Below are 54,450 nucleotides of genomic sequence, written 5' to 3' on the forward strand. Positions count from 1 at the left end.
TGTGGGGGAGATGTCCGGCAGGACAGAGGGGGCGCTGTCCCGCCAGCCTTGCCGTAGTCTCGCTCAATAATTGCCGCGGTAGTAGCGGTCGTCGCAAGGGGCGGTGTAGATGCGGCCGTAGCGGTCCTGATAGCGGCAAAGCTGTTCGCCGCGCCGCTGTGGCGTGGTCGCGCTGCCGACGACGGCCCCCAGCAGGGCGCCGCTGGCTGCGCCGATAACCGTGCTCTTGGTGTCGCGGCCCAGGGCCTGACCGACGAGAGCGCCGCCAGCGCCGCCGACCAGGGCGCCCGTAGTGGCTCTTTGCTGGCCTTCGGTCTGGGCACATCCTGCCAGCGCGGCAGTCACAAGCAGGGCGGCAATGGCTTTGTACATGGTCATCGTCTGATACTCCGTTGAAGCGTATGAACTAATACACTGGCTGGTTTTGCCAAGTGTTTGCCAAGTGCGGTTGCATTGCGGCGGAACCGCGGCAACCGCTTGTCACGAAATGAGACATGGTTTCTTTCGTCTTGACGGTGCCTGCCTCCGACTCTGAAAGATCGTACTCGAACAAGACGATAGGGCCAGGTTCTGTCGAAAAGAATCAGGCTGCGGCCGCAACGATTCCGCCCGGGTCCAGCCGATCCCTCAAATCCAATAACACGCCTGACTGAACTGGCCAGTGCTCGTTTCCATTTGCAAACAACAAGAAGGAATCTTTCTCATGACAGATCTGGCAGACGCCGGGTCCGTGGTGGCGTCGCCACCGGCGGGCAACCTTGCAGGGCCACTTGCAGACCCATTGGCAGGCCCACTGGCCGCCGGCGACAACGGGTCCGCCCCGCCGGCCGGCAAGAGCTGGTTTGACGGTCTTTCCGAAGGCAACCGCAAGCTCGCTGAAACCAAGGGCTGGACGAAGCCTGAAAGCCTCGAGCGGGTTCTCACATCCTATGCCGAGCTGGAACGGCAGCAGGGCGAAAGCCTGCGCATTCCCGCAGCGGACGCAACTGCGGAAGACTGGGACAGGTTCCATGCCCGGCTGCCTGAGGCGATGCGCCCGCTGACATCGCCCGACAAGGTCGAGTACAGGCGCCCCGACGGGCTTCCCGAAAACTTCGCCTATTCGGACGAACTCGCCAGCGCGTCCAAGGCGTGGGCGGTCGAGGCCGGCGCCACACCGAAGGTGGCGCAGGCCTATCACGACCGCTTTGTCGGCTACATGGCCGAACAGGCCAAGGCGCAGCAGACCGCCCTTGCCCGTTCGGTCGAGGCCACTCACGACGACCTGGTCCGGGATTGGGGACCGACCGACAGCGACGGCTTTCGTAGGCGATTGGAGGTCGCCAACCGGGCGATGAAGAAGCTCGGCCTGGTCGAAATCTACAAGGCGAAGGGCATCCTCCTGCCTGACGGCGCCTTGACCGATCCGCAGATCGCCAAGGCGTTCCACGCCGTCGGCGAGGCGATGTTCAGGGAAGACACGATCGACGGCGGCGCGGCTTTGAGCGGAGGCAATCCGTTCAAGCGCAACGCCGCCGGCGAACGCAACCTGACCGATATCTCAGCCCTCGTCAGAGGCGACCCCGTCCGCGCCCGGCGGCTGGCACGCGAGGCCGGTGAAAACCCCGATCTATGGATTCCGAACAACCCTCTCTAGCCCGTTTGGAAACTCTACTCTGGCGGCCATCTGGCGGCGTTTTCTGCGCTTCCGGTGCTCACGGACCAGCGCATGACCCCGGAAACCGATTTCGGTTTCCGGAAAGGATCATGCGCAAATGCAAAGTGTTAGAGCGTCCTTTGCGCGTCCAATTGGACGCGCGGCGCTCTAAAGTCCGCTGCGCTCCGGTTCTCGAAACCACCACCATATGACTCGCCAGAGCGAGTTTCGAAACGGTCTTTGAAGGATGCCGCCCATCAAACCCTGAAGGAAAGAAAAAATGGCAGACGCCTATACCCGCATCGCGGACGCGATCGTTCCGTCCGTCTATGCACAATACTCGTTCGAGGAGCACGTCCAGTCGCTCGAGATCTACCAGGCCGGGATCCTGTTTTCCGACCCGGCCATCGCCTCCAAGCTCTCCATGGGCGGGCGTTCCGTCGACATGCCAGGCTGGAAGGATCTCGGCAACGATCCGTCCGAGCCGGTCAATGACGATCCGGCCGACTCGATCGAGATGAAGAAGATCGGCGCGCGCCGCGAGGTCGCCGCCCGCAATGTCCGCGCCCAGGCCTGGGGCATTCCGGACCTGACCTCGATCCTGGCCGGCGACGACCCGCAGAAGCTGATCGTGCGCCGCCAGACCGACTACTGGCAGCGTGCCAACAAGCTGACGCTGCTCGGCATCCTGAAAGGAGTGCTGGCCGACAACGTCGCCAATGATGCCGGCGACCTCGTCCGCATCACCGGCGCGTCCATCGTCGACACCGACATCATCGAGGCCGCCTATCTGGTGGGCGACCGCGCCGACAAGTTCAAGACGATCTGGATGCACTCCAAGCAGATGAAGGCGCTGAAGCTCGCCGACCTCATCGACTACGTGCCGCCGTCCGAGCAGGGCGGGCCGCTGATCCCCTATTACATGGGGCTGCGGGCCGTCATCGACGACGACATCCCGGTCGCCGCGGGCGTCTACACGGCGTTCATGTTCAAGGACAAGGCAATCCTGTGGAACGAACTGCCGGTCAATACCGAAGGCGGCCCGCTGGAGTTCGACCGCAAGCCGCGCCAGGGCCATGGCGGCGGCGTCACCGAAATGGTCGCCCGCCGGCATTTCGTCCCGCATGTGCCCGGCACCCGCTTCCTCGACGCGTCGACGGCCGGTGAGTTTGCGACCGATGCCGAACTGGCATTGGCGGCGAACTGGGACCGCACGGCGTCGAGCGTCAAGCACATGACGTTCATCGCGCTGAAGACGACCGAGGCCTGAGCGGACCGTTTGGAAACTCTACTCTGGCGGCCATCTGATGACGGCTTCTGCGCTTCCGGTGCTCACGGACCCAAATGTCCGCTGCGCTCCGGTTCTCGAAACCACCACCATATGACTCGCCAGAGCGAGTTTCGAAACGGTCTCTGAGCGGACCGGAAGGGGGCGGGGGGTCTGAGTCCCCGCTCTTCTGGACGCCGGGTCGGCCGATGTGGCGAATCCCAAATTCACGCGCCGTGCTGCCCCAAAATTGTTGTTGTTGCACATTGATCAATCGCCGCCACCAAACTGTTACACAAGAGGGCGATGCTGTCTTGTCTTTGCAAGGGAGGGTAACCATGGATATGACCTACAAGGCAGTTCAGGATGTGCTTCGAAAAGCCGGCATTGTCATAAGCAAAAAGGGCGAACTTCACCGCATCAACTTCTTCAGCGGTCTGGAAAACACCGCCTACTACACGACAAGCCTTCAGGAAGCCCTGGACCGGGGTTTGGCGATGGCGAGAGGTGCCGAAAGGTTGCCAGCAAGCGCCTTTGCCAAGTCGCGCGGGCGGCCGACGAGCGCACACTTCGGCTGACGCCGCAGGATGTCATCGCCGCGTTGCGCGGCGATATACGTTGCAAATTATCATGTGGCGCACGTTGCCAGCTTCTTTTCGGTCGCGTTCCGTCGCGCCCCCCTCTGTCCTGCCGGACATCTCCCCCACGGGTGGGGAGATTGGCTGTCACCGCCGCTTTCGCCAACCTTCAACATTGCAGGACTAGCGGGGCGCTAAAACCGCCGATCTCCCCCCTTGTGGGGGAGATGTCCGGCAGGACAGAGGGGGGCGCGACGGAACGCGACCTTTTCCTTCCCCCTATCCCACCGCCCAGAGCGGCTTCTTTGTTCCACCACTCTTGCTGACGGAGGCCTAAAACCATGGCCATCACCCCGCTCGACATCGCCAACATGGCGCTTGGCGTCCTCGACGAGGCGCCGGTCGACAGCCTTGATCAGGATGTCAAACCGGCCCGCCTGCTCAACCTGCATTTCGACCTGACCCGCGAGGCGGAGCTGATGAAACATGCCTGGGTGTTCGCAATCCTGGCGGCCGCCGTCGCCGGGTCCGATACCGGCAGTGGCGCTGGCACGCTGAACTTTGCCTATGAATTGCCCGTGGACTGCCTGCGGCCTTTGCCGCTGACCCACAATGGCGAGCCGGATGGCGTGCCGATCGCGTGGCGCCAGGAAGCCGGCTTGATCTATTGCGACCGGCCGGGGCCGCTGATCATCCGCTACGTCGCCAACCTCACCGATCCGAACGACTGGGACGCGACGTTCACCGAAGTGCTGGTTGCAGCGCTTGCCGTCAAGATCGCGCATCCGCTCACGCACAAGTCCGGCATGATCGACATCGCCCGCGGTGCCTATAGCGCTGCGCTGGACGCGGCGTTTCACGCCAACGCCATCCAGCGTGGCGGCAGGTTTTCAACGTCGTCCTGGGCGATCCAGCGCGGCGGGTTCCGGCGCGCCTGATGACGATGCTCTATCCCATCCAGGACACCTTCGTCCGTGGCGAGATCAGTCCGCGATTGCACGCCCGCGCCTCGCTCGACCTTTACCGGGGTGCACTCTCCCGCTGCGAAAACTTTTTGGCGCTCCCGCATGGCGGTATCCGCAAGCGCGGCGGCACCTATTTCTGCGCCGAGGTGAAGGATTCTTCCAAAGCGACGCGGCTGATCCCGTTCATCTTCTCGGCGGACCAGGCCTATGCGCTCGAATTCGGCGATCTCTACATCCGCGTCCATGCCTATGGCGCCCGCGTCGGCACGGTGGAAGTGGCGACACCCTATCTCGAAGCCGATCTGTTCGACCTGCAATTCGTCCAGTCCGCCGACCAGATGTGGATCACCCACAAAAACCACCTGCCGCAGGTTCTCACCCGCACGGCGCACACCACATGGACGCTGGCCGAGTTCGTCTTTCTCGACGGCCCCTATGACGACATCAACACAAGCGCGACCACGCTGACGCCCGCCGAGACCGGTGCCGTCCATCCAGCGATGACCAGCGATACGCTGCCATCCGGGACCGCGGCGAGTTCTGCTGGCACTGCCTTTCACGTGTTCGACCGCGACAACGGAACAAACCTCAGCTTTGGCGCAACCACCGGCGACGTGTCTTATGATTTTGCAAGCGCCACGACCAAGGTCTGCGACGCTTACTGGATAAGGGCGAGAGCAAGCGGCAATCCTCGGGCAGCGGTGGCCTGGGATTTCCAGGGCTTTGACGGCACCAACTGGATTTCGCTCGACAGCCGGACGGCGGAAACCGGCTGGTCGCGCCGCGAGGTGCGGTTTTATGAGTTCCAGAACGAGACCGCCTATCAGTCCTATCGGCTGAATATTTCGGGATCGGAGGACGACAGCAACCTCGACATCGCCGAAATGGGCTGGCACGAAGATGGCGACACCCAGACGCCGTTCGACCTCACGGCATCGTCGATCGTCGGCATCAATGGCGGCACCGGCTTCCAGACCAGCGATGTCGGCCGTACCATTCGTTTGCTCGGCTCGGATGCCGTCTGGCGCTGGGCGCGCATCACCAGCCGCACCAGCGCGACCGTGGTCAAGATCAGGCTATACGGCCATGCCTTGCCCAATCTCAGCCCGATCGCCCGCTGGCGCCTCGGCACCTTCGTTCCCGGAAAATACGTCGAAAGCGGTTCGCTGTACGAGGAGCGCCTGGCCTTCAGCCGAAAATTCTCGGTCTACGCATCCGCAACCGGCGACTTCGACAATTTCGCCACCGGCGAAAAGGACGACGCCGCGCTGGAGTTCGTCCAGGCCGGCGGCGGCCAGGCCAACGATATCACCTGGATTGCCGAATCCGACGGGGCGCTGATCATTGGCACACTGGGCGGCATCCGGGCGCTGTCCGGCTCGGGCATCGACGAAGCGCTGACGCCGTCATCGTTCAAGAACCGCCGCTCGCGCACCTTTGGCTGCGCGCCGCTGCGCCCAGTCGACGCCGGGCAATCGTTCCTGTTCGTCACAAGGTCGCGCAAATCGATCGCCGAACTGACCCAGAGCGCGACAGGAAAATTCACCTCGGAGGATGTCGGCCAGGTTTCCGAGCATATTCCGAAGCAGGGTGTCGTCGAACTGGCGTTCCAGACCGATCCCGACCCGCTGCTGTGGTTCCCGCTCGATAATGGCGAACTTGGCGGCTACACCCACCAGCCCTCGCAGGAAGTCCGCGGCATGCACCGGCATCGCATCGCCGGAACCTTCTCCGGTTCGGACTGGGGCATGGTGGAAAGCGCCATCGTAACGCCGGGCCAGGACGGCAATGACGATCTCTGGCTGATCGTCAAGCGCACCATCGGCGGCACGACCAGGCGCACCATCGAAATCAAGTCGGTGCCGTTCGAGTATGGCGAGATTGCCGACGCCTTCGAGGTCGATTGCGGCCTGACTTATGATGGCGCGGCCGTGGGGACGGTCACAGGACTCGATCATCTCAACGGCGAGACGGTCGATGCCCTGGCGGATGGTATCGTCTATCATGACCTTACCGTGGCCGCTGGGGCTGTTTCCCTGCCCGGCGGGGCTACCGCTGCCAAATGGCAGGTTGGTCTGCCCTATGAGGCCGGCGCCGACACGCTGGAGCTCGATGTTGGCGGCAGGGATGGGTCGATTGTCGGACGGCGCAAGAAAGTCGCCAAGGTCATTCTATCGCTGTTTGAGACGGATACGACCGGGCTGGAGATCGCTTCGATGCAGCGTGGCCGGTGGGAGACGGTTCGTATTCCCTCGGTCGTGACGCCTGACAGTTCGGCAAACCTGTTCACCGGGAACGTGGAAGTGCCGATCGACGATAGTTGGGAAGGGCAGGGGCGGGTGAAGATCCGGCACACCAACCCGACGCCGTGCACCATCCGGGCGTTCACGCCGGTGTTCGACGCGGAGGCGTAGGCGAAACTGCCGATCTCCCCCACTTGGGGGGAGATCGGATTTCACCCCGGCTTTCGCCAATCACCAGCGTCGCAGGAATAGGGACCGCGCCCGAACTGCCGATCTCCCCCCTTGAGGGGGAGATGTCCGGCAGGACAGAGGGGGTCGGTACGACCTGACGCGGCCTCCATCGCGGGCGAAACGCCGGCGCTTCACGCGAGACGACCCCCTCTGTCGCCTTCGGCGACATCTCCCCCTCAAGGGGGGAGATCGCCGCCCCGCCCTTCCATCACTCTCCAAAAAGGACCCTCCCGTGACCCCATCCCCCCATACCGAAGCTCTCGGCAAAGCGCGGACGGCTGCCGATTTTGCTGCCGTCATCGCCTTGCTCGACAGCGACCTCAAAAACGCTGCCGCCCGCAAACTGGAACTGGAAAAGGCCAAGGGTCGTGCGATGTTCGGCCGTGGCGACCTGGCGGCGGCGCGCATTGCGCTCTCCGAGGCCAACGCCGTCGTTGCGCTCCTGGAGAAAACCCGTGAGGCGGCGAACAAGCGCCGTGCCGCCGCGCAAAGTGAAGCCTGCGTCGACATCGCAGCACTTGCCGACGAGATCAGGGCAAACGCCGCTTCCCTCGACGAGCGCTGGCGCATGGCCCAATGGCTGATCGAGCAGCTGCGCCAGCAATTGTTCGACGCCGATGCCTTGCGCCGCGCCGTCGCCACCGCCAACAGCCAGTTCGACGCCGCCGGCGTCGCCAACCTGAAAATCAACCCGACCGCCATCCGGCGCGCCGCCGTGACCGGGGGGCGAGCGACAGCCCCCGCTCGTCTCAGCGCGGCAGCGATCCAGGCCGACAGGCTGCTGCTGTCGCTGCTCAGCCCCGGCGGCGCGCTCGACCCGCGACCGGCGCTCGGCGCGCCGGTCGGAGGCATCGCGGGTCGATATTCGCTGCGTGGCCGAGGCCGCGGCTGACCATGTGCACACTTGCCCTTATCGGCACGGCTCTCTCAGTCGGCGGCGCGCTGATCGAAGGCCAGCAGTCGCGGCAGATGGCCGACTATCAGGCCAGAGCCTATGAGCAGCAGGCGCGGGCAGACGCGCAAGCCGCTGCCTTCGAGCAGGGCCAGGAGCGCCACAAGCAGGATCTGTTGCTGTCGCAGGCGCGCGCCCGGGCCGGCGCCTCGGGCGTCGCCCTGTCGGGCTCGCCGATCGAGGTGCTCGCCGCCAATGCAAGGCAGGGCCAGCTCGACATCAAGGCGATCCAGTACGGCTCGCAGCTGCGCCAGAACAATTTGACCACCCAGGCCGCGATCTCGCGCTTTTCCGGCAGGCAGGCGGCGGCTGCCTCGATCTTCAGGGCAGGCGGCAATCTCGTGTCCGGCCTTTCCGGGCTGTACGACCCGAGCAGAGCGGTGACGTTCGGCAACAGCGCCTTTCCGCCGGCGCCGGGCGGAGGGCTTTACTGATGGCGACCATCCCGCTCCAGCTCGCCCAGCGCCGGCTCGATACCGGCAGCGTGGTTTCCTATCCCAACAGCTCGCCGGTCGGCGCCGCCATGCAGGGCTTTGGCGACGAGCTCTCGGCCGTCGCCGAGCGTTTCCGGCAGCAGAAGCAGCAGCAGGATGCGTTCGACGCCGAGGTCATCGGCCGCGAGCTGAACGGGCAGATTGCCCAGGCCGAGAAACAAGCGATCCAGAATGCGCCGGCCGACGGCCGCGGCCTGCACGACGCCATGTATGGCCAGGTCGACCCGCGCAACGGTGTCGTCAAGCCCGGCCTGTTCGACAAGATCTTCGACAGCACCGTGCCAAAAATGCCGGAAAGCGAACGCGCCAACTTCATCAGGCAAAAAGAGGCTTTGAGGCTGGCCGGGTCGGCGCGCATGGCCGAACAGCAATATGCGCGCCGCCAGGACTACGAGCAGGCCGAATGGTCAAAGGCGCAGGCTGCGGAGCTCAATGCTATCGTGCAGAGTAATCCGGACGACACCGCAACGTTCGAGGCGATCAGGCAGAGCGGGTTCGACTTCATCGCCAAGATGGGCAACCCGGTCGCCAGGCAAGCGGCCGAAACTGCCTGGCGCAGCAACACGGCAAAGGCGCTCGCCCAGGCGATGATCGCCAAGGATCCGGGCCGCGCTGTTGAACTGCTTGGCGCCGAGCCTGCCGCGAAGGCCACCGACGGCGCGATCAACGGTGAAACCACCGGTGCTGAAGGCGGTACCGATCTGTCGGCGAAAAACCAAAACTCGCCCGCTTCGGGCGATGACCGCCTTGCTGATCTCAGGCCCGACGACAGGGCTGCGCTCGCCCGGCTGGCCGGCGCCTCGGTGGCGCAAAACTGATGTCCGCAACCAGGCGGCCGGGCTGGATTTTCTCGTTACCTGCCCCTGTTGCATCAACTGCAGGCTTTTTCATGGGAAAACCCAAAGTCCCTGAAATCGCCGCTGGCAATGCACGCAGGTATGTGGTCGTTATCCATAGTGATAAGAGCGACGGCAGCCTTTCTTACGACACAGGCTTATGGTTCTGGATTTGAAATTCCCAAGCGCTGATGCGATCATTGGAACGGAAATCCACCTGGCCCGTCCAGGCTTCAGATGAAGGACTGACCCTATCTTGTTGCGCTTAGAGTCTTATCCGATGCTGGCAAGGATCGTTTTTCCGGTCACGTTGGCCGGCGTTCTCCTGCTCACGCTTCTGCCGGCGCGATTCTTGCCGGATTTCGGCACGGCCGTCACGCTTTACGATGACAAGCTGCACCACGCCATCGCCTTCGCCGTGCTGGCGGCCCTGGGAAGCCTCGGCTGGCCGGGACACAGGGCAAAGCTGATTTTTGTCCTCGCCTTTACCGGCGCGGCGATCGAGGTTCTTCAGGGCTCGCAACTGATAGGGCGCGATCTGGATGGGTTGGACTGGGTTGCCGACTGCGTCGGCATGGCGTGCGGGCTGACGATCGCCGGCTGGACAAAGAGGCGCGTTGGCGGGCGCGTTGTCGGATTGCCGTAGGGTCATGCCGTTACATCAGCCGAAGAAGGCAACGGCTCAGAACAAAAGCGCTCCGTAGCGATCCTTCGCGCCCCCCCTCTGTCCGGCAGGACAGAGGGGGGCGCTGTCCAGGGCGCTGTCCCTCGGCGATCAAAGGTTCTGCACCGGAGCAGCGCTCCGAGGCCGGAACTTACCCAAACCGCCGATGTGCCATAGGCCGCGTCCCGCGCCCGTAGAATCATAGAGCACTTTCACCTCGCTTTTGCGGGGCTTTTTTTATGGAGCAAGCCTGATGGCCCGACCTGCAACCGCCGCGGTTCGACTGTTGACCGGCGAACGCGAACCCGTGCGCCTGGCGACCGCGGCCAACATCCTGCTTCATGGCCTGCAGGCCATCGACGGCGTGCCGTGCGAGGTTGGCGACCGCGTGCTGGTCAAGGACCAGGCCGACCCGACGCAGAACAGCATCTATACGGTGAGCGAGGGCGAATGGTTCCGCGCCGCCGACGCCCGCACCGCCCGCACCTTGCAGAAGGGAACGACGGTTCATGCCCAAATCGGGTCGGTCAATGCCGGCCGGGTGTTTGAATTTAGCGCCAACGAGCCGGTGGTCGGCAGCGATGCCATCACCATTGCGCCGTTCGTGCCGCCCGACATTTCGGAGGTGGTCGATGCGGTGGAAGCGCTGCGCGACGCAACCCAGGCGCTGAAGGACGCCAGCGCGGCCAGCGCCGGCCAGGCCGCCGCCAGCGCGTCCACCTCCGCCGCCAACGCCGGACTAACCGCCGCCGATGTCGTCACCACCGCGGCCAACCTGGCCGGCGCCCAGGCCGCGCGCGACGCGTCTCTGTTTGGCAAGGGCATCTTTCCGACCATCGCGGCGGCGATCGGCCTTGGCGTCGTCGGCCATGGCGCGATCACGGCTGGCGCCACCGGCACCGATGGCACCTTCGACCTGGCGTTTGCCGGTGGCGCCGGCTCGGGCGCGGCCGGCCGCTTCGTCGTCGCCAGCGGCGCGCTGACGCAGATCCTGATCACCGCGCCGGGTTTCTACACGGTGGCGCCGACCTTCAGCTTCGCGGCATCGGCGGGATTGGCGGGCGCAAGTGCGGCGGCGGTTTTGGGCCGGAATGTCGAGGTTGGTGAGTACTTCTGGACCGAAGTTTCGACCGGCGTGCTTGGGCTGCACAGCGTGACGGCTGGGCCTGCGGCGACGGATACCGGCGTCAGGTCTCTGCCGACCATTGATGCCGCCGTCGCGGATCGGCTCGCCAGCCGCCTGGCCTACGAGGACAGTGGCGCTGCGTTCCTGTTTGCGGAAAGCACACCGGCCGTTCTGATCAAGGACGCCGAGAACGCGGCCAAGCGCATCCTTGGGCCGGTAGCCTCAAAGATTGCCGTTTCGAATGCCGGGATCACCTACCGCTTTAACGCGCTCGGCTTCATGGAAGCTGTCCCAGCCAACACGCTGCGCTTCGACCACGACCCGCTCACGCTCTCTCGTAAGGGGCTTCGCGTCGAAAGCGCGCGCTCCAATGTCGTTCTGCAGAGCAGGTCCCTCAGCATCACTCACCAGCTAACCGTCACCGGCGGAGCCGGCATCTTCGTTGATGGTGAGACGGTTACGGCTTCCGGTGGTGGCACCGGCATCTATCGCGCCGCAAATTCGACGTCGACCATCTTTGCACTTTCGGGTGGCGCTGGCGCCATGACCGGGACGCTTACGGGCGCGACAAGCGGCGCGACAAAGACGATCTCTTCGTCAGCCCTGGTCTGGGTCGTAACAAACATGACCGTGGCGCAGAGCCAGGTCGGCATCGACGGTGTCGCCAATTCCGCATCATTGCTGACGGCCACGGCTACCGATGCGATAGTTTCCCAAGCGATCACGCAAGCCTCATTTCCCCGCGCACAGGACGCCTATGTCAAGCGCGTGACTGGCAGCGGCGCTGTCTCGATGTCAATGGATGCGGGAGCGACGTGGACCGTCATCACGCCGACCGCTCGCTGGGCGCGGCTTGCTATCCCCAACCAGACGCTTGCCAATCCAACGGTGATGTTCAAGCTCGCGACGTCGGGCGATGCGATCGCTATCGATTGCGTTCAGAACGAGCCGGGCTCCGTCACCTACGCGTCGTCGCCGATGCCGACAACTATTGCCGCGTTTGCACGGGCGGCGGATGTCATCACCATGCCGACCTCGGCGTTGCCTGGCGATTTCTCGACATTCAGTGTTTATGCCGTTGTCTCGACCGAAGCGCCCAATACCGCGACGCGTGGCATTTGGTGTCTGGATGACGGCACGGCCAACAATCGCATCATGGCAATGCTCTCGTCGATCACTGTCGGTGCCTTGCAGATGTTCAATGCCAATGTTCTGCAGATGAACATCCTGGCCGGGGCTGGCGATCCGGACATTCGCCACCGGACCATGGCCAGCGTGACTGCCGGCGCTGCCGGCTTTGGCATGGATGGTACGTTGGGCACCACCGATACGGTCTTCACCAAGCCCGCCGTCTCGATCTTGCGCTTCGGCTCGATGGGTCCCCTTGGCCTGACCCCGCTAGGCGGATGGATTGAGGAGATCATCATCGTTCCTCGTGAGGCAGGCGATGCTGAGATCCGCAACGTCACGGCCTTCGGCTGGCCAGGCAACGAGCCGACGATCAATATCGCGCCGAACGACAGCCGCATCGAGGACAGCGACTATTATGGCACCTTGTCGCTTTCGGCCGCCGAGGTGAGCCTGGTGCGGCCGATCGTCAGCAGCAACTATCAATACACGACGCCTGGCTGGTGCCGGCATTTCAACACTCGGGCCAAGGAATTTACGCTCCAGTTCTTCAATCCAGGGCTAAGCGGCGCGAGCACAAATGGCATCGGGGCGATCTTTGTCGACGGCGCTCTCTTCCAGTCATTCACGATCGGCTCCGCAGTAGGCAAGACCTTCGTTCCGGTGACCTTCACGTCGGTCGCTGATCGGCATATCGAGATCAAGATGCCGTATGGCATGAGCACTCGTTTCCTCGGCGCCACCATCCCGAATGGCGCGACGATCACGGCACCGGCAACTCGTTTAACACTGCCGCGCGCGGTGATCATTGGCGACAGCCGTGGCCATGGCTTCCAGGCATCTGCTGCTCGATATCATTGGTTCGAACTGCTCTGCCGCGCCAAAGGCTGGCAGCACATCAACCTCGCCAATGGCAGCAGGCGTCTGAACACCAGCACGGCCGATGGCACGGTCCTCGGCCAGGCAAATCCGGGCGTTGCCTTTTCGCTGTATGACTACAACGACCGGGCCGACCAGGTTCCGCTGCTCACCCACAAGAACAACTATAAGGCGCTGATCAACAATTTTCGGGTGCTAGAGCCAACGACCAAGCTCTACGTCATCACTTCGAATTGGATCTCGGCCGCTCGGGATGAGCTGGCGCTGAAGATAGCCGATTATCGGCAGGCCACGGCCGACGCCCTGACCGAGCTGGCCGATGCAAACAACATCCTGATCAACGGTCTGTCGCTGACCACCAATAGCAACGCGTCAATCGGCGACGGCGTCCATCCAAACGATGTCGGGTCAGCGGAATGGGCGGCCGCTATCGCACCGCTGGTGAGCGTCTAGGCAAAATTACTGGACTGCGTCGGGATGGCTGTGGCACGGTCGTCCCACCGTGAACCAAAAGGATGTCCCGATGGCTGGCGCCGATAGCATTATTTCAATGTACGACGAATACTATGCTGGCGACACTGTGCATCCCAAACGCGAGATCGCTTCTGTTCAATCTGTGAGCCATATCGACACGATAATTCAAGGCGAGGCCTTCGAAAGAATCTTGGATATCGGTGCCGGTGAGGGGGCCGTGCTGGACAAGCTGAACAAGCGTCGTCTTGGCAAGAGCCTCGCCGCTGTCGAGATATCTTCGTCTGGCATCAAGGCGATAAAAGCTCGGAAGATTTCCAATCTTGAAAGCGTGGAGCAATTTGATGGCTACCACCTTCCGCACGCCGACAAGTCGTTCGATTTAGGATTGGCAATCCACGTCGTCGAGCATGTTGAGCACGAGCGCATGTTCTTGGCAGAGGCGGGGAGGGTCTGCAAAAAGCTCTATATAGAGGTGCCACTAGAGCATACGCGAAGGTTAGACCGCGCTATCCGCATGTCGGGGCCGTATGGGCATATCAACTTCTATACAATCCTATCGTTCGAAAACCTGCTCAAGACCTCCGGGCTGACGGTCGAGCGGCTTAAGGTCTTTCCTCACGACCTCGCCTATGAGCAACACCTGGCAGGTCGTACAAAAGGATGGCTGAAGTACAAGGTGCGGACCGAGTTCCTGAAAATTTTGCCTAAAACCGCAATGCGCAGTATCGCTTACATGGCCGGAGCTCTGTGCTCAAGCCACTGATCGAGCAGCGGCTTCGCCGATTTGCCTGGCAGGGTTGCCGCCGACCATGGTGAAAGGCGCCACGTCTTTCGTCACGACGGATCCTGCGCCGACGACTGCGCCCTTGCCGATCGTCACGCCCTTGAGGATAATGACATTGAAGCCAATAAAGACATTGTCTTCAATTCTCACTGGCGCGATGGTGATATTCGACCAGTCCTTCTTTCCCTGATGCCAGTCGGCGACATCGGTCTTTCGATGCTGCCATCCTGTCGCGTGCGAGTTGTGATCTACGATTGTGGTGCCCCAGCTTATGATCACATCACTGCCGATTTCGATGCGTTCGGCTGCGACGAGGTGGCTCTTGCCGATGTAGGAACGCTGTCCGACGATGATCTTTGCGTCAGACCGGTCAAAAGAGAAAGCGCAGTGGAGGATACATTCGTCGCTGATCGAGTGATCGCCACGCCGTGCGGTGCGGACGCTTTGGATACTCATCTTCGTACCGGCGCCGGCACTGATCCCAAATAGGCGGCAAAGGAGTGGCGGAACGAACGGCATCAGTGCTTTCCGAACTGTCTCAGTACCGGGCGAGCGATGACCACCTTCATCTCGTCGCAGAGCATAAGACGCCTCCAGTCGAAGTGAGCGCACAAATCATCAAACGCCAATGATCATTATTGGCTTGCACCATAGCTATCGGCACGGGTCGATCGCCTGGACCGAAAAAACGCTTTGGCAGGTCGGTGTTTGTCGCAGGCCTTGAATGTGCCATCGCCATGACTTGCTGCAAGAGGCAGCGCTTTGCAAGCCTGATCGTGAGGTGTTCACGCTCTAATTCGGCCGGCTCGACACGGCCTCTTGCAACGAGCGATGGCGAGTAGCATTTCGCCAATCGCAGATGACTTGTACCGAGCGATTTGGTGCATCGATAATTCGGCGTCGGTTGGCTGGCCTACCCGTCCAAAAGACATGCCGTACCCCGCACCGCTGCGCAGGCGAAATGGCTGTGGCTAATGATGGCTGTCTTGCGGCTTGTTGTGAGGCTGGCTGTTCGACCACCAGATAAAATACAGCGAACCAATCTTCATCACCGGCACGCGGCGCTCGCGTTCGCGCACCCGATCGCCCGGTAATTTGATACGCAGTGCCATCGGTTCGACTCCCGCCGGCAAGGCAATGATGATGTGCGATGCAGCAATTAGAGAACTTCCCCCAGGGAAGAGTCAACAGCCGATGGTTTTTTGACTCTTCCCAGGAAGAGGTTCGAGCGCAGGCGCCCGATGAGATTCAGGGCGTCAAGGCGTCGCCCGGGGTTGGTCAGGATCGTCCGGTGCATCCGGCTGGCCGTTCAAAGGACGGGGCCGGTTCGACCACCAGGTGAAATACAGCGAGCCCATCTTGAGAACCGGTATGCGGCGGCTGCGTTCGCGCCCGCGCAACTCCCGATACACCTTCATCTTCAAGGTGCCGCCCGGCAATTTGATACGAACCGCCATCAGCCCAACCCCGTTGTGCAATGCAGCAACTAGAGAGCTTCCGTTGCGGAAGAGTCAAGGGACGGTCGTCGTTTCTGCGGCTATCTTCCGGGACCGTTTTCGGAACGGTCGGGGCGCAGGCTCCGGATCACCGTTTTGGCGAGCGCCCGGACATGCTGCTCGGCCACCAGATGATGAAGTAATTTCCGACCTGCCAGACCGGGACCTCGCGCTTCTGCTCGCGGCGGCGCAGCTTGTCCCTCGTCTTGATCTTCAAGGTCCCGCCCGGAAGCCTGATCCTTAATGTCACGCGCCCTCCCGCACCTGAGTCCCACGGGGTATGAACGGTTCATGGCAGCAGTCTCATCCCGGCTAAGGCAATTTCGGTTCAGGCGGCAGGACGGATCGAGCTGTTCTCAACTGGTCGATGCCGTCACTTGAAGAAATCCGCCATGCCCTGGAAGGCCAGGAACGCATAGATGATCGGCCCGGCTATCAGCCCGCAATAGAGGCACAGGATCGCCGCCAGCGCCACAAGCAGCGGCTTGTCGCGGCCGACCGCGCAGAGCTCGGCCTTCACCGTCCAGCGCGCCGTTCCTTCGTCTTGCGACATCGGCAAATCCCCACAGTTTTGGGTCATTTCACACAATCGCCTGCAAACATCAACCGGGCGCCTGCAAACATCAACCTGGGAAAGGACAAGACCATGGACATGACGTTCAAGGGCGCCGCCAGGCGCCTGGACGATCTCGATCTGCCAAAACTCGGCGCCAGGATCGGCGTCGGCGAAGACGAGATCCACGCCTTTCTCGATGTCGAAACCAGCGGGCATGGCTTCGACGCCCATGGCCGGCCGGTCATCCTGTTCGAGCCGCATGTTTTTTATCGCAATCTGGCGGGCGCAGCTCGGACAAAGGCGGTAGCGGCCGGTCTCGCCTATGCCAAATGGGGCGAAAAGCCTTATCCCCGCGACAGCTATCCGCGCCTGAAAGCCGCCTGCGCCATCGACGAGACGGCGGCGCTCAGATCGGCGTCATGGGGGCTCGGCCAGGTTCTCGGCGAGAATTTTAGGGCGGCCGGCTTCCCCACCGTGCAGGCGATGGTCGAAGCCATGATGGCGGACGAGGCGCTGCAGCTGGCGGCGGCGGTCAATTTCATCGCCGCCAACCGGCTCGACGGCAAATTGCGCAAGCATGACTGGGCCGGCTTTGCCAAGGGCTACAACGGCGCATCCTATGGGAAGAACGCCTACGATATCCGGCTTGCCGAGGCGTTCCGCAAATGGTCCGGGATCAAGGACACGCCGTCGCCGCCCGCTGCGCAGCCTCCGGCGCCCGTTCCGATCCCGCAGCCGCCACAACCGAAGGGTTTCACGCCCGCTAAGGCAGAGCCGGGCAAAGCCGGAGTGCGGCGCGGACCGTTGCCCGGATTATGGGCCGCAGTGCTGGCTCCGTTGGTCGCCGCAATCCTCTCCTTGTTTCGAAAGACCCCCTCCCTGTTTCGAAAGGCAAAGCCATGAACTGGTTCAATACCAACGCCGCGCACAATCTGATCAATGTGCTGATCCTGCTGCTCACCGGCCTGGTCGGCTTCGACTGGACGCTGTTCGGCATCGACGCCGCCCTGGCGCTAAAAATCACCGGGGTGCTGGCCCTGCTCAAGATCCTGATCAATGTCGTGCGCGACGGCGTCGCCGGCCTCGTCAGAAACCAGCCTGCCGTGGAGGGCAATTGAGATGTCGGTGCTTTCCATGCTGGGCGCACTCGCCGGCAACACGACGATCATGGCGATTTTAGCCGCGCTCGTCGGCGGCATCGGCCTGTTTGTCGCCGGCGGTCGGGCCAACAAGGATGCGGCCAGGCGAGCGGCGGAAAAACTCGCCGCCGTCGAGGAGCGCCTCGAAATGGACCGCGAGGCGACCGATGCCGAGCGCGCGGCGCGCGATCTGCCGGACGAAGCCGCACGGCGGGAGGCGATGCGATGGGCAAAGCGCTGATGCTGCTGCTCGGCCTGTTGCTCGGGGGCCTGCTGCTCGCTGGGTGCGCAATGCCGGTTTCGCCGGCGCGCCAGGTCTGGTGCGACCACAACCAGCCGCGCCGTGCGTCCGCCGCCGTCGTCGCCGCCATGACGCGGCCCGAGCTCGACGAGATGAATGCCTACAACGGCAAGGGCGCCAGATGGTGCGGGTGGAAGCCATGATACAGGAGCTTCTCGATGCGCTCGGCATCAAGGCGCCGGTGGTGGTCGCCGGCCTTTCCGGCGGGATATTGCGAGCCTTGTCGCGCCACCGCTACAAGGTTCGCGAGATGTTGGCGTCGCCGATCTGCGGCGCGCTGGCGGCGGCCTACCTGACATTGCCAGTGGTGCATTATTTCCGCGCCACCGGCCTGGCGATTCCAGCGAACGACGACACTACGACGCTGGCCGCGGCGTTCCTCATCGGCGTCTCGGCGATGTGGATCTCGGACATCGTCTTCGAGGTGGTGGTGAGGCGGTTCAAGCCCGAGAAGGAGGAGTGGCCGGAGAAGGAGGAGTGAGTTCGCGGCTGTCTTAAAGCGCGTCGCGTTCGACCGGCCTCATGCGACGCGCTTTAGTTTGTTGTTTATGCATGTCGTTATCGCAAAACCGCTGCACACTTTTGCGCGACATGCATTGTTGCGCCGCAGTAGCACTCTTGCGAGAGATGCTGGTAAGGTGGGGGTGAGGGTGCGGAACCACGGGCGAAGCTGCGCGTTAGGCACGATCTTTGCGAGGATGCAGCATGCCAGCTCGCCCAATCGCCCCAATAGCCGCAGCGATGCTGATCGCCGCCACAAGCATGGCTTACGCCCGGCCGGATACGCGCGCCATGACATGCGAACAGACGCAGCAGCTGATCCAGAGCCGGCGCGCGGTCGTGCTGTCCACCGGCCGCAACACCTATGATCGATATGTCCGCCAATACGGCAATGAGTGCGACTGGCCCGAAGCGCCCGTCACCTCCTACATCAGGACGCTTGACGGTCAATGTCGGGTCCATCGATGCGAGGAACCGGTTCTCGGATTGCGATGACGCGCCATTAAAGTCCGGGATCAAACACCTGCCGCGCCGCGTCGCTTCGCTCCTTGCTTCGCCCTAGGATGACGAAGGTGTAGTAGCGTATGGCTAATCGCCAGCGTTGGAGGTTGGTGCTAGAAGCAGCCGACGGTTCAAGCCGGGCAGGGAGGAGTGATCGCGGCTGTCCTAAAGCGCCGCAGTAGCACTCTTGCGAGAGATCCTGGTAAAGGTGGGGTGAAGGCGCGGAACCACGGGCGAAGCTGCGCGTTGGACACGACCTTTCCGAGGATGCAGCATGCCAACTCGCCCAATCGCCCCAATAGCCGCAGCGATCCTGATCGCCGCCACAAGCATGGCTTACGCCCGGCCGGATACGCGCGCCATGACATGCGAACAGACGCAGTTTCTGATCCAGAGCCGGCGCGCGGTGGTGCTGACCACCGGCCGCAACACCTATGACCGCTATGTCCGCCGTTACGGCAATGAATGCGACTGGCCCGAAGTGCCTGTCGCCGCCTATGTCAGGACGCTTGACGGTCAATGTCGGGTCCACCGATGCGACGAGCCGGTGTTCTTTTTCCCGGACTAGTGGCCTTAGAGCGCTACTGCGGTGCAGGACCTTTGATCGCGGAGGGACAGCGCCCTGGACAGCGCCCCCCTCTGTCCTGCCGGACATCTCCCCCACTTGGGGGGAGATCGGCAGCTTCGCAGACAGCGTCCTTTTTGCAACGTCGGTGGTTGGCGAAATCAGTGATGAAGGCCAATCTCCCCCGAAGTGGGGGAGATGTCCGGCAGGACAGAGGGGGGCGCGAAGGATCGCTACAGAGCGCTTTTAGAAACCGAAGAACTGCCAGCCGACCAGGTAGCCAAGCGCGACGACCACCAGGGGAAACAAGGCTGGCGCCAGCCGGCTTAGAGCGGAGCTCCTTGCCGGCTCGTTAGGGGCGCTTCTTTCGGCGTTTCCGAGGTTCTTGGTCATTCCGCCATAGTAGCGATCGCTGATTAACGATTCCCCAACATGCCGCGCCCGCGCGATGGAGCCGGGCGGCTTGCTGCCGGCGGGAACCAATCGCCGCCAACCTGCTTTGGCAAGGAGGCGATCGTTCGCGCGGAGGAGTTCGACATGAAACCTTTCGCATTCCTGCCAATCACGCTGCTCGGCGCACTGGCGTTGGCGGCGCCGGTTGCTGCCCAGACGGATAACGAGACACAAGACCAGGCGCCTGCCGGCCACTGCCAGGCCCAGCCGCAGAATGGCGAGCAGCAGCCGCCGCCGCCTGACAGCCTGACTGAAATGCTTGACCCCTGCAACGGCGTGCTGCTGCCGCCGCCGACCGGTGATCGCGGCATGGCCGCACCGCCGCCGGACGAGGGCAGGACACCGGTGCTCAAGCCCGGCGAGGTGCCGCCGCAGCCGCCGAAACCATAGATTGGGGGCATTGCCGGTCTCGCGCCTGACGGTACCGGCGCCGGCAGGGATTTTTGCCGTAGGGTGGAACATTAGTTATGGCTAAATGTTGTTCTCGAAGCAGTCGATATCACCCCCCTCCGGTATCGCTGCTGATCGGGCAAAACCGATCGGCCCGCGTGCCTGCGAAAGGAACGCGGGCCAATGCGGCGGCTCGCGGGAACGCACCAGAGCGGCGCCAATACGGCGATCGATTAGCCGCCGCTCACGGAACAAGAAGGTTGCGTGAGCGTTTCCAAAGAGGGCCCGCCGTCCCGATTGTGATCTAATATTGCCACCCGTGGAAGGCAGAGCCCGCAAACCAGACAGGAGAAGACGATGAAAATCCACCTTGTTCCTGCCGCCGCCGGGCTGGCTCTGCTGGCCGGTGTCGGCGTCGCCACCGCAGACCAGGTGATTGTCACGCCCGAGCAGCAGACGGTCGTCCGCCAATATGTGGAGAGGCACCCGCTGGCGTCGATCAGCCTGCTGGGCGTGGAACTCAACGTCGGTTCCACTTTGCCCGACACGGTTGAACTTCACGAGGTTCCCGACGTCGAATACAGATATGTAGTCGTCGACGATCGCACCGTGCTGGTCGATCCCGGCACCCGCAGGATCGTGCAGGTCATCGACTGACCTTCACCCGCCGCTCTCCCGAACCGGCAAGACGCGGGAAGAGCGGCGGCTCGCCGGCAGGCAGCCGGCCGTTGATCGTCTTCGGGGCGGACGGAAAGGAGCTCCCATGTTGCCGCATGTCGAGTCACGCAATGTGGCCGCATCCGTCGACAAGCTGCTTGCTGAACGGGGCACTACCCTGTTGTCGATGAAGGCGTTGATTGCAGCCGTGCGTGAGCAAACCGGAACGGAGCGCTCTGACGCGGATCTGGCGGGGCTGATCACCAAAAAGGCGGCACTCCTCGGCGTTGCGGTTCTGTCCGATCTGGGCCGACCCGACTCGGCACCCGATTTGGGCCGAAGCCCCCGAGACGCCGGTCGAAAATTCAGCTAGAAGTTGTCGCTCACCGATTTGAGCCGAGGAGGCAACTGTGACGGATAACAGGCAGGAACGCATTCGCCGGCGGGCTCACGCGATCTGGGAACAGGCCGGCCGGCCAGACGGCGCGCATCAGCAGCACTGGGACCAGGCCGCCGCCGAGATCGACGGTGAGGAAAGCCGGCCGAAAGCCAAGCTGGCTCGAACGAAGGAGCCGGCGGCCGCCGCCAAGGCCAAGCCCAAGGACACTAAGCCAAAGGACACCACACCAAAGGCTGCCCGGCGGGGCAAGTCTTCAGCGAGCTAGTGGTTTCCGCCTAACATAAGAATCCTTTCCGGGAGTGCGCATGCGAGACGATGGGCTTGTCCAGACATGCGTTAGGAGGGGCGAAGGGCCACCTCAGTAGGCGGCCCTCTAAAACGCTTAGGCAGGTATCAGAACGGAGATCCGGTGGATCCCGACTTCCTTGCTTATGTTCGTGGCATGGTCCGTTTTGCCTTTGCCGCAGGTATAGTACTCACCTTTCTTAACGTTAAATTCCTTATCGGGGTTCGTCTTCTTGATGGTGAACTCCCCAGCGGTGATAAAACAGACCATGTCGTTGTCCATGACGGATTCTTTGTCGGCAGCCCCAGGTTGGAATACTGCATCGAGCACTAGAATACTTTTGATGCCTGTCATATCCGAGTCCCAAGTGCCTACTTCCACTATGCGAACGCCGGGGGCAATCTCCTTACCGTCATTTGGGCCATATGTCGGGACGATCTCTGCGGCTCCCGCGGGCGTCGCTAAAGCGAATAGAGGCGTCGCGGCGGCTGTCGCTAGACCGATCGTCAATGCAGACCGACGATTGATCTCTTCCATGGGGTTTTCCTCCCTAGTCAAAACGTGCGCGCATGCGCACAAAAAGACTCGGCGCTTGGGATGGCCTACTGTCAAATCAATTTTGGCCCAAGCTACCCTGTGGTTTCCGCCGCCGACCCCGACAAGATCATCGCTGCCGTCAGACGCGGGCACCAAGCGTTAGACTCTATCCACTAGAACAATAACGCTTCGGCCGCGGAACGAAGCTCTGTCCCGCGGCCGAAAGCGTGAGTTCCCGAAATCGATCTCGGCTACTGGCCGCACTGCCTGTCGTTGACGTTCGGTGAAACCGTGCCGGGAGACTTGTGCGTTGCATCAGGCATCGCGCCCTGCGGGCCTGCCGGGCAGTTCCGGTCGGCATTCGAATTCGTGCCGTCGGGACCCGCAATGATGCTACCGGTAATCCCGGGGTCGACCACATCCCGATCGGCCAGGTTCGGATCGGTCGGAGCCGGGTCGATGACGACGCTTCTGTTGCTGCCGGTAGCCATGTCAGCCTCTGCGTCGGCTGGGTCGGGGGTACTCTGGGCCATCGCAGACGTGGCCAGGCCGGCGGCGAGCACCGACGCTGCGAGTAACTTCGTAAGCATGAGTTGCCTCCATTTGTCTCCATTTTTCGGTTGTCGCCGCATCGCGACTACACAGAAAAACCGCTCGGGGGTGGTGAAGTTCCCATAAAATTCCAGCCTGCGACGTCGTGATCAGGAAGGGGCCGTCGTGATCAGGAAGAGCAATCTTGCCTGGTATGTCGGGAACCCAAAAACGTGCTGGCCACGAGCCGTTGACATGACTGCCATGTCACGATATTGAACAGGACTATACAGGTTTACTGGACAGGTATCCCATGGCGCGTCGCACGACCCTGTCGTCTCCCGGAACCGGCAAGCCCGAACGGATCGCCACCGTCCTCGAGCACGAGATCCGCTCCGGCGTGCTCGGCTTCGGCGACCGCCTGCAGAGCGAGAACGAGCTCGTCCAGCGCTTCTCCGTCAGCCGCAACACCGTCCGCAAGGGTCTCGAGGAACTGTCGAGCCGCGGGCTGATCACCACCAAGGTCGGCATCGGCTCGTTCGTCACCTTCGACGGCATGCCGGTCGACGACGCCGTCGGCTGGTCGCGGGCGCTGGCCAATGCCGGCGCCAATGCCGAGACGCGCACGCTCCGGCTCGAAGTCATGCAGGATGGCGAGCTCGCTGCCAGGCTCGGCGTCGAAAGCCCGTTCTTCATCGCCGTCGACCGGGTGCGCAGCAGCGCCGATGACGGCCATGCCATCTCGATCGAGCGCAGCCGCCTGCCGCTGTCGCCCGAGCTGGAGGACGTGCCGCTGCGCGGCCTGCGCGAGGGCTCGCTGCACCAGACGCTGCGCGCGGCGGGGCTTGTCCCCGATCACGGCGAGGAATGGGTCGATCTCGAGATGCTGAGCGCCGAGGACGCGGCCATTCTCGACTGCGCGCCCGGCGCGCCGTTCCTGCGCACGCGGCGCCTGACGCGGGCCGCCGACGGCCGCGCCATCGAATATGTCACCAGCCTGCTCAATCCGGCGCATTTCGCGCTTCACCTGGAGTTCTGAGCATGGACACGCTGAGAATGGAGACGGGCGCGGCGATCGACCGGGCGATGGGTGCGCTTGTCGGCGGGGCGCTGGGCGATGCCCTCGGCATGCCGACGCAGCTTTTGTCGCCGGCCCGCATCGGCGAGCTCTACGGTCCTGTCGAGGATTTCGTCGCGCCCGCCGCCGACCATCCGGTGTCGAAGGGCCTGGCCGCCGGCACTGTCACCGACGACACCGAACAGGCGCTGCTGCTCGGCCGCATCCTGGTCGCTTCAGGCGACGGCTTCGACCACACGCGCTGGGTCAAGGCGCTGCTCGACTGGGAGCGCGAGGTCAAGGCGCGCGGCAGCTACGATCTGCTCGGACCTTCGACCAAGCGCGCCATCGACGCCATCAACGACGGCGTGCCGGCCGAGGAGGCGGGGCGCAGCGGCGACACCAATGGCGCGGCGATGCGCATCGCGCCGGTCGGCATCATGATGCCGCTGGAGCCACTCGACGCGCTGGTCGCCAAGGTGGCGGAAACCTGCCGGGCGACGCACAACACCTCGATAGCCATTGCCGCGGCGGCTGCCGTTGCCGCCGCCGTCAGCTGTGGCGTTGCCGGCGGCGACTGGGCCGCCGCCTCGGATCGCGCGGTCGTGGCGGCCAGGCAGGGCGCGGAACGCGGTCACTGGACCACCGGCGGCGACATCGCCGCGCGCATCGACTGGGCGAGGGGCCTGGTTCGCGGCAACGCTGTCACCGACGGCATCCGGCTGATCGTCGACCTGGTCGGCACCGGCGTCGCCAGCCAGGAATCGGTTCCGGCGGCCTTCGCGGTGCTGGAAATCGCCGGCGGCGATCCCTGGCGGGCGGCCGTCATCAGCGCCAATCTCGGCGGCGACACCGACACGATCGGCGCCATTGCCGCCGGCATGGCAGGCGCCTGCGCCGGCTTTTGCCGATTGCCGCAGGAACACGTCGTCCGGCTTAAAGGCCTCGACATGGCTCAGGTGCGCGCGCTCGCCGCCGACCTGGTCGCGGCGCGGATGGCGAAAAGCAGCCGCTCCGGCAAGGACGCGGCGGCATGAGCGGAGCTCAGCCTGACATGAGCGGAGCTCAGCCTGACATGAGCGGGCGTCTCGTCCATATCGGCAGCGCGGTGGTCGATTATGTCTACCATATCGACGCCTTGCCTGAGCCCGGCACCGAAAAGACCGCATCAAGCTATGCCCAGGTCGCCGGCGGCGGCTTCAACATGATGGTCGCGGCCAGCCGCACCGGCATGAAGGTCGTCTTCGGCGGCCAGCTCGGCAGTGGACCGAATGGCGACTTCCTGCGCGCCGCCTTTGCCGCCGAAGGGATCGCTACGCTGACCCCGCCATCGCCGGTGATGGACAGCGGCAATTGCGTCGCCATGATCAGCAGCGACGCGGAGCGCACCTTCGTGTCATCGCCCGGCGCCGAGAGTGTGCTCAGCCTCGGCATGATGGCGCCTGTCCGGATTGCGCCGGGGGATTGGGTGTTCGCCTCCGGCTACACGCTGAGCTATCCCGGCAGCCGCGACGCGCTGGCCGACTGGATCGAGGCGCTGCCGGCGGAGATTCCCCTGGTCTTCGATCCGACGCCTGTCGTCTCGGAGATTCCGCGCGCCATTCTCGACCGGGTGCTGGCGCGCACGAACTGGGCGAGCTGCAACACCGTCGAAGCGGCCGAGATCGCCGGGCGCGGCGATGTCGAGGCCGTTGCTGCCCGGCTACTGGCCAGCCACTGCCCGAGCGCCGAGGGGGTCGTCATCCGCGCCGGGGCAAAAGGCTGCTTCGTGCGGCTGGCGGATGGCGGCGCCAAGGCCATACAAGGTTTCAACGTCACCGCCGTCGATACCAACGGCGCCGGCGACACGCATATCGGCGCCTTCGTCAGCGCGCTGTCGCGCGGCGTGCCGCCCTTCGCAGCGGCGGGCTATGCCAATGCGGCGGCGGCGCTCTCGGTCACCCGCCATGGCGGGTCGTCGGCGCCGACCGACGAGGAGATCCAGACATTCCTCAGCCATGACGATCGATCGACGACCGTGCAGAGGCGGAAGCAAGAGGCCCATTTCTGACAGCCTAAATGATGTAACAAGCCCCGCCAACCGGGCAAACAATGAGAGGAACGAACATGCGCATGCCCAAACTGACTGCTTTTCTGACGGCGACTGCCGTCTTCACCTCCGTGCTCACCCTGGCCGCCACTGCCGCCGAAGTGCATGTGCTCAACTGGAAGGGCTACGGCGCCGACGAGCCCTGGGCCATCGCCGCCTTCGAGAAGGTGACCGGCAACAAGGTCGTCAACGACTTCTTCAATTCCGAACAGGAAATGCTGACCAAGCTGAGGACCAATCCCGGCCTCTACGACGTCGTCATGATCAACGCAGCCTTCAACGACCAGGCGATGGCGGAAAAACTGATCCAGCCGATCGATGTCTCGAAAATCCCCAACTATGCCGACATCAGCCCGGACAAGGCGGGTTCGCCGATGCTTGTCCGCGACGGCAAGGTCCATGGCGTGCCATGGGTGTGGGGGCTGACTGCGCTCGCCATCAACGAGAAAGCCTTCGAGACGCCGCCGACCAGCATCGCCGAGATGTGGAACGAGGCGCATAAGGGCCGCGTCACCATTCGCGACGATGCCGTCGAAGCGGTCCAGTTCGGCGCCATCGCCACCGGCCAAAACATCAACGATGTAAGGGATATGGAGGCGGTCAAGGCGAAGCTGACCTCGCTGATGCCGCAGATCAAGACGTTCTGGAGCTCGGAAAACGACTGGAACCAGATGGTCGCCTCCAATCAGATCGACATCGGCACTTATTGGAGCGGATCGGCCGACCGCGCCAAGACGCATTTCAAGCTGCCGGTTTCGCTGGTCATCCCCGGGGAAGGCGCCGTCGCCTGGCTCGACGCCTTCTCCATCCCGGTCGGCGCCAAGAACGTCGCCGGCGCCGAGGCCTTCATCAACTACATGATCGACCCGAAGTTCTACGTCGAATGGGTCACCAAGGTCGGCGCGCCGGTGTCGGCCAACGCCAAGGCGGTCGCCGCCCTTCCCGAAGACGCCTTCAATCGCAAGGTGATGGGCGACCCCGATGTCGCCAAGCGCATCCAGTTCCAGGCGCCGATCAGCGATGCGCAGCGCGAGGCTTATCTGGCGCTGTGGCAGGAACTGAAGGTCAATGTGAAGTAACGGCTGGGTGAAGTAACGGCTGGGTGAAATAGCGGCCGACTTTCGGGGAGGAGCAAATGGCAGGACAGGTCGCGACCGGGTCGAGGAGCGGATTGCGATCGGCTTTGCCCCTGCTCCTGCCCGCCTATCTCTGGCTGACGGTGGCGATCTTTTTGCCGCTGTCGGCCATGGTGTTCTTCTCCTTCATGACCGAACTGCCGCTGTCGGGCAAAGCGTGGTCGTTCACGCTGGACAATTATGCCACCTTCTTCTCGCAAGGCCTCTACTGGACGCTGCTGCTGGCCTCGCTCCGGCTCGGGCTCGAGGTGACGCTGTGGTGCGTCGTCATTGGCTATCCCGCGGCCTATGTGCTGGCCAAGGTGCTGAGGGGACGCAGCCGCGAGGCGATCTTCCTGCTCGTCATCCTGCCGTTCTGGTCGAACGGCCTGGTGCGCATCTTCTCCTGGGCGATGGTGCTGCGCGAAGGCGGCATTCTCGACACCGCACTCAACGCCGTGCTGCCGTTCAAGATCAACATCGACCTGATGTATTCCTATCCGGCCGTCATCATTGGCCTGGTGCACTCCTACGTGCCCTACATGGTGCTGACCTGTTACCTGACGCTGCAGGCCATCGACGATTCGCTGATCGAGGCAGGACGCTCGCTCGGCGCCTCGCGGCTGCAGATGCTGAAACGGGTGATCATCCCGCTGTCGATGCCGGGGCTGGTCGCCGGAGCGGCGCTGATCTTCGTTCCCGTCGTCGGCTCCTTCATGGAACCGCGTATCCTCGGTGGCCGCACCGGCACTTTTTACGGCACGGTCATCGAGGACCAGTTCGTCGCCGTGTTCAACTGGCCGCTTGGTGCAGCGCTGTCCTTCATCCTGCTGGCCGTCGTGCTGGTCATCCTGGCATTGGCGTCGCCGGTGTTGCGGAGGGCTGCGTGATGGCGACGACGCGTTTCCTGGAATGGTGTGGGCGCCTCTACATCTGGCTGCTGCTCGCCTTCCTCTACCTGCCGATCATCATCATGGCGCTGATGTCGTTCAACGTCTCGCCCTTCTACCAGTTGCCGTTCGAATGGACGACGGAGTGGTACGCGTCGCTGTGGCAGAACGACCAGCTGATCTCGGCCACCTGGAACAGCATAAAGATCGCCATCATCAGCACCATCATCGCCACGGTGCTCGGCTCGGCGGCATCGCTGGCGCTCTATCGCCATGAATTTCGCGGCAAGAAAGTTCTGCAAGCGCTGCTGTTTCCGCCGATCGCCATTCCGTGGCTGATCACCGGCACGGCGATGCTGATCTTCTTCTTCGGCGTCGGCATCGGGCGAGGGCTGTTCGCGATCCTGCTCGGCCATGTCGCGCTGGCGCTGCCCTATGTCATCGTCGTCGTCTCGGCCCGGCTGCAGACCTTTGCGCCGGAGCTTGAGGAAGCGGCGCGATCGCTGGGCGCCAACCAGTGGCAGGTGACTTCGCGGGTGACGCTGCCCTGGATCATGCCGGGCGTCATCGCCGGCGGGCTGTTCGCCTTTGCCGTGTCGTTCGACCAGTTCGTGGTGTCCTACTTCCTGTCGACGCCGGGCCAGACGACGTTGCCGGTCGAGATCTACGCCGCGATCCGCAAGGGTTTCACGCCGGAGATCAATGCCGTCTCGACGATCATCATCGTCGTCTCGATGGCGCTGATGCTGCTTACGGCACGGTTCTTCAAATTCGGCGGAGAGAAATAATGGCCGGCGTGCAGGTAGCGAATTTGTCGCGCAGCTTCGGCGCGCACAAGGCGCTGGACGACGTCTCGATCGATTTCGCCGACGGTGGTTTTTATGCGCTGCTCGGGCCGTCGGGCAGCGGCAAGACCACGCTCTTGCGCCAGATCGCCGGCTTCGATTTCCCCGACTCCGGCCGCATCGCGATCGGCGGCGAGGGCGTCGAGCGGGTGCCGGTCGAGAAGCGGCGCATCGGCATGGTGTTCCAGAACTATGCGCTGTTTCCCAATATGAGCGTCGCCGACAATGTCGGCTTCGGTCTTTCGGTGCGCCGGCAAGCCAAGGCAACGATAGCCGGCGAGGTGCAGCGCGCGCTCGACCTGGTGCAGCTCGGCAAGCTCGGCGGCCGCCGCCCGCACCAGCTGTCCGGCGGCCAGCGCCAGCGCGTCGCGCTGGCGCGCGCCATCGTCACCAAGCCGCGCGTGCTTTTGCTCGACGAGCCGCTGGGGGCGCTCGACAAGGCGCTGCGCGTCGACATGCAGATCGAGCTGAAACGCATCCAGCGCGAGATCGGCATCACCACCATCTTCGTTACCCACGACCAGGAAGAAGCGCTGACGATGAGCGACCGCATCGGCATCCTGCGCGACGGTCGGCTGGTGCAGGAAGGACCGCCGGAGGAGATCTACGACAGGCCGAAGAGCGAGTTCGCCGCCACCTTCCTCGGCGACGCCAACATTTTTCGCGGCGAGACCACCGGCGCCGGCATTAGGCTGCCCGATGGCACGGCGATCGCCGCCGGCGCGGGCGCGACGCTCGCCGCCGGCACCAAGGCCAGCTGCGCGGTGCGGCCCGAACGCATCCGCATCGCTACCGATTCAGGGACGCCTGATCCGAACGCCAATTTGCTCCGGGGCCAGGTTTCCAAGCGCATCTTCGCCGGCAGCAACAGTACCTATTTCGTCGATCGCGACGGGCAAACGCTCAAGGTCATCGTGCAGAACACAGGCGTTGAAAGGTTGGCGGAGGGGCAAGAAGTGGTGCTGCGCTGGTCGCCGGAGAGCACGGTGCTGATCGCGGCGGGCTAATAAAAGCTGGCGATCCGTCCCACCTGTCCCGCTGTCTGTCGAGCAAAATGGGGCGCCGGAGCATGCCGATGATGCTGAAATTGACGGCCGAAGACCAGTCGATGCTCGACGGCGAGCACGGCCGGGCCGTGGCCGCCGCCATGAAAATACTGGTCGCCTTTTCCAACGCAGTCGGCGCGCGCCAGTTGTTGGACATTGCCGGCGCGCATATCGACGGCTGCCTTTATCACGGCCAGGCCAGCCTCGATTTCGTCGAAAGGCTGGTCGAGGGCGGCGGCCGTGTTCGGGTGCCGACGACACTGAATGTCGGTTCCTTCGACCTCATCCATCCCGGGCTGGTGAAGATGCCGGCCGCACAAGAAGTGCCGGCGCGGCGGCTGATGAAGGCGCATCTGGAGCTCGGCTGCCAGGCGACCTTCACCTGCGCGCCCTATCAGACGCGGTTCCGGCCGGCTTTCGGCGAGCAGATCGCCTGGGGCGAGTCCAACGCCATCGTCTTTGCCAATTCGGTGATCGGGGCGCGGACCAATCGCTATGGCGATTTCATCGATCTGTGCTGCGCAATGACCGGGCGCGCGCCAGCCTGGGGACTGCATCTCAGCGAAAACCGGCGCGGCCAGCTCCTGTTCGAGCTGACCGGTTCTTTCGAGCCTGCCGATGCCCTGTTCGTCGGCGTCGGGCTTATTGTCGGGCAAAGGAGTGGCGACCGCATTCCGGTCATATCGGGCCTGCCGCAGCCGCGCGACGAGGATCAGCTGAAGGCGCTTGGCGCGGCGGCGGCAACGACGGGTGCGGTGGCGCTGTTTCATGCGGTCGGCATCACGCCGGAAGCAAGGTCGCTCGACGAGGCATTTCGCGGCATGGCGCCGGAGGCGACCATCCGGATCTGTCGCGCCGACATCGACCAGGCGCTGGCAAAACTGTCGAGCGTCCCCGAGGGAGCGCCGCTTGCGGCCGTATCGCTCGGCACGCCGCATTTCTCCCATGACGAGTGGACGCGCCTGCTGCCTATGCTGCGCGAGGTGGCGCCGGGCAGGGGCATCCCGATCTACGTCAACACCGGGCGCGCCACTTTGAAGAGATTGCAGGACGAGGGCGAACTGCACGATGCGGAAAAGCTCAACCTCATTCCGGTTACGGATACCTGCACCTATGTCACCTCGGTGCTCGCGCGTCTCGACGGCGTGGTGATGACCAATTCCGGCAAATGGGCACATTACGCGCCCGGCAATATCGGCGTGTCGGTGGCCTTCGGCGACCTGGAAGACTGCGTTCGCTCGGCCGCTGCCGGGCACGTCGTGCGAGGCGCGCGATGAGCGAACAGGACAGTCGAGCGCTGAACAGAGTTGGCACGTTCCAGCTTGCCGGCGAGGCGCAAGGATCGGCGCTGGTGCTGTCGCATGCGCTCAGCTTCTGGGGCGGTGTCGATGCCGAAACGGGCGACATCATCGACCGTTCGCATCCGGGCGGCAACGTCGCCGGCAAGATCCTGGTGATGGCATCCGGGCGGGGGTCGTCGTCCTCGTCGTCGGTTCTGGCGGAGGCGATCCGCCGGGGCACGGCGCCGGCCGGCATCATCCTGGAGTGGCCCGACCCGATCCTGGCCGTCGGTGCTATCGTCGCCGAGTTCCTCTACGAAATCAGCATGCCGCTGGTCGTCTGCGACATATCGGGTATTGTCTCCGGCGACCGGATCGCGATCGGCCTCGGCGAGGGTGACCGGGCGATGGTGAGCAGGATCTAGCCGGCCGTCAGTCCTGCCGCGCCCCGCCGCCAATAGGCCGCCGCCAGCGTCTCGTCGCGGCCAAGCCCGACCGTGCCGCGCCAGTGTTCGCGAACGATCCTGGCGGCAGCCGCTTCCGCCGCGAACCGCCCGAAGGCCGAACCGTTTGGCATGCGGAGGCGATCCCGGTCCTCCTCGTCCCCGAAGACAATAGCCCGCACGGCATCGAACTCAAGATTAGCCTGATCGCCGCAGCGCCACAGCCCGCGCTTGCTGGCGCGGCCTCTCTTAATCCCGGGAGCTTCCGTTCAGATCTCCGGAATACTTTCCCTGAAGATCACCTGCAGCCTTGGCTGGTGCAGTTCGTAGGGCAAGCCCCTGATCGCGTGGGTCAAGGTGTTGAGCGCTTCGCGGGCCTCGACGCGCGGGTTCTGGTCGATGACCGCATCGAGCGTGCCGTCGAGCAAAAGCTCCTTGGTGCCTTCGGTCACCTCATGGCCGAGAAACACGGTCGACAGCGCTCGCCCCCGCTCCTTGAGCGCGCGGGCGATGCCGGTGTTGCCGGCGCCGACATTGTAGATCGCGGCCAGGTCCGGATGCCTGTCCAGCAGGGCGGAGGCCTCCGCATAGGCCTTTTCCCGGTCGTCGAGCATCTCGCGCATCTCGACGATCTGCAGATTGGGCGATTCTTCCGTCAATATGTGGCGGAACCCCATCTCACGTTCCTCATGGCCTCGGTAGGAGAGCGAGCCGGCGAACAACGCGACCTTGCCCGGACGCTCAGCGCCCATGAAGCGGTTCAGCAGGTAGCCGGCGAGCCGGCCGGCGGCGCGGTTATCGATGCCGATATAGGCGACCCTCGGCACATGCAGGATGTCGGACGCGATGGTGACGACCTTGACGCCGCTGGCCGACAGCGAGCGGATCGCCTCGCGGACCGTCGGGTGATCGAGCGCGATGACGCCGACGCCCTGCGTCTGGCCGCGCAATTCCTGCAGCAGGCGGGCAAGCCGGTCGGGATTGAAGCCTTCGATCGTGGCGACGCGAACATCGAGGTCTGGCCGCGATTGCGCCTGCGCCTCGATGTGCCGGTGCAGCATCTTGATGAACGAATTGGTGCCGGCGGGCAGGGCGAAGTCGAGCCGTATCACATCACCGGACAGCGCGTTGCGCGTGATCGGGCTGTTCGAATTTTCAGCGATGTAGCCAAGCCGCTGCGCCGTCTCCAGCACGACCTCGCGGGTGCGCGCCCTGACCCCGGCGCGGTTGTTGAGCACACGATCGACCGTCGCGGCTGAAACGCCGGCTTCCCGGGCTATGTCTGTCAGGGTGGACCGCACAGTCGATCACCTCATTGCTTGCGCGCTACGGCGCATCAAAATCGCGCGTTCAACGGTTCGAATGCCGGACGACGGGCTCATGTCATCCGCGATTCTGATGGGAAATGATGTATAGGGCCTTAGCCGATGCGCAAGCCGGCGCTACACCAAATCGTCGAGCCGCGCCGAAAACGGTCGGTGCTGCGCACGATGCCCTCAAATTTAAGCCCCTCAAAATCCAGCAGCGAGTGCAATGGGGTGATCCTGATCGACCGCATTTTTCCTCCATTTGCGATGTTATGATGTATTTTGATTATTTATGATGTTGACAGCCTTCCCTGGTGCCGTCAATATCCATCACGAGGGCCGTGGAGGAACAAGGTCCCGAGGGAGGAGTTCCAATGTCTGATATGATCCGCATGTCGCGGCGCCGTCTGCTGGCGTCCGGTGGAAAGGCGGCAGTGCTTGTTGCCGCCGCAGGTATCGCGCCGAAATTCATCCGCCCCAGCCGCGCCTATGCGGCCGATGCGCTGGCGCCGGGCATGATCGGCGGCCCGACCGGTTTCGACGGATCGGAGCGCTATCAGTATGGCGCCGACACACCGGAAGGCCGCGCCATCGAGGCGGCCAAGGCGATGAAGGGGGCCGGCAAGGCGCCGGCCAAGATCGTGCTTGGCCTGTCCGACGGCTCGATCGGCCAGATGACGCAGCCATTTCCCGCCGGCGCGCCCTCTATCAAGGATCTGTGGGAGAAAGAAACCGGCATTCCGCTCGAGATCGTCGGCGTGCCGAACGGCCAGGAATTCACCAAGACGATGCAGGACATCTCCACCAAGGGTGGGGCCTATGACATCTACGCGGTGGAATGGAACCGTCTCGGCGATCTCGCCGAAACCGGCGGCATCCTGAAGCTCGACGACTTCGTCGCCCAGTACAAGCCGGAATGGGACGACCCCGAGCGCGGCTATGTTGACGGCGCCAAGGGCGTCTCGCTGCTCAACCAGTATCGCGGCTCGACCTATGGCGTGTCGCTGGACGGCGATTTCCAGACCTGGGTGTATCGCACCGATCTGTTCGGCGACGCGGCCGAGATGAAAGCCTTCTCCGACAAGCATGGCTACGAGCTGGCGCCGCCGAAGACCTGGAAACAGCATGACGAGATCGCGGCGTTCTTCCAGCGCCCGGACAAGGGTCTGTTCGGCTCGACCGATCTGCGCAACCAGGGCTGGGGCTACACCAACTGGTATCAGCGTTATGTTTCAATGGCTTCGCCTAATCAGTTCCTGTTCGACGATACCGGCAGGCCGCTGATCAATTCGCAGCAAGGCATTGCCGCTGTTAACGAGTACATCGCCTCGCTGGCCCATCATTCGCCGGATGCGATCTCGTGGGGCTGGCCGGAGCAGTACGGCAATTTTGCCAAGGGCGGCGCCGCGATGACCTGCGCCTTCTCCAACCTGCCGAAATTTTTGGACAATGCCGGCAACAAGGATTCAGCTGTCACCGGCAAGATCGGCTCGATGCTGCCGCCCGGCCGCGAGATCGACGGCAAGTTGATCAGCCGCTCGGTGCTGTGGCTCAATCTGTCGGCCTCGGTCTCGTCGCAGGCCAAGAATCCGGAGGCCTGCTACCTGTTCCTGCAGTGGCTGGGATCAAGCCGCATCTATGCCTGGATGACCGCCAATCCGGGTGGCTATTTCGATCCGTTCCGGCTGTCGGATTTTTCCGACCCGCTGGTCCGCCAGACCTATCACGCCTACCACATGGATGTGGTGCGCGAGACGGTCGCCCGCACCGTGCCGACCATCAACTATCCCGGCGCCACCGCCTTCCACAACGCGCTGGACGAGAACCTCGTCGCTGCGCTGACCAAGGCCAAGACCGCCGAGCAGGCGATGGCCGACACTGAGGCGGAATGGAAGAAGATCGCCCGCCGCACCGGCGAGGAGAAGCTTCTCGAAGCCATCAAGACCAACAAGGAGGCCTGGCCCACCGTTCTCGATCCGGTCAGCTGATCCTCCTCCCAGGATCCGAATGGAGGCGAGGAGTTTGCGCTTCGCCTCCGCAAACGATGGACCAGCAAAGCTGCAAGATGAAGCGTTCCGTTCCCTTCGAAATATTCCGCTATGCAGCGATCCTTGCGGCCATTGCGGTGACGCTGGTGCCGATCCTGTGGATGGTGTCGATGGCCTTCAAGCCGATCGCCGAATGGTCGGCGACCGGCGCCGAACTGACCTGGTGGCCGAAGGATCCGACGCTCAGCAATTTCCGCTTCGTCTTCGGTGAATCGACCAACAACCTCATCGTCGCGGTCGATCGCACCGCCCTGAAGCCGATCCTGTCGTCGCTGCTGTCGGCCACCTTCGGAACGGCGATCGCCATGTCGGCGGGCACCGCGGCGGCCTACGGGCTGTCGCGCTTCGGCTCGGGCCAGAACCTGCCGCTGGCGCTGATCCAGCTTCGCCTGTTTCCGCCGATGGCGGTGATGACGCCGGTGATGATCATGTGGGCCTTCCTCAACTTCACTGACAGCTGGTGGGGGCTGTCGCTGATCTACGGCATCGTCACGCTGCCCTTTGCGTTCTGGCTGATGAAGACCTTCTTCGACGACATGCCGCGCGAGATCGAAGAAGCGGCACTGGTCGAGGGCTGCTCGCGGCTGCGCGTCTTCACCCGCATCACGCTGCCGATGATGCGCGCGCCGCTGGCCAGTGCAGCGCTGTTCGTCTTCATCCTCAACTGGTCGGACTATCTGATCGCGCTGCTTCTGACGACGCGCGAATGGGTGACGGTCCCAGTCTACATGGCCTCGCTGTCCTCCTCGATGACCGGACAGCTCTATGGCGCCAAGGCGGCGCTCGGACTGATCGCCGCGGTGCCGCCTGTGATCATGGGCATCGCCATCCAGCGTCATCTGGTGCGTGGGCTGACCTTCGGGGCGCTCAAGCAATGAGCGCCGCGACTGCCGCAATTTCGGAGCAGGCCCCCATCCCGGAAGACAACAGCCACCCGGCCCAGGCAAAGCCGGCTTTGCGTGACGAAGGGGCAAAGCTCGGTTTCCGGCTGACCTTGCCGGCGCAGATACTGGTGCTGTTCATCGCGCTCTTCCCGCTGTTGATGCAGCTCTATATCAGCCTGACCGACTGGTCGCCGCTGTCGGGCCTCGGCTGGTGGAGCGCCTGGTCGCTGTGGAACAATTTTGCCAACTATACCGACCTTGCCGCCGACGCTCGCTTCTGGAGCGCGTTGAAGCGCACGGCCATCGTCATGATCGTCTGCGTGCCGGCGGAATTCCTGCTCGGCCTGGCGCTCGCCACGCTGTTTGCCGACGAGTTCCCGGGCAAGCGGATATTCTACTCGATCCTGCTGATGCCGATGATGGTGGTGCCGGCGGTGGCCGGCTACATGTTCTTCATGCTGTTCCAGTCGGGCGGCCCGGTCAACGACATCCTGTCGGCGCTATCAGGCTTCCCCGTCACCATCGCCTGGTTGTCGGACCCGACGCTGGCGCTCATCGCCGTCATGCTCGCCGATATCTGGCAGTGGACGCCGCTGATGTTCCTCATCCTGCTTGCCGGCCTGGTCGGCGTGCCCGAAGACCAGATCAAGGCGGCGACGCTGCTCGGCGCCAATCCCTGGCAGCGCTTCGTCACCATCGTGCTGCCGAAGATGAAGACGATCATCATCATCGCCCTGGCGATCCGGGTGATCGAGAACTTCAAGATCTTCGACACGCTCTACATCATGACCGGTGGCGGCCCCGGCGTCGCCACCGAGACCATCTCCGTCTATATCTACAAGCTCACCACCCAGGACCTGATCTGGGGCTATGTCGCGGCGATCGCGCTGGCCATCCTGATCGTGCTGTCCATCGCCGCTGTGTTTGCCATGAAGCGCATGGCGCGGGCGCGCGAGGTGTCGGCATGAGCGCCATCCACCTGCAGAACCTGGTCAAGAAGTTCAGCGACTTCACCGCCTTGAAGACGATGGATCTTGCCATCGCCGACGGCGAGTTCATGGCGCTGCTTGGGCCGTCGGGCTGCGGCAAGTCGACGACGATGAACATGATCGCCGGCATGGAAGAGCCGACCAGCGGCAAGATCCTGTTCGGCGAGCGCGACATGGAAGGCGTGCCGATGGCGCGGCGTGGCGTCGGCTTCGTCTTCCAGAACTACGCGATCTTCAGCCATATGAGCGTGCGGCAGAACCTCGCCTACGGCCCGAAAATGCGCGGCGCGCCAAAAGCCGAGATCGACCGCCGCGTCGGCGCCATTGCCGAGATGCTGCAGCTGACGCCGCTGCTCGACCGCAAGGCCGACCGGCTGTCGGTCAACATACTGCAGCGCGTGGCGATCGGCCGCTCGGCGATCATGGAGCCGGCGATCTTCCTGCTCGACGAGCCGCTGTCCAATGTCGATGCGGCGTTCCGGGCGGTGATGCGGACCGAATTGAAGCAGCTGCAGCGGCAGTTCCGGCAGACCATGGTCTACGTCACCCACGACCAGCTCGAAGCGATGACCATGGCCGACCGCATCGCGGTGATGGACCACGGCGTGCTGCAGCAGGTCGGCACCCCACTAGAGGTCTACAACAATCCGGCCAACGTTTTCGTCGCCCGCTTCATCGGTGCACCGGGCATGAACCTGCTGAGGGGAAGGCCGGCGGAAAGCGACCGGGGCCTGGTCATCGACCTCGGCCCGCTCGGTGTCACGCCGCCGCTGCCGGCCGAGATCGCTGACGCGGTGCGTGGCGCCCCGGGCGACGTGCTTTACGGCTTCCGACCGGAGCAGGTCACGCTGGCCGAAGGTGGCCGCGGGCTTTCGCTGCCGGTAACCTTCGTCGAGCGCATCGGTGCGCGCACCATCGTCCATCTCGGCCAGGGCGAGAGCGCGGTGAAGGCGGTGTTCGACAATGATGTCGGGCTGGCGATCGGGCTGACAGCGGTTGTCGCTCCGGCCGTGCATTCGGTGCGCGTCTTCGACGCTGGCACTGGTCGCGCCATCAAGGCGGGAGGCTGAGATGCTCGTGCAAATATCTCTACGTCGGCGCCGCCCCTCACCCTTACCCTCTCCCCGTATAGTGACGGGGAGAGGGGGGCGCCGGCGTTGGAGCTTCACCCTTCTCCCGGTCTCTATACGGGGAGAAGGTCCCGGCAGGGGGATGAGGGGCAGCGCCAAGGTTGACAGTCTGTCCGCAACCAGTGGAGCTGGCTGAGACCATGGCCGATATCGTCTTTCGCAATGTGACGAAACGCTATGGCGACACGCTCGTCGTCGACGACGCCTCGTTCACTGTCAACGACAATGAGTTCTTCTGCTTCTTCGGCCCGCCGCTATCCGGAAAATCGACGATACTGCGCCTGGTTCTCGGACTGGAAACCCCCGACACCGGCGAGATCCTGATCGGCGGCCGGCCGGTCAATACGGTGTCGCCAGCCGAGCGCAATGTCGCCATGGTGTTCCAGAACCTTGCGCTGTTTCCGCATATGAGCGCGCGCGACAATGTCCGCTTTCCCCTGGTCGAGCGCCGGATCGCCGAGGCCGATATCGAAAAGCGTGTCGCAGACGTCGCGGCCAAGCTGCATATCGGCCACATCCTGCATAAGCCGCCGGCGCAGCTTTCGGGCGGCGAGCGGCAGCGCGTGGCGATTGCCCGTGCGCTGGTGCGCGATCCCAATGCCTACCTGATGGACGATCCGATCTCGGCGCTCGACGCCAGGCTGCGCGAGGAGACGCGCGTCGAGCTGAAGCGCATCCAGCGCGAACTCGGCAAGACGCTGATCTATGTCACGCACGACCAGGAAGAGGCGATGTCGGTCGCCGACGGCATCGCCATTCTGGAAAACGGCAGCATCAGGCAGATCGGCGCGCCGGCCGAGATTTATGACCGGCCGGCAAGTACTTACGTGGCGCGACTGCTCGGCTCGCCGATGATGAATATCTTGAAGTCGGTGCGCGGCGACGGCGGCGTCGAGGCGGCGGAAGGCGCGATCCGTATCGCGGACAAGGCCGCGCCGGCCGATGCCGTCGAGATCGGGCTCAGGCCTGAAGACATCAAGGTCCGGCCCTGGCCGGATCGGGATGGAACATCGGATGGGCGCGCGGGCCGCCCGGCGCGAGTGTTCGAGGTTGAGCCGCTTGGCGGCTATACCGTCGTGACACTCGCCGCCGGGCAGGCGCGCCTGAGGGCGCTGCTGCGCGGCCAGCCGGATATCAGGCCGGATGCCATGGTGGCGATATCCTGCGAGCCGGGCAGGGTGCATTATTTCGGGCAAAGCGGGGGAGCCCTGGCAAGATGACGGTGACCGCCAGCAACGAGGTTCGGGAGGATCAGATGACAAGCGGAGTGATAGCGGGCAACGGCTTCGAGCCGGACGTTAAAGTCCGCACCAGGGAATACAGGATCGGCTGCGTCGGCGCCGGCATGATCATGGCCGAATGTCACCTTGCCGCCTACAAGGAAGCTGGCTTTCCCGTGGTGGCGATCGCCTCGCGGACCAAGGCCAGCGCCGAGAATGTCGCCAAGCGCTGGGAGATCCCGACCGTCCACGACACGCCGGAACAATTGATCGAGGACAAAAATGTCGAGATCATCGACCTTGCGTTTCCGCCGGACCAGCAGCCGGCACTGATCCGCCATGCGCTGAAGCAGAAGCACATCAAGGCGATCCTGGCGCAGAAGCCGCTGGCGCTGTCTCTCAAGGATGCGATCGAGTTGCGCGACGACGCGGCCAGGGCCGGCAAGATCCTCTCGGTCAACCAGAACATGCGCTACGACCAGTCGATGCGGGTGCTGAAGCAGATCATCGACAGCGGGGCGCTCGGCGACATCGTCTTCGCCCAGATCGACATGCATGCGATCCCGCACTGGCAGACATTCCTCGAAGACTATGACCGGCTGACGCTCGCCAACATGAGCGTCCACCATCTCGACGTGCTGCGCTTCCTGTTCGGCGATCCCGACGAGATCACCACGCTGACGCGTAAGGATCCGCGCACGCGCTTCGACCATTCGGACGGCATCACCGTTTCGACGCTGCGGTTTCCGTCCGGCGTGCTCGCCGTGTCGCTGGAGGATGTCTGGTCCGGCCCGCGCCAGGATGGCTACAAGGACGACCAGCACATCAACTGGCGCGTCGACGGCACCAAGGGCGTCGCCAAGGGCACGATAGGCTGGCCGACCGGTTCTGCCTCGACGCTGACCTATGCCTCGACCGAGACCACCGGCGGCGAATGGGTCACCCCCAGCTGGAGCACGATGTGGTTCCCGCATGCCTTCATCGGCGTGATGGAGCAACTCCAGCATGCGGTCAAGACGGGTGAGTCGCCGGCACTTTCCGTCGCCGACAACGTCAAGACCATGGCGCTGATCGAAGCCGGCTACCGCTCGATCGACGAGGGTCGCACGGTCAAGCTGTCCGAAATCTCGATAAACCCAATCAACTGAATCGCTTACAGGGAGGATTTCACATCATGATGCAGGCAGGTATCTTCACGGGCTATTTCCCGTACGGCCTCAAGGAAACCGCGCAGAAGATCCGCGCGCTCGATTTCAATACCGTGCAACTCGACCTGCATTTCAGGGATATCGACCTGTCGGCCGGGCAGATCACCAAGGAAAAGGCCAGGACGGTTCGCGACACCTTCCGCGACCACAACCTGCCGGTGTGCTGCGTGTCGGGCTATACCAACATCATCCATCCGGACATGGGCGAGCGCGAGAGGCGTGTCGGCTATCTCAAGGAGATCATCCGCAATGCGCGCGAATTCGGCACGCCTTACGTGATCTCGGAAACCGGCACCTACAACACCGAGTCCGACTGGGTGCACCATCCCAAGAACAAGACCGAGGAAGGTTTTGAGGAATGCCGCAAGGTCATCGCCGACCTTGCACAGACCGCCTACGACCACGGCGCGGTCTTCCTGCTCGAAACCTATGTCAACAATGTCGTCGGCTCGGTCGAGGAGACGGTGAAGATGTTCGCGCAGGTCGACCATCCCGGCCTCGGCCTGCTGATGGATCCGACCAACTATTTCGAGACCCATAACATCGACAGGATGGACCAGATCCTGAACCAGGTATTCGACACGCTGACCGACAAGATCAAAATAGCCCACGCCAAGGACGTCAAGCGCTCGGGCGGCGACAAGTCGGAGAAGCACGCCGATATTGGCGACGAGGACGCGCTGGAAAGCCACACCTTTCGCGGCGTTGGCGAAATCGAGCTGCCGGCGCCCGGCCTCGGTTCGCTGAACTACGACCTCTATCTCAAGCGGCTGTCCGAAAAGCACCCGAACATCCCGGTCATCATCGAGCACCTTTCGGAAGACGACGTGCCGCGCGCCAAGAAATTCCTCGACGAGAAATTCCGCGCCAACGGACTGTGACGGCCACGAAAAAGGGAGGAAGAGAATGTTGAGATTCGTATCGAAAGTCGCGGCTGCGGCGACCGTGTTCGCCGGTGTTGCAATGGCTGCACCGGCGCTGGCGCAGGATGCTCAGAAGACGTTCTACCTGCTGTCGCATGGCGGCCCGTCTGACGCCTTCTGGATCGACTGGAATGCCGGCGCGACCAAGGCCTGCGACCAGCTCAAGGTGACCTGCAAGATCTCGTTCAGTGGCGGCGACATGGCGGCGCAGAAGGAGGCCTTCAACTCCGCACTTGCCGCCAAGCCGGACGGCATCGCCACCACCTCGGCGCAGCCCGGCCTATGGACCGAGGAGGTCAAGGCAGCCAAGGCGGCCGGCATCCCGATCGTGTTCTTCAACACCGACGATCCGGCGACCGGCCGGCAGGCCTATGTCGGCGCCGACCTCAGGGAAGCCGGCGTCATTTGGGCGAAATATCTGGTCGACCAGAAGATGGTGAAGCAGGGCGACAAGGTGTTCCTGCCGGTAGAAGTGCCGGGCGCCAGCTATCAGCAGCTCGAGACCGAAGGCATCGCCAGCGTCTTCGATCCGCTCGGCATCAAGTACGACGTGGTCGATTGCGGCACCGATCCGGCCGGCATCATCGCCAAGATGACCGACTACATGGTCGCCAACAATCCGCCGGCAATCATCGCGCTCGGCGATTCCGTGGCGGCCAGCGTCAAGCGGGTGTTCGACGGCGCCGGCGTGCCGGCCGGCAAGATCCCGGTCGTCGGCTGGGGCAATTCCAGGGAAACCGCCGAATCCGTCAAGGCCGGGTTTGTCAACGCGGCCGCCTGGCAGTTCCCGTCGGCGCAGGGCTTCATGCCGGTGGCGCTGCTCGGGCTTGCCGCCGCGGGCGAACCGATCGGCTACGATATCCACACTTTCAGCCTCTACGACGCATCGAGCGTCGAGCCGATCCTGAAACTCTACGACAAGTGATTGAAACTGACGCCCGCTGCGCAGGCGGCGGGCGCCGCCCCGTGATATGGTCCAGGCAGTCATGACTATCGCCGCAGAACAGGAAATGCCGCGCTCCAAACGCAGGTCGAGCCTGATCCGCTCGCCGCAATTCTCTTCGCTCGTCATCCTGATTGTCCTGCTGGCGGTGTTCGCGATCGCCGATGCGAACTTCCTGTCGCCGCTCAACATCTCCAACATGATGGCGTTCCTGCCCGAACTCGGCATCATCGCGCTCGGCATGACGCTGCTTCTCACGGCGGGCGAGTTCGACCTTTCGGTCGGCGCCGTGTTCGGCCTCGCGCCGGTCGTCGTCATGCTGCTGGTGCAGAACGGCGGGTTCGATATCGGCATCGCGCTGCTTGCCGGCCTGCTGCTCTGCATAGCGATCGGTGCGGTCAACGGGCTGATCGTCACCAAGATCGGCATTTCCTCCTTCCTGGTGACGCTGTCGATGCTGCTCGTGGTGCGAGGTGCGGCCCTCTACATCACGCAAGGCTTTCCGCTGAAATCCTGGGACCAGCCTGGCTTTTTCGTGACACTGCTGGCCGGCAGCTTCAATATCGGAACGTTCCGTTTCTATACCTCGCTGTGGTGGTTCATCGGCCTGTCGCTGCTGGCGATCTATGTGCTGCACTACGCCAAGCTCGGCAACTGGATCAGCGCCATCGGTTCGAACCGCAACGCTGCGGTGGCGCGCGGCGTGCCGGCCGATGCGGTCAAGATCTGGCTGTTCATCCTGACCTCGGTGCTGGCGGGCCTGGCCGGCATGATCAGCGCCTTCCGCATCTCGGCCGCCTCGCCGGTGGCCGGCACCGGATACGAGCTCGAAGTGATCGCCATGGTGGTGGTCGGCGGCACGGCGCTGACCGGCGGGCGCGGCACCATCCTGGGCACCATCGTCGGCGCGCTGATGCTGCGCAGCATCCGCAACGGCATCGTGCTGATCGGCGTGCCCGGCCTCGCCTACAACATCTTCGTTGGCGTCATCATCCTTGCCATGCTCATCCTGCACGCTTTGCTGCAGAAGAACGCCGCCAGGAGCTGACCATGGAGGTGCTTCGGCTGCACAATCTGCAAAAATCCTTCGGCAGCGTGCGCGCCCTGAAGAGCGCCTCCTTCACCCTCAACGAGGGCGAGGTGGTGGCCTTGCTCGGCGACAACGGCGCCGGCAAATCGACGCTGATCAAGGCGATCTCCGGCGTCTTTCCCGTCGACCGCGGCGACATCTATGTGCGCGGCCAGAAGGTCTCGATCCGCTCGACCCGCGACGCCATGGATCTCGGCATCGAAACCATCCACCAGGATACCTCGCTGGCGCCGGACCTGAGCATCGCGCGCAACCTTTTCCTCGGTCGCGAGCCGGTCAATCTGAAATGGCTGGGCGTGTTCGCGCCGCTCGATCTCGCCAAATTGCGCGATGCCGCCGCGGCACTTTTGAAGCGCGTCGGCATCTCGAAAAAGCTCGACGCCGATGCGCTGGTCAGCACGCTGTCGGGCGGTGAGCGCCAGTCGATCGCCATTTCGCGGGCCATGCAGTTCGCCGCCAAGGTCATCATCCTCGACGAGCCGACCAACAATCTCGGCGTCGAGGAAACGCATGGCGTGCTGCGTTTCGTCAAGGAGGTGCGCGCGGCCGGCCATTCGGTGCTTTTGATCACCCACAACATCCACCATGTCTTCCAGGTCGCCGACCGCATCATCGTCATGCGCCGCGGCGAGATCGTCGCCGAGCAGACGGTCGCCGATACCGACCTGCTGACCGTGGAGAGCATCATCACCGGCGCCGACATGTCGGCCCTGCTCAAGGAGACGAGAGCGAAGTGAATGAACTGGCCGTCACATGGTAGAGCTTTACGGCAAGACGCTTTCGCGCCGACAGGTCTCGGAGCGGTCCGGCATGCTGTCGCAGTTCGCCGGCGTGCGACTGATGACGCTTGGCGATGGCGTGGAGCGCGGCATCCGCATGCTCGAATTCCGCACCGGCTCCGGCCTGCGCTTCACCGCGCTGGTCGATCGGGCGCTCGACATCGCCGATTGCGATTTTAGGGGCCAGGCGATCGGCTGGCATTCGCCGAGCGGCTTTCGCCATCCCGGCCTGCACGAATATGAAGGCGAGGAGGGGCTGGCCTGGGCGCGGTCGTTTTCCGGCCTGCTGCTGACCTGCGGCCTCGACCATATATTGTTCATGAACGAGGTACCCGCCGACAGCTACAATTATCCGCCGAAGAAGACGGTGCGCCATTCGCTGCATGGCCGCGTCAGCACCATCCCGGCGCGATTGACCGGCTATGGCGAGACTTGGGACGGCGACCGCTGCGTGCTGTGGGCCGAAGGCATCGTCCAGCAGTCGACGGTGTTCGGTGAGGATCTGCATCTGCTGCGGCGGATCGAGGCCGATGTCGGCGGCAACGAGATCCGGCTTTCGGACCGCGTCGTCAATCACGGTTTTAGCCGCACGCCGCATATGTACTTTTATCACGTCAATGTCAGCCATCCGGTGCTCGACGAAGGCTCGCGCTACCTGGCGCCGATCCGCGACGTCGTCTGGGCGGGCCATGCCGGCGAGCGCTATGAGGCGCAGAAGGTCGGCTACCGCATGGCGCCGGCACCGCAACTGGCCTTCACGGAACAGGTCTGGCAGCACGAACTCGGCGCCGACGCCAACGGCGACGTGCCGGTGGCGGTGGTCAACGACCGTCTCGGCCTCGGTCTCGAAGTCGTCACGCGCAAGGATCAGTTGCCCTGCGCCTATGAGTGGCAGAATTTCCAAGCCGGGCATTATGCGCTGGGCATCGAGCCGTCGACGCATCACGTGCTCGGCAATCTGGCCGCGCGCGAACGCGGCGAGATGATCTGGCTGGAGCATGGCGAAAGCCGCTCCTACAATGCAGTGTTCCGGGTTCTCGACGGCGCCGGCGATATCGCGACCGCCGAGAGCCGGATCGCAGCGATCGCCAGGCAGCCGCGGGAGGATTATCCGCGGCCGTCGGGTCATTTTCCTGTTCTCGGAGGCAGGTCGTGACACTGGCGAAGGCGATGCGAAACACCAGTTGGAAGGCTGGCCTTGGCCGGAGTGGAGAGGGCTCGCGGCCGTTCGGAAATTGGAGGTCACAATGGCTGGCAAGGTGAAGCGCGATTACAGCCTGGTCGGCGAAAGCACGCGGATTGCGATCGAGACCGGGCTAGCCTCGGCCGAATGGTATCACACCGACATCCCGCGCAAGACGATCAAGGAGTTGATGCAACGTTCCGACGGTCCGGCGATCCGCGACACGGCCATCTGGATCGCCGCCATCCTGGCTTCCGCTGCCGGCGGCATTTACTTCTGGGGCACCTGGTGGTGCGTGCCTTTCTTCTTCGTCTACGGCGTGCTCTACGGCTCCTCCAGCGACTCGCGCTGGCACGAATGCGGCCATGGCACGGCTTTCCGCACGCGCTGGATGAACGATGTGGTCTACCAGATCGCCAGCTTCATGCTGATGCGCAATCCGGTGACCTGGCGCTGGAGTCATGCCCGCCACCACACCGACACCATCATCGTCGGGCGCGATGCCGAGATTGCCGTGATGCGCCCGCCGGACCTGCTGCGCACCGCACTCGCCTTCACCGGTATCCTCGACTTTCGCTATTCGCTTCCGGCACTGGTGCGCCAGGCGTTCGGCAAGCTGACGCCGGACGAGAAAAGCTACGTGCCCGAGATGGAACAGCACAAGGCCGTCATCGCCGCGCGCTGGCATATCGCCATCTACATCGCCACGATAGTGCTCGCCCTCACTATGCGATCGTGGGTGCCGCTGGTGCTCGTCGGCCTGCCGCGCCTCTATGGCACCTGGCACATGGTGCTGACCGGCCTGCTGCAGCATATCGGCCTGGCCGACAATGTCATCGACCACCGGCTCAACAGCCGCACCGTATACATGAATCCGATCAGCCGGTTCATCTACTGGAACATGAACTACCACGTCGAGCATCACATGTTCCCGATGGTGCCCTATCACGCGCTGCCCAGGCTGCACGAATTGATCAAGCACGATCTGCCGGAGCCGAACCCGTCGATGTGGCAAGCCTATCGCGAGGTTTGGCCGGTCCTGCTCAGGCAGCTCAAATACGAGGACTATTTCCTCAAGCGCGAGCTGCCGCCGACGGCGCGGCCCTATCGTGGCGAGTTCCACGACGTGAACATGTCGGCAGCAGCGGAATAGCGCTGCGCCGCACAGCAAGGCGAAATTTCGGGAGAAATAGAGATGGCCGATTGGGTCGAGGCGTGCGCTGTGGACGATGTCGACGAAGAGGATGTCATCCGCTTCGATCATGGCGGCCGCAGCTTCGCGATCTACCGATCGCCGGATGACGAATTCTTCGCCACCGACGGCTTTTGCACACATGAAAAGGCGCATCTTGCCGATGGGCTTGTCATGGACGACATCATCGAATGCCCCAAGCACAATGGCCGCTTCAATTACAAGACCGGCCAGGCCAAGGGCGCGCCGGTCTGCGTCAATCTGCAGACCTATCCGGTGAAGGTCGAAGCTGGCAAGGTGATGATCCAGATCGCCTGACCGGCTTTGAGTTCACGCAACAAAGGGGACCAGATCGATGAGCCGGAAAAGACCGACCGTGGCAGACCTGCGCGCCATGAAGGGCAAGCGGCAATTGACCATGCTGCGGGTGCTGACGATGGACGAGGCCGAAGCCGCTGAACGAGCCGGGGTCGACATTGTCTCGGTGCCGCCGGAACTGGTGCTCGATCCGCAATACCGCGATGCCGCACCCAGCCTGTTCACCATGCCGGGCGACAATTTCTACGAGATCGGCACAGCCGGCGATTTCGTCCGCTGGGCGTTCCGGCTCTACAAGGCGAGCGCCGACGCGGTTTATTGCAGCGCCGGCTTTGCCACTGTCAAACGGCTGGCCGATGACAATATCCCGGTGATCGGCCATGTCGGCCTGATCCCGTCGCGCGCCACCTGGACCGGCGGCTTCAAGGCTGTCGGCAAGACCGCCGACAGCGCCATGCAGATTTTCGAGGCAGTCAAGCAATACGAAGCGGCCGGCGCGATCGGCGCCGAGATCGAAGTCGTGCCGGTCGAGGTGGCCAAGGCGATTTCGGAACGCACCTCGCTGATCATGCTGTCGATGGGAGCCGGCACCGGCTGCGACGCGCAATATCTGTTCGCCGACGACATCCTTGGCCAGAACCGTGGCCACATGCCGCGCCATTCCAAGGTCTATCGCAATTTCGCCGCCGAATATGACCGCCTGCAGGCGGAACGCATCGCCGCTTTTTCCGAATATGTCGCCGACGTCAACAGCCTGGCCTATCCCGAAGACAAGCATGTGGTGCATATGGACCCGGACCAGCTCGGTCAGTTCATGGAGAAGATCGACGCCGGATGAGACGCGCCGGCCAGGACCTGCTGTGACCTTCTCCCACAAGGGTGTTTGGACTGGGGACATCGCGAGGTGTCAAAAGTTGGTTCGATGGCGAGCGTCAGTCATCGCATGACAGGTCGCGATACGACACGAAAGTTTGTTGGGCCGTGTCTGGACGTCGCCGCCCAAATGCTGTTCAAACCGGTGCGTCATCGATTTGCCGGACAATCGCCTGGTTCCCAGTGGCGCGGGAAAAACTTTCGTACAGTTCTGCGCATGACCGCCATTCCCGAAAACAAAGCCTTGGCCGAAACCGCGACGGCGGCGCTGCAGGCGCGGCGCGTGGCGCTGATCGTCGCCGTCGCCTTCTTCATGCAGCTTCTGGATTCGACGATCATCTCGACATCGCTGCCGCAGATGGGAGAATCCTTCGGCGTGCCGGCAGTGGCGATGAGCATCGGCATCACCGTCTACATTCTGACCATGGCGGTGTTCGTGCCGCTGTCCGGCTGGCTCGCCGACCGCTTCGGCGCGCGCAACATCTTCCTCGTGGCGATCGCCCTGTTCACGCTGGCCTCGATCGCCTGCGGCATCTCGCAGAACCTGACCCAGTTCGTCGCCGCGCGTGCCGTGCAGGGCCTCGGCAGTGCGCTGATGACACCGGTCGGCCGCATCCTGGTGCTGCGCAACGCCTCGAAGTCCGAGCTTCTCAATGCCACCGCGCTGATCACATGGCCGGCGCTGTTTGCGCCGGTGATCGGGCCGGTGCTTGGCGGCTTCATCACCACCTATCTGTCCTGGCACTGGAATTTCTTCATCAACATTCCGCTCGGCGCGGCCGGCCTGGCACTGGTCGCCCGCTTCATTCCCGGCGACCGCGCTTCCGAAACCAGGCCGCTCGACTGGCCGGGCTTCCTTGTGACCTCGGCCGGGCTCGCCTCAATGCTCTACGGCCTCGAGCGCATCGCCCATCCGGAAGACGGCGCCTTGCCGACCGTGGCGCTGCTTGGCGCCGGCGTCCTGATCGGCTGGCTGGCCGTGCGGCACCTGGCGCGCGCCAAAAATCCGCTGCTCGACCTCACGGCATTCAAGGTGCAGACCTTCGCCATATCGACGCTGTCGGCCGGCACCATTTTCCGGGTCGCCATCAACGCCACGCCGTTCCTGCTGCCGCTGCTGTTCCAGGTCGGATTCGGCCTGAGACCAGTCGATGCCGGCATGCTGATCCTGGCTTATTTCCTCGGCAATCTCGGCATGAAGACGGTGACGACGCCGACGCTGAGGCGCTTCGGTTTCCGTTCGGTGCTAATCGTCAACGGCGTGATCGCATCGCTGTCGATCATGGCCTGCGCGGCGATCTCGCCGCAGACGCCACAGGCGCTGGTGGTGGCCTTGATGCTGATTGCCGGGCTGTCGCGTTCGATGCAGTTCACCGCGCTCAACACGCTGGCCTTCGCCGACGTGGCCGCCGCGCAGCGCAGTTCGGCCGCGACCTTGTCCAGCATGCTGCAGCAGGTGGCGATGCTGTTCGGCGTGGCGGTGGCGGCGGCGCTGCTCAACCTGTCGCAGATCGCCAGGGGAGGGCCGGCGCTCGACCTTGTCGATTTCCGTCTTGCCTTTCTGGCGATCGGCGCCATCGGGCTGGTGGCCTCGTTCCGCTTCCTGGCGCTGCCGGCAACCGCGGGCGCCGAGGTTTCGGGCCATTCCCCGCGGAACTGACAGCTGCGGCAGTTGCATAAATTTCGCCTATCTGTCCTGTGTCGGCGGAGGCGACAGCGGAAAAATCATGTACGCAGCCGTGTATTAGCGACGTTTCCTCGCACAGAGAATCAAAACTAAAGGAACCCGCCATGGCCACCACGAGACTTCTGACAGACGCCGAGGTCGAGGCTATCCCCGCCGTGAAGGCCGTGTTCGACGACATTCGTGCGACGCGCAAGTCCGATTTCGTCAACAATTTCTGGCGCGGTCTGGCCAATGATCCGGCGGCGCTGAAGCGGATCTGGGAACAGCTGAAGGTGGTGATGGTTGCCGACAGCGCCATCGACCCGCTGACCAAGGAGATGATCTACATCGCCGTCTCGACCGCCAATGGCTGTTCCTACTGCGTCCATTCGCACACGGCCGCCGCGCGCGCCAAGGGCATGACCGACGCGCAGCATGGCGAGCTGGTGTCGATCATCGGACTGGCCGGGCAGACCAACCAGATGGTCACGGCGATGCAGATTCCGGTCGATCCACAGTTCGAGGTGAAATGAGGGTTGGCGGCATGTGCGGTTTAAGAACCACTTATTCTGGCTAAAATTGTAAGCGCGGTCATCGCCGAGTTTTAGGAAATTGACCCTAGGCTGCTACGGGGGAGATGCTAGGAGTCGATAATGTCAGCGATATTCAATAGAAACGTTCTTCTGGCGATGGCACTCGCGGTGCTGACTGTAGTGGGCTTCCGGCTGTGGATCGAACCCAAGCAGCCAGCACAACTCCCGACCTTTAGCCGCAGTGTCGCGAAATCGCTTGACGAAGGGATCGCACGCTACGGTGTCGAGGGCTTTCGCAAAAAGAACGAACAGGAATTTCGTGACGCTCTGTCAAACTTTCAAAAGAACGGGCCTAAAGCGCCCGGCACGCCGCAATAGAGGCAGCCTGATTGGGATGTTCGGCAGAGCTTTCACACCGGCCGATACACCTTCTCCGCCGTGTTCCAGAAGATATCCGCTTGCGCCGCCGCGCCATGCTTCGCCACTGCAGTGCGGTGCGCCTTGATCAGTTCGGTGTGGCTGGTCCACAGTTTCTCGATCGGGAAATTCGAGCCGAACATCAGATGATCGCTGCCCAGAATGTCGATCGCGTTGTCGACGATATAGGCGATCAGCGCCGGGTCGTTGCGGTGGACGAAGGTGCCGAGGCCGGACAGCTTGGCGTAGAGGTTTGGCGCTGCTGAAAGCGTGCGCAGGCCGGCCTTCCAGGCTTGCGTGGTTTCCTCCGACATGTTGGTCAGCATGCCGGCATGGGTGAGGATGAAATTGGTTTCGGGATTTTCCCCGACAAGCGTCAGCCCGTCCTTCATCTGGGCCGGGAAAAGCTGCAGGTCGAAGGACAGACCATAGTCCTTCAGCCGCGCCACATTGGCCCGCACCTTCGGGTCGACGACCTGATCGGCGGAGGCGGCGAAGCGGAAGGCCGGCGTTTCGTGCCAGTGCAGCTGCATGCGCACGCCGCGCAGCAGCGGGTATTTGATCAGACGGTCGACCTGATGGCGCACGTCATCCACCGTCATGTCGGCATAGCCGACGATGGCGTGCGGCCAGCCGGTTTCGTTAGCCGTCTCCTGCAGGAAGGCGACCTCGGTCTCGAAATCCTCCTTGGCCCAGTTGGTCTGGACATAGACCGCCTTCTCGATATCAGAGCCTTGCTGGTCGGCGAGGAATTCCTCGATCGGGTAGTCGCGGCGGATCGGCTCGTAGGGACCGAAGATGCGCGGCACCATCGGCCCGCGCAGCCAGGGCTGATCCTCCTGGCGCCAGATGTGGAAATGCGCGTCGATCGCCTTTTTCATCATGAAACCCTTTTCCAGATTGCTGCCGCCGCCGGAGCGGGGCGGGCGAGCGACAGGATGAAATCGCTGACGACGGCGATCGACGAGCCGTCGACCAGATCGTCGAGCACCGGCAGGATGGCGCGAAGCGCTGCCGTCGCCGGCTGGAAACGCGGATCGCCGGCCAGCGGCGTCGCCAGCGACAGCCGGAAGGCGCGGGCGCTCAGCCGGCGCATCGCCATTTCAAGCTCGGCATGGTCGCCGCGCTCCAGCGCATCCGACAGGATGACCACCGCCGCCCCGCGCGCGAAGGCGGAGAATCGCGGCACCGACAGGAAGGCGAGCAGCGTCGGTCCCATGCGGGTGCCGCCATCCCAGTCGTCGACCAGTGCTGCCACGCGGGCGAGCGCCTGGTCGCGGTCGCGAATGCGCAACGCCGTGGTGATGCGGGTCAGCCGCGTGCCGAAGGTGAAAATTTCGGCCCTGTCCGCGCCTTGCACCGCTGCATGCGCCAGCTTGAGATAGTCCGATGTGTAGAGCTTCATCGAGCCGGACACGTCGATCAGCAACAAAAGCTTGCGCGGCACGGTCTGCCGGCGGCGCAGCAGCGGCGACGGAATATCGCCGTCGGCACTGACGATTTCGCGCAGCGAGCGGCGCAGATCGAGCTTGCCGCGCGCGTTCGTGCGCACGGTGCGGAAGGAGCGGCGGGCGGGCAGGGCTGTAGCGAGCTTGCGGCGGAAGGCGGCAAGCCCGTCGCCGTCGCGCTGGAAGTCGCGGGCGCTCAACTGTTCGGCGCCGGACGATAGCGCGCCGCCTTCCGCCTGGCGCGCCACCTCGTTCTCCTCGTCGCAGGCGCCGCCGTCATCCTTGATGCGGGTTTCCTCGTCGGCCTCGCCTTCGACCACGGCCGCGGTGTTGCCGTAGAAATGGCTCTGGAAATGCGCCTCGAATTCGTCGCGGCGGTCGGGCGGCGGCGCCAGCGTGGCAAGCGCCGCTTCGTGGATGTCGGCCATCGAGCGGGGCCCGAGCAGCGTCACCGCCTGCATGAAGCCTGACACCTGCTCGGGCGCGACTGGAAAGCCGTAGCGGCGCAGCAGCCGGCCAAAGCCGAGCAAGGGCGCAGCGGCGCGGGGCAAGCTTTCTTTCCGTTCACGGGGAGAGGACGCCGGCAGGCGGGGCGGCGCCGACATTCGCGGTTGGCGCTGCCCCTCATCCGCCCCTTCGGGGCACCTTCTCCCCGTGAACGGGGAGAAGGGGTCGTTGACGTTGCGTGTCACGCCAATGCCTCCTCGACGATCCGGCCAAGCTCGGGCGCGATGTAGGACAGGTCCTCCTCGTCCTTGATCAGCACGCCGATGGCGCGGCGGAACGCTTCCGGCCACGGGCTGCCGCCCTTTTCGAGGATCGTCGCGGCGTTCGCCCATTCGACCGCTTCGGCGATGCCGGGCGGCTTGGCCAGCGGGCGGGCGCGGATGTCGCGCACGGCAGAAGCCACGGCGCGCGCCGTGGCGTTGGCGACGTCGCTGGCGCGCAGCATGATGATGGCGGCCTCGCGCTCGGCGTCGGGATAGGTGATCCAGTGGTAGACGCAGCGCCGCCGCAGCGCCTCCGCCAGTTCGCGGGTGCGGTTCGAGGTCAGGATGACGATCGGCTGCGATTTGGCGCGAATGGTGCCGCGCTCGGGAATGCTGATCTGGAAATCGGAAAGGAATTCCAGGAGCAGCGCTTCGAACTCATGATCGGAACGGTCGATCTCGTCGACCAGCAGCACGCGCTTTTCCGGCGCCTTCAGCACCTGCAGCAGCGGCCGCGCGATCAGGAAACGGTCGTCATAGATGTCGACCTCATGCTCGCCGGCGTGACGAATGGCGAGCAACTGGCGCTGATAGTTCCATTCGTAGAGCGCATGCGCGGCGTCGATGCCCTCATAACATTGCAGCCGCACCAGGTCGCGTCCGAGCAGTTCGGCTATCGCCTTGGCCGCTTCGGTCTTGCCGACGCCCGGCGCGCCTTCGAGCAGCAGCGGCTTGCCCAGCCGGATCGCCAGGAAAATGGCGGTGGCCAGGCTTTCATCGGCCAGGTAGCGCGAGGCGGCGAGGCGCGATGCCACCGCCTCCGGCGAGATCGCGACAGTGTCGGCGCTTCTAGTCCGGGCGCTTCTCTTGGGCATTTCCAGCACTCAGTTCGAGGCTTGCGCCTTCAGCGCCCGCAGGATGCGTTCCGGCGTGATCGGCAACGTGTCGATGCGCACGCCGACGGCGTCGAAGACCGCGTTGGCGACCGCCGGGATTTGCGGGTTGGCGCACATTTCGCCCGGCCCCTTGGCGCCAAAGGGTCCGTCGGCCGAGGGCCTCTCCAGCACGATGATCTCGGTTTGCGCAAGATCGCCTGGTCCCGGCATCAGATATTGGTTGAAGTCGGTGCCGCCATGATCGCGGTCGGGGTAATAGGGTTCTGTCGTCTCGTAGAGTGCGTGGCTGATGCCCATCCACGAGCCGCCGACGAGCTGCTGCTCGACCATTTTCGGGTTCAGCGCGCGGCCGATCTCAAAGACGTTCTTGACCGTCAGCACGGTGACCTCGCCGGTCTCGTCGTCGACCTCGACCTCCGCAACAGTGCAGGCATGCGCATAGCAGGTCGACGGTTTCATCGCGCCGGTTTCTTTCTCCGGATAGGAGCGCGGGATCAAAAACATGCCGCGGCCGGAAATCGAGCGGCCGCGCTTGAAATGCGCCGACAGCGCGACATCGAAGATCGAGATCGATCTTTGCGGGGCGCCCTTGACCAGGATGTTGCCCTGGCCGTCGGTCTCGAGGTCCGAGGCGTTCACTTCCAGTTCCTCGGCCGCCACTTCCAGCATCACCTGGCGGGCTTCCCTGGCCGCCTGGATGACGGCGTTGCCGGCACGATGCGTGCCGCGCGAGGCGAAGGTGCCCATGCAGTGCGGGCCGGTGTCGGTGTCGGCGGTGTCGACAACGACACGGTCGGTTGGCACGCCGATCGTCTCCGCACAGATCTGCGCCATGATCTGCTTCATGCCCTGGCCGAGATCGACGCTCGACAGCGTCACCATGAAATTGCCGGTCGGCGTCGAATGGACCAGCGCCTGGGTCGGGTCGCCGCCGAGGTTCATGCCGGTCGGATAGTTGATCGCGGCGACGCCGCGTCCGCGCCTGATCGCCATTTCAAGCTCCCTTCGCGTAGGACGACATCGCCATGAATTTTTCCGCCACCGGCCAGTTGGCGGCGCGCGAGGCTTCCTGCATGCACTCGATCAGAGCCGCGCCCTCGGTCGGCTGGCGGTGCGCCTTCATGTCGCCGTCGCGGTAGGCGTTGATGAAGCGGAATTCGAGCGGGTCCATGCCGATCAGCCGGGCGAGCTTGTCCATCTGCACCTCAAGCGCGAAATCGCCGATGGTGACGCCGAAGCCGCGCATGGCGGAAGAGGGGGTGCGGTTGGTGTAGACGCAGTAGGTGTCGATCCAGACATTCGGGATGGTGTAAGGGCCGGGATAGTGGCCGGCGCCCTTCTGCGCGCCGTAGGGCGAA

Annotated in this window: 65 protein-coding genes (1 of these 65 only partly in view); 49 read left to right on the forward strand and 16 right to left on the reverse strand. The window is 63.6% G+C overall.

Translation table 11 applies throughout. The features are described from left to right. Positions 1–63 precede the first annotated feature (63 nt). The gene (locus tag BQ8794_RS30250) at positions 64–378 is read right to left on the reverse strand and encodes a YMGG-like glycine zipper-containing protein (protein ID WP_077382798.1); all 315 of its coding nucleotides are present in this window, start codon (positions 376–378) and stop codon (positions 64–66) included. Positions 379–703: 325 nt separating this feature from the next. Between BQ8794_RS30250 and BQ8794_RS30255 the strand changes: the two genes are divergently transcribed. The 12 genes from BQ8794_RS30255 (at position 704) to BQ8794_RS30310 (ending at position 14,236) form a co-directional block, all read left to right on the forward strand. Next, complete coding sequence (locus tag BQ8794_RS30255) at positions 704–1,636, forward strand: hypothetical protein (RefSeq protein WP_077382801.1); 933 nt, start codon at positions 704–706, stop codon at positions 1,634–1,636. Between the two features lie 280 nt (positions 1,637–1,916). Beyond that, positions 1,917–2,906, forward strand: a complete 990-nt coding sequence (locus tag BQ8794_RS30260; RefSeq protein WP_077382804.1) for a Coat protein — start codon at positions 1,917–1,919, stop codon at positions 2,904–2,906. A gap of 335 nt (positions 2,907–3,241) precedes the next feature. After that, a complete protein-coding gene (locus tag BQ8794_RS30265) occupies positions 3,242–3,481 on the forward strand; it encodes a hypothetical protein (protein WP_077382807.1) in 240 nt (79 codons plus the stop codon). Positions 3,482–3,822: 341 nt separating this feature from the next. After that, complete coding sequence (locus tag BQ8794_RS30275; protein WP_077382810.1) at positions 3,823–4,419, forward strand: phage connector family protein; 597 nt, start codon at positions 3,823–3,825, stop codon at positions 4,417–4,419. Beyond that, entirely contained in the window at positions 4,419–6,860 is a 2,442-nt protein-coding gene (locus BQ8794_RS30280) for a phage tail protein (RefSeq protein ID WP_077382813.1), read from the forward strand. The genes BQ8794_RS30275 and BQ8794_RS30280 overlap by 1 nt, the downstream gene beginning before the upstream one ends. A 292-nt stretch (positions 6,861–7,152) precedes the next feature. After that, the gene (locus BQ8794_RS30285) at positions 7,153–7,812 is read left to right on the forward strand and encodes a hypothetical protein (protein WP_077382815.1); all 660 of its coding nucleotides are present in this window, start codon (positions 7,153–7,155) and stop codon (positions 7,810–7,812) included. 2 nt (positions 7,813–7,814) lie between these two features. Further along, positions 7,815–8,306 (forward strand): hypothetical protein, encoded by a 492-nt coding sequence (locus BQ8794_RS30290; protein ID WP_077382817.1) that lies wholly within the window; start codon positions 7,815–7,817, stop codon positions 8,304–8,306. Next, positions 8,306–9,184: a hypothetical protein gene (locus tag BQ8794_RS30295; protein ID WP_174654557.1), complete on the forward strand. Its 879-nt coding sequence runs from the start codon at positions 8,306–8,308 to the stop codon at positions 9,182–9,184. The genes BQ8794_RS30290 and BQ8794_RS30295 overlap by 1 nt, the downstream gene beginning before the upstream one ends. Next, a complete protein-coding gene (locus tag BQ8794_RS36130; RefSeq protein ID WP_210189879.1) occupies positions 9,184–9,378 on the forward strand; it encodes a hypothetical protein in 195 nt (64 codons plus the stop codon). Before BQ8794_RS30295 ends, BQ8794_RS36130 begins: the two co-directional genes overlap by 1 nt. 104 nt (positions 9,379–9,482) lie before the next feature. Beyond that, entirely contained in the window at positions 9,483–9,848 is a 366-nt protein-coding gene (locus BQ8794_RS30300) for a VanZ family protein (protein ID WP_244555164.1), read from the forward strand. A gap of 271 nt (positions 9,849–10,119) precedes the next feature. Then, positions 10,120–13,452 (forward strand): SGNH/GDSL hydrolase family protein, encoded by a 3,333-nt coding sequence (locus tag BQ8794_RS30305; RefSeq protein WP_077382819.1) that lies wholly within the window; start codon positions 10,120–10,122, stop codon positions 13,450–13,452. Positions 13,453–13,522: 70 nt separating this feature from the next. Then, positions 13,523–14,236, forward strand: coding sequence for a class I SAM-dependent methyltransferase (locus tag BQ8794_RS30310; RefSeq protein ID WP_077382821.1), 714 nt, complete (start codon positions 13,523–13,525; stop codon positions 14,234–14,236). Here the strand turns inward: BQ8794_RS30310 and BQ8794_RS37130 are convergent. The 5 genes from BQ8794_RS37130 to BQ8794_RS30325 form a co-directional block, all read right to left on the reverse strand. After that, positions 14,225–14,776, reverse strand: a complete 552-nt coding sequence (locus BQ8794_RS37130) for an acyltransferase (protein ID WP_077382824.1) — start codon at positions 14,774–14,776, stop codon at positions 14,225–14,227. The genes BQ8794_RS30310 and BQ8794_RS37130 overlap by 12 nt on opposite strands. 452 nt (positions 14,777–15,228) lie before the next feature. Beyond that, positions 15,229–15,369: a hypothetical protein gene (locus BQ8794_RS35865; protein ID WP_167378900.1), complete on the reverse strand. Its 141-nt coding sequence runs from the start codon at positions 15,367–15,369 to the stop codon at positions 15,229–15,231. A gap of 144 nt (positions 15,370–15,513) precedes the next feature. Beyond that, positions 15,514–15,714: a hypothetical protein gene (locus tag BQ8794_RS30320; protein ID WP_077382827.1), complete on the reverse strand. Its 201-nt coding sequence runs from the start codon at positions 15,712–15,714 to the stop codon at positions 15,514–15,516. A 127-nt stretch (positions 15,715–15,841) separates the two neighbouring features. Next, positions 15,842–16,003 carry a hypothetical protein gene (locus BQ8794_RS35870; RefSeq protein WP_167378901.1) on the reverse strand — a complete coding sequence of 54 codons (162 nt, stop codon included), beginning with the start codon at positions 16,001–16,003 and terminating at the stop codon, positions 15,842–15,844. 123 nt (positions 16,004–16,126) lie between these two features. Next, positions 16,127–16,306, reverse strand: a complete 180-nt coding sequence (locus BQ8794_RS30325) for a hypothetical protein (RefSeq protein ID WP_077382830.1) — start codon at positions 16,304–16,306, stop codon at positions 16,127–16,129. Positions 16,307–16,399: 93 nt separating this feature from the next. Between BQ8794_RS30325 and BQ8794_RS30330 the strand changes: the two genes are divergently transcribed. From BQ8794_RS30330 to BQ8794_RS30385, 11 genes are all read left to right on the forward strand, one after another. Beyond that, positions 16,400–17,212, forward strand: a complete 813-nt coding sequence (locus BQ8794_RS30330) for an N-acetylmuramidase family protein (RefSeq protein WP_077383492.1) — start codon at positions 16,400–16,402, stop codon at positions 17,210–17,212. Further along, positions 17,209–17,427: a hypothetical protein gene (locus BQ8794_RS30335; RefSeq protein ID WP_023798600.1), complete on the forward strand. Its 219-nt coding sequence runs from the start codon at positions 17,209–17,211 to the stop codon at positions 17,425–17,427. The genes BQ8794_RS30330 and BQ8794_RS30335 overlap by 4 nt, the downstream gene beginning before the upstream one ends. 1 nt (position 17,428) lies before the next feature. After that, positions 17,429–17,689 (forward strand): hypothetical protein, encoded by a 261-nt coding sequence (locus BQ8794_RS30340; RefSeq protein ID WP_077382833.1) that lies wholly within the window; start codon positions 17,429–17,431, stop codon positions 17,687–17,689. After that, complete coding sequence (locus BQ8794_RS30345) at positions 17,674–17,892, forward strand: hypothetical protein (RefSeq protein WP_077382836.1); 219 nt, start codon at positions 17,674–17,676, stop codon at positions 17,890–17,892. The genes BQ8794_RS30340 and BQ8794_RS30345 overlap by 16 nt, the downstream gene beginning before the upstream one ends. Then, positions 17,871–18,230, forward strand: coding sequence for a hypothetical protein (locus tag BQ8794_RS30350; RefSeq protein ID WP_167378902.1), 360 nt, complete (start codon positions 17,871–17,873; stop codon positions 18,228–18,230). Before BQ8794_RS30345 ends, BQ8794_RS30350 begins: the two co-directional genes overlap by 22 nt. Positions 18,231–18,454: 224 nt before the next feature. Next, positions 18,455–18,745 carry a hypothetical protein gene (locus BQ8794_RS30355; protein ID WP_077382839.1) on the forward strand — a complete coding sequence of 97 codons (291 nt, stop codon included), beginning with the start codon at positions 18,455–18,457 and terminating at the stop codon, positions 18,743–18,745. 280 nt (positions 18,746–19,025) lie between these two features. Beyond that, entirely contained in the window at positions 19,026–19,319 is a 294-nt protein-coding gene (locus BQ8794_RS30360; protein WP_077382842.1) for a hypothetical protein, read from the forward strand. A gap of 534 nt (positions 19,320–19,853) precedes the next feature. After that, positions 19,854–20,159 carry a hypothetical protein gene (locus BQ8794_RS30370; RefSeq protein WP_077383495.1) on the forward strand — a complete coding sequence of 102 codons (306 nt, stop codon included), beginning with the start codon at positions 19,854–19,856 and terminating at the stop codon, positions 20,157–20,159. A 357-nt stretch (positions 20,160–20,516) separates the two neighbouring features. Further along, the gene (locus tag BQ8794_RS30375) at positions 20,517–20,816 is read left to right on the forward strand and encodes a DUF1236 domain-containing protein (protein ID WP_077382848.1); all 300 of its coding nucleotides are present in this window, start codon (positions 20,517–20,519) and stop codon (positions 20,814–20,816) included. A 106-nt stretch (positions 20,817–20,922) separates the two neighbouring features. Then, the gene (locus BQ8794_RS30380) at positions 20,923–21,189 is read left to right on the forward strand and encodes a hypothetical protein (protein ID WP_244555166.1); all 267 of its coding nucleotides are present in this window, start codon (positions 20,923–20,925) and stop codon (positions 21,187–21,189) included. 37 nt (positions 21,190–21,226) lie between these two features. After that, the gene (locus BQ8794_RS30385; RefSeq protein ID WP_077382851.1) at positions 21,227–21,481 is read left to right on the forward strand and encodes a DUF2934 domain-containing protein; all 255 of its coding nucleotides are present in this window, start codon (positions 21,227–21,229) and stop codon (positions 21,479–21,481) included. 117 nt (positions 21,482–21,598) lie between these two features. On the opposite strand, the gene BQ8794_RS30390 is transcribed toward BQ8794_RS30385, so the two are convergent. Together BQ8794_RS30390 and BQ8794_RS30395 are read right to left on the reverse strand one after the other, a co-directional pair. Continuing rightward, positions 21,599–22,039, reverse strand: coding sequence for a hypothetical protein (locus tag BQ8794_RS30390; RefSeq protein WP_077382854.1), 441 nt, complete (start codon positions 22,037–22,039; stop codon positions 21,599–21,601). Between the two features lie 251 nt (positions 22,040–22,290). Then, entirely contained in the window at positions 22,291–22,629 is a 339-nt protein-coding gene (locus BQ8794_RS30395) for a hypothetical protein (RefSeq protein WP_077383497.1), read from the reverse strand. A 254-nt stretch (positions 22,630–22,883) separates the two neighbouring features. On the opposite strand from BQ8794_RS30395, the gene BQ8794_RS30400 reads away from it, so the two are divergent. From BQ8794_RS30400 to BQ8794_RS30440, 9 genes are all read left to right on the forward strand, one after another. Next, entirely contained in the window at positions 22,884–23,609 is a 726-nt protein-coding gene (locus BQ8794_RS30400) for a GntR family transcriptional regulator (RefSeq protein ID WP_077382857.1), read from the forward strand. Between the two features lie 2 nt (positions 23,610–23,611). Continuing rightward, positions 23,612–24,664, forward strand: coding sequence for an ADP-ribosylglycohydrolase family protein (locus BQ8794_RS30405; RefSeq protein ID WP_244555167.1), 1,053 nt, complete (start codon positions 23,612–23,614; stop codon positions 24,662–24,664). Between the two features lie 38 nt (positions 24,665–24,702). Further along, on the forward strand, positions 24,703–25,677 hold the full coding sequence (locus BQ8794_RS30410) for a PfkB family carbohydrate kinase (RefSeq protein ID WP_077382860.1): 975 nt from the start codon (positions 24,703–24,705) through the stop codon (positions 25,675–25,677). A 56-nt stretch (positions 25,678–25,733) separates the two neighbouring features. Next, positions 25,734–26,795 carry an ABC transporter substrate-binding protein gene (locus BQ8794_RS30415; protein WP_077383500.1) on the forward strand — a complete coding sequence of 354 codons (1,062 nt, stop codon included), beginning with the start codon at positions 25,734–25,736 and terminating at the stop codon, positions 26,793–26,795. Positions 26,796–26,851: 56 nt separating this feature from the next. Beyond that, a complete protein-coding gene (locus BQ8794_RS30420) occupies positions 26,852–27,721 on the forward strand; it encodes an ABC transporter permease (RefSeq protein ID WP_077382863.1) in 870 nt (289 codons plus the stop codon). Then, the gene (locus BQ8794_RS30425; RefSeq protein ID WP_077382866.1) at positions 27,721–28,509 is read left to right on the forward strand and encodes an ABC transporter permease; all 789 of its coding nucleotides are present in this window, start codon (positions 27,721–27,723) and stop codon (positions 28,507–28,509) included. The genes BQ8794_RS30420 and BQ8794_RS30425 overlap by 1 nt, the downstream gene beginning before the upstream one ends. After that, positions 28,509–29,573, forward strand: a complete 1,065-nt coding sequence (locus BQ8794_RS30430) for an ABC transporter ATP-binding protein (RefSeq protein WP_077382869.1) — start codon at positions 28,509–28,511, stop codon at positions 29,571–29,573. Before BQ8794_RS30425 ends, BQ8794_RS30430 begins: the two co-directional genes overlap by 1 nt. Before the next feature lie 68 nt (positions 29,574–29,641). Next, a complete protein-coding gene (locus tag BQ8794_RS30435; protein WP_077383501.1) occupies positions 29,642–30,889 on the forward strand; it encodes an aconitase X in 1,248 nt (415 codons plus the stop codon). Beyond that, positions 30,886–31,317 carry an aconitase X swivel domain-containing protein gene (locus BQ8794_RS30440; RefSeq protein WP_077382872.1) on the forward strand — a complete coding sequence of 144 codons (432 nt, stop codon included), beginning with the start codon at positions 30,886–30,888 and terminating at the stop codon, positions 31,315–31,317. Before BQ8794_RS30435 ends, BQ8794_RS30440 begins: the two co-directional genes overlap by 4 nt. On the opposite strand, the gene BQ8794_RS35285 is transcribed toward BQ8794_RS30440, so the two are convergent. From BQ8794_RS35285 to BQ8794_RS35875, 3 genes are all read right to left on the reverse strand, one after another. Then, positions 31,314–31,469, reverse strand: a complete 156-nt coding sequence (locus BQ8794_RS35285; protein WP_244555168.1) for a hypothetical protein — start codon at positions 31,467–31,469, stop codon at positions 31,314–31,316. The genes BQ8794_RS30440 and BQ8794_RS35285 overlap by 4 nt on opposite strands. Before the next feature lie 135 nt (positions 31,470–31,604). After that, a complete protein-coding gene (locus BQ8794_RS30445; protein ID WP_077382874.1) occupies positions 31,605–32,636 on the reverse strand; it encodes a LacI family DNA-binding transcriptional regulator in 1,032 nt (343 codons plus the stop codon). 119 nt (positions 32,637–32,755) lie between these two features. Then, positions 32,756–32,893 carry a hypothetical protein gene (locus tag BQ8794_RS35875; protein ID WP_167378903.1) on the reverse strand — a complete coding sequence of 46 codons (138 nt, stop codon included), beginning with the start codon at positions 32,891–32,893 and terminating at the stop codon, positions 32,756–32,758. A 123-nt stretch (positions 32,894–33,016) separates the two neighbouring features. Here BQ8794_RS35875 and BQ8794_RS30450 point away from each other — a divergent pair, with 123 nt between their 5' ends. The 17 genes from BQ8794_RS30450 (at position 33,017) to BQ8794_RS30530 (ending at position 49,999) form a co-directional block, all read left to right on the forward strand. After that, positions 33,017–34,630, forward strand: coding sequence for an extracellular solute-binding protein (locus BQ8794_RS30450; protein ID WP_077382877.1), 1,614 nt, complete (start codon positions 33,017–33,019; stop codon positions 34,628–34,630). A 77-nt stretch (positions 34,631–34,707) separates the two neighbouring features. Further along, the gene (locus BQ8794_RS30455; RefSeq protein ID WP_077383503.1) at positions 34,708–35,568 is read left to right on the forward strand and encodes a carbohydrate ABC transporter permease; all 861 of its coding nucleotides are present in this window, start codon (positions 34,708–34,710) and stop codon (positions 35,566–35,568) included. After that, on the forward strand, positions 35,565–36,542 hold the full coding sequence (locus BQ8794_RS30460) for a carbohydrate ABC transporter permease (protein ID WP_244555169.1): 978 nt from the start codon (positions 35,565–35,567) through the stop codon (positions 36,540–36,542). The genes BQ8794_RS30455 and BQ8794_RS30460 overlap by 4 nt, the downstream gene beginning before the upstream one ends. Beyond that, complete coding sequence (locus BQ8794_RS30465) at positions 36,539–37,633, forward strand: ABC transporter ATP-binding protein (RefSeq protein WP_077382879.1); 1,095 nt, start codon at positions 36,539–36,541, stop codon at positions 37,631–37,633. The genes BQ8794_RS30460 and BQ8794_RS30465 overlap by 4 nt, the downstream gene beginning before the upstream one ends. Before the next feature lie 200 nt (positions 37,634–37,833). Further along, a complete protein-coding gene (locus tag BQ8794_RS30470) occupies positions 37,834–38,913 on the forward strand; it encodes an ABC transporter ATP-binding protein (RefSeq protein ID WP_077382882.1) in 1,080 nt (359 codons plus the stop codon). 35 nt (positions 38,914–38,948) lie between these two features. Next, positions 38,949–40,061 (forward strand): Gfo/Idh/MocA family protein, encoded by a 1,113-nt coding sequence (locus BQ8794_RS30475; protein WP_244555170.1) that lies wholly within the window; start codon positions 38,949–38,951, stop codon positions 40,059–40,061. A gap of 26 nt (positions 40,062–40,087) precedes the next feature. Next, positions 40,088–41,002: a sugar phosphate isomerase/epimerase family protein gene (locus BQ8794_RS30480; protein WP_077382885.1), complete on the forward strand. Its 915-nt coding sequence runs from the start codon at positions 40,088–40,090 to the stop codon at positions 41,000–41,002. A gap of 25 nt (positions 41,003–41,027) precedes the next feature. After that, on the forward strand, positions 41,028–41,969 hold the full coding sequence (locus tag BQ8794_RS30485) for a sugar ABC transporter substrate-binding protein (RefSeq protein WP_077382887.1): 942 nt from the start codon (positions 41,028–41,030) through the stop codon (positions 41,967–41,969). Positions 41,970–42,030: 61 nt separating this feature from the next. Further along, positions 42,031–43,035, forward strand: coding sequence for an ABC transporter permease (locus tag BQ8794_RS30490; RefSeq protein ID WP_244555171.1), 1,005 nt, complete (start codon positions 42,031–42,033; stop codon positions 43,033–43,035). Beyond that, a complete protein-coding gene (locus BQ8794_RS30495) occupies positions 43,032–43,814 on the forward strand; it encodes an ATP-binding cassette domain-containing protein (protein ID WP_167378918.1) in 783 nt (260 codons plus the stop codon). Before BQ8794_RS30490 ends, BQ8794_RS30495 begins: the two co-directional genes overlap by 4 nt. A gap of 16 nt (positions 43,815–43,830) precedes the next feature. Then, a complete protein-coding gene (locus BQ8794_RS30500) occupies positions 43,831–45,012 on the forward strand; it encodes an aldose 1-epimerase family protein (RefSeq protein ID WP_077382896.1) in 1,182 nt (393 codons plus the stop codon). Between the two features lie 91 nt (positions 45,013–45,103). After that, positions 45,104–46,192: a fatty acid desaturase family protein gene (locus tag BQ8794_RS30505; RefSeq protein WP_077382899.1), complete on the forward strand. Its 1,089-nt coding sequence runs from the start codon at positions 45,104–45,106 to the stop codon at positions 46,190–46,192. Between the two features lie 42 nt (positions 46,193–46,234). Further along, positions 46,235–46,549 carry a MocE family 2Fe-2S type ferredoxin gene (locus BQ8794_RS30510; protein ID WP_023798633.1) on the forward strand — a complete coding sequence of 105 codons (315 nt, stop codon included), beginning with the start codon at positions 46,235–46,237 and terminating at the stop codon, positions 46,547–46,549. 37 nt (positions 46,550–46,586) lie between these two features. Continuing rightward, a complete protein-coding gene (locus BQ8794_RS30515) occupies positions 46,587–47,387 on the forward strand; it encodes a 3-methyl-2-oxobutanoate hydroxymethyltransferase (RefSeq protein WP_077382902.1) in 801 nt (266 codons plus the stop codon). Between the two features lie 252 nt (positions 47,388–47,639). After that, positions 47,640–49,082 (forward strand): DHA2 family efflux MFS transporter permease subunit, encoded by a 1,443-nt coding sequence (locus BQ8794_RS30520; RefSeq protein ID WP_077382905.1) that lies wholly within the window; start codon positions 47,640–47,642, stop codon positions 49,080–49,082. Between the two features lie 131 nt (positions 49,083–49,213). Further along, complete coding sequence (locus tag BQ8794_RS30525; protein WP_077382908.1) at positions 49,214–49,621, forward strand: carboxymuconolactone decarboxylase family protein; 408 nt, start codon at positions 49,214–49,216, stop codon at positions 49,619–49,621. A gap of 120 nt (positions 49,622–49,741) precedes the next feature. Continuing rightward, the gene (locus BQ8794_RS30530; protein ID WP_143744769.1) at positions 49,742–49,999 is read left to right on the forward strand and encodes a hypothetical protein; all 258 of its coding nucleotides are present in this window, start codon (positions 49,742–49,744) and stop codon (positions 49,997–49,999) included. A gap of 32 nt (positions 50,000–50,031) precedes the next feature. Here the strand turns inward: BQ8794_RS30530 and BQ8794_RS30535 are convergent, their stop codons facing one another. The 5 genes from BQ8794_RS30535 to BQ8794_RS37140 form a co-directional block, all read right to left on the reverse strand. Continuing rightward, complete coding sequence (locus BQ8794_RS30535; RefSeq protein WP_167378919.1) at positions 50,032–50,919, reverse strand: amidohydrolase family protein; 888 nt, start codon at positions 50,917–50,919, stop codon at positions 50,032–50,034. After that, the gene (locus BQ8794_RS30540) at positions 50,919–52,091 is read right to left on the reverse strand and encodes a vWA domain-containing protein (RefSeq protein ID WP_077382916.1); all 1,173 of its coding nucleotides are present in this window, start codon (positions 52,089–52,091) and stop codon (positions 50,919–50,921) included. Before BQ8794_RS30540 ends, BQ8794_RS30535 begins: the two co-directional genes overlap by 1 nt. 83 nt (positions 52,092–52,174) lie before the next feature. Continuing rightward, complete coding sequence (locus tag BQ8794_RS30545; RefSeq protein WP_077383508.1) at positions 52,175–53,071, reverse strand: AAA family ATPase; 897 nt, start codon at positions 53,069–53,071, stop codon at positions 52,175–52,177. Between the two features lie 9 nt (positions 53,072–53,080). Continuing rightward, positions 53,081–54,085, reverse strand: a complete 1,005-nt coding sequence (locus BQ8794_RS37135; protein WP_077382919.1) for a xanthine dehydrogenase family protein molybdopterin-binding subunit — start codon at positions 54,083–54,085, stop codon at positions 53,081–53,083. Position 54,086: 1 nt separating this feature from the next. Then, positions 54,087–54,450: the final stretch of a xanthine dehydrogenase family protein molybdopterin-binding subunit gene (locus tag BQ8794_RS37140; protein ID WP_077382922.1), read on the reverse strand. Its footprint extends 1,004 nt past the window's final position; the window shows 364 of its 1,368 coding nt (coding positions 1,005–1,368); the start codon falls outside the window, past its right edge; it ends in the stop codon at positions 54,087–54,089.

The organism is Mesorhizobium prunaredense (genome assembly GCF_900156895.1).
Lineage (GTDB): Bacteria > Pseudomonadota > Alphaproteobacteria > Rhizobiales > Rhizobiaceae > Mesorhizobium > Mesorhizobium prunaredense.

Coding starts and splice junctions, on each gene's coding strand:
- BQ8794_RS30250 (WP_077382798.1), bottom strand. CDS start 378: ATGACCATGTACAAAGCCATTGCCGCCCTGCTTGTGACTGCCGCGCTG.
- BQ8794_RS30255 (WP_077382801.1), top strand. CDS start 704: ATGACAGATCTGGCAGACGCCGGGTCCGTGGTGGCGTCGCCACCGGCG.
- BQ8794_RS30260 (WP_077382804.1), top strand. CDS start 1,917: ATGGCAGACGCCTATACCCGCATCGCGGACGCGATCGTTCCGTCCGTC.
- BQ8794_RS30265 (WP_077382807.1), top strand. CDS start 3,242: ATGGATATGACCTACAAGGCAGTTCAGGATGTGCTTCGAAAAGCCGGC.
- BQ8794_RS30275 (WP_077382810.1), top strand. CDS start 3,823: ATGGCCATCACCCCGCTCGACATCGCCAACATGGCGCTTGGCGTCCTC.
- BQ8794_RS30280 (WP_077382813.1), top strand. CDS start 4,419: ATGACGATGCTCTATCCCATCCAGGACACCTTCGTCCGTGGCGAGATC.
- BQ8794_RS30290 (WP_077382817.1), top strand. CDS start 7,815: ATGTGCACACTTGCCCTTATCGGCACGGCTCTCTCAGTCGGCGGCGCG.
- BQ8794_RS30295 (WP_174654557.1), top strand. CDS start 8,306: ATGGCGACCATCCCGCTCCAGCTCGCCCAGCGCCGGCTCGATACCGGC.
- BQ8794_RS36130 (WP_210189879.1), top strand. CDS start 9,184: ATGTCCGCAACCAGGCGGCCGGGCTGGATTTTCTCGTTACCTGCCCCT.
- BQ8794_RS30300 (WP_244555164.1), top strand. CDS start 9,483: ATGCTGGCAAGGATCGTTTTTCCGGTCACGTTGGCCGGCGTTCTCCTG.
- BQ8794_RS30305 (WP_077382819.1), top strand. CDS start 10,120: ATGGCCCGACCTGCAACCGCCGCGGTTCGACTGTTGACCGGCGAACGC.
- BQ8794_RS30310 (WP_077382821.1), top strand. CDS start 13,523: ATGGCTGGCGCCGATAGCATTATTTCAATGTACGACGAATACTATGCT.
- BQ8794_RS37130 (WP_077382824.1), bottom strand. CDS start 14,776: ATGCCGTTCGTTCCGCCACTCCTTTGCCGCCTATTTGGGATCAGTGCC.
- BQ8794_RS35865 (WP_167378900.1), bottom strand. CDS start 15,369: ATGGCACTGCGTATCAAATTACCGGGCGATCGGGTGCGCGAACGCGAG.
- BQ8794_RS30320 (WP_077382827.1), bottom strand. CDS start 15,714: ATGGCGGTTCGTATCAAATTGCCGGGCGGCACCTTGAAGATGAAGGTG.
- BQ8794_RS30325 (WP_077382830.1), bottom strand. CDS start 16,306: ATGTCGCAAGACGAAGGAACGGCGCGCTGGACGGTGAAGGCCGAGCTC.
- BQ8794_RS30330 (WP_077383492.1), top strand. CDS start 16,400: ATGGACATGACGTTCAAGGGCGCCGCCAGGCGCCTGGACGATCTCGAT.
- BQ8794_RS30335 (WP_023798600.1), top strand. CDS start 17,209: ATGAACTGGTTCAATACCAACGCCGCGCACAATCTGATCAATGTGCTG.
- BQ8794_RS30340 (WP_077382833.1), top strand. CDS start 17,429: ATGTCGGTGCTTTCCATGCTGGGCGCACTCGCCGGCAACACGACGATC.
- BQ8794_RS30345 (WP_077382836.1), top strand. CDS start 17,674: ATGGGCAAAGCGCTGATGCTGCTGCTCGGCCTGTTGCTCGGGGGCCTG.
- BQ8794_RS30350 (WP_167378902.1), top strand. CDS start 17,871: ATGGTGCGGGTGGAAGCCATGATACAGGAGCTTCTCGATGCGCTCGGC.
- BQ8794_RS30355 (WP_077382839.1), top strand. CDS start 18,455: ATGCCAGCTCGCCCAATCGCCCCAATAGCCGCAGCGATGCTGATCGCC.
- BQ8794_RS30360 (WP_077382842.1), top strand. CDS start 19,026: ATGCCAACTCGCCCAATCGCCCCAATAGCCGCAGCGATCCTGATCGCC.
- BQ8794_RS30370 (WP_077383495.1), top strand. CDS start 19,854: ATGAAACCTTTCGCATTCCTGCCAATCACGCTGCTCGGCGCACTGGCG.
- BQ8794_RS30375 (WP_077382848.1), top strand. CDS start 20,517: ATGAAAATCCACCTTGTTCCTGCCGCCGCCGGGCTGGCTCTGCTGGCC.
- BQ8794_RS30380 (WP_244555166.1), top strand. CDS start 20,923: ATGTTGCCGCATGTCGAGTCACGCAATGTGGCCGCATCCGTCGACAAG.
- BQ8794_RS30390 (WP_077382854.1), bottom strand. CDS start 22,039: ATGGAAGAGATCAATCGTCGGTCTGCATTGACGATCGGTCTAGCGACA.
- BQ8794_RS30395 (WP_077383497.1), bottom strand. CDS start 22,629: ATGCTTACGAAGTTACTCGCAGCGTCGGTGCTCGCCGCCGGCCTGGCC.
- BQ8794_RS30400 (WP_077382857.1), top strand. CDS start 22,884: ATGGCGCGTCGCACGACCCTGTCGTCTCCCGGAACCGGCAAGCCCGAA.
- BQ8794_RS30405 (WP_244555167.1), top strand. CDS start 23,612: ATGGACACGCTGAGAATGGAGACGGGCGCGGCGATCGACCGGGCGATG.
- BQ8794_RS30410 (WP_077382860.1), top strand. CDS start 24,703: ATGAGCGGGCGTCTCGTCCATATCGGCAGCGCGGTGGTCGATTATGTC.
- BQ8794_RS30415 (WP_077383500.1), top strand. CDS start 25,734: ATGCGCATGCCCAAACTGACTGCTTTTCTGACGGCGACTGCCGTCTTC.
- BQ8794_RS30420 (WP_077382863.1), top strand. CDS start 26,852: ATGGCAGGACAGGTCGCGACCGGGTCGAGGAGCGGATTGCGATCGGCT.
- BQ8794_RS30425 (WP_077382866.1), top strand. CDS start 27,721: ATGGCGACGACGCGTTTCCTGGAATGGTGTGGGCGCCTCTACATCTGG.
- BQ8794_RS30430 (WP_077382869.1), top strand. CDS start 28,509: ATGGCCGGCGTGCAGGTAGCGAATTTGTCGCGCAGCTTCGGCGCGCAC.
- BQ8794_RS30435 (WP_077383501.1), top strand. CDS start 29,642: ATGATGCTGAAATTGACGGCCGAAGACCAGTCGATGCTCGACGGCGAG.
- BQ8794_RS30440 (WP_077382872.1), top strand. CDS start 30,886: ATGAGCGAACAGGACAGTCGAGCGCTGAACAGAGTTGGCACGTTCCAG.
- BQ8794_RS35285 (WP_244555168.1), bottom strand. CDS start 31,469: ATGCCAAACGGTTCGGCCTTCGGGCGGTTCGCGGCGGAAGCGGCTGCC.
- BQ8794_RS35875 (WP_167378903.1), bottom strand. CDS start 32,893: ATGCGGTCGATCAGGATCACCCCATTGCACTCGCTGCTGGATTTTGAG.
- BQ8794_RS30450 (WP_077382877.1), top strand. CDS start 33,017: ATGTCTGATATGATCCGCATGTCGCGGCGCCGTCTGCTGGCGTCCGGT.
- BQ8794_RS30455 (WP_077383503.1), top strand. CDS start 34,708: ATGAAGCGTTCCGTTCCCTTCGAAATATTCCGCTATGCAGCGATCCTT.
- BQ8794_RS30460 (WP_244555169.1), top strand. CDS start 35,565: ATGAGCGCCGCGACTGCCGCAATTTCGGAGCAGGCCCCCATCCCGGAA.
- BQ8794_RS30465 (WP_077382879.1), top strand. CDS start 36,539: ATGAGCGCCATCCACCTGCAGAACCTGGTCAAGAAGTTCAGCGACTTC.
- BQ8794_RS30470 (WP_077382882.1), top strand. CDS start 37,834: ATGGCCGATATCGTCTTTCGCAATGTGACGAAACGCTATGGCGACACG.
- BQ8794_RS30475 (WP_244555170.1), top strand. CDS start 38,949: ATGACAAGCGGAGTGATAGCGGGCAACGGCTTCGAGCCGGACGTTAAA.
- BQ8794_RS30480 (WP_077382885.1), top strand. CDS start 40,088: ATGATGCAGGCAGGTATCTTCACGGGCTATTTCCCGTACGGCCTCAAG.
- BQ8794_RS30485 (WP_077382887.1), top strand. CDS start 41,028: ATGTTGAGATTCGTATCGAAAGTCGCGGCTGCGGCGACCGTGTTCGCC.
- BQ8794_RS30490 (WP_244555171.1), top strand. CDS start 42,031: ATGACTATCGCCGCAGAACAGGAAATGCCGCGCTCCAAACGCAGGTCG.
- BQ8794_RS30500 (WP_077382896.1), top strand. CDS start 43,831: ATGGTAGAGCTTTACGGCAAGACGCTTTCGCGCCGACAGGTCTCGGAG.
- BQ8794_RS30505 (WP_077382899.1), top strand. CDS start 45,104: ATGGCTGGCAAGGTGAAGCGCGATTACAGCCTGGTCGGCGAAAGCACG.
- BQ8794_RS30510 (WP_023798633.1), top strand. CDS start 46,235: ATGGCCGATTGGGTCGAGGCGTGCGCTGTGGACGATGTCGACGAAGAG.
- BQ8794_RS30515 (WP_077382902.1), top strand. CDS start 46,587: ATGAGCCGGAAAAGACCGACCGTGGCAGACCTGCGCGCCATGAAGGGC.
- BQ8794_RS30520 (WP_077382905.1), top strand. CDS start 47,640: ATGACCGCCATTCCCGAAAACAAAGCCTTGGCCGAAACCGCGACGGCG.
- BQ8794_RS30525 (WP_077382908.1), top strand. CDS start 49,214: ATGGCCACCACGAGACTTCTGACAGACGCCGAGGTCGAGGCTATCCCC.
- BQ8794_RS30530 (WP_143744769.1), top strand. CDS start 49,742: ATGTCAGCGATATTCAATAGAAACGTTCTTCTGGCGATGGCACTCGCG.
- BQ8794_RS30535 (WP_167378919.1), bottom strand. CDS start 50,919: ATGAAAAAGGCGATCGACGCGCATTTCCACATCTGGCGCCAGGAGGAT.
- BQ8794_RS30540 (WP_077382916.1), bottom strand. CDS start 52,091: ATGTCGGCGCCGCCCCGCCTGCCGGCGTCCTCTCCCCGTGAACGGAAA.
- BQ8794_RS30545 (WP_077383508.1), bottom strand. CDS start 53,071: ATGCCCAAGAGAAGCGCCCGGACTAGAAGCGCCGACACTGTCGCGATC.
- BQ8794_RS37135 (WP_077382919.1), bottom strand. CDS start 54,085: ATGGCGATCAGGCGCGGACGCGGCGTCGCCGCGATCAACTATCCGACC.